Source organism: Methylobacterium sp. OAE515, from assembly GCF_041806315.1.
GTDB classification, from domain to species: domain Bacteria; phylum Pseudomonadota; class Alphaproteobacteria; order Rhizobiales; family Beijerinckiaceae; genus Methylobacterium; species Methylobacterium tardum.
In genome coordinates this window covers 3,922,771-3,977,034 of sequence record NZ_JBGMUV010000001.1, presented here as the reverse complement: position 1 = coordinate 3,977,034, position 54,264 = coordinate 3,922,771, and the positions used below count along the sequence as shown (strand labels likewise).

The following is a 54,264-nucleotide window of genomic DNA, read 5'->3' as shown; positions in this document are numbered from 1 at the left end:
GGCCCATCCTGGTGCCGGCGCACACCAAGAACGTTCAGGGTTGGGCGATCCAGGGCGGCCTGAAGATCAACATGCCGTTCATCGCCCCGGGCGACGCCCTCTACCTGCAGGGCGCCTACGGCGATGGCGCGCAGCTCTACACCGGCTACTCTTCGTACACCGGCTCGTACATCCAGAGCACGACCACCATCCAGGGCCAGAAGTTCGCACAGTACTTCTCGGACGCGACGATCAACCCGTTCACCGGCCAGCTGGAGACGTCGACTAGCTTCACTGCCACGGCTTCGTACCTGCACTACTGGTCGCCGGAGTGGCGCTCGGCCTTCTTCGGCTCCTACGGTGAGCAGAGCTTCTCCCAGGGCGCGCGTGCGGCTCAGGGCGCGATCTACGGCCTCGTGAGCGGTCTCACCGGCGCTCCCACCTTCGGCACGAACGCCGTCGGCGTTCCGGGTACCCGGTTCTACCAGCTCAGCCAGGCGCTGCGCGACACCTACCAGTTCGTGGCGGGTGCCAGCATCATCTGGTCGCCGGTGAAGGACCTCGATATCGGCGTGGAAGGCTTCTACACGCAGATCGGCCTGAAGAACGGCCGCGCGATCGACCTCGACAAGAACCCGGGCGCATACAACCAGGTTGCTGCGATCAACGCCGGCACCTTCGTGCCGCGCACCGCTTCGCAGGACTCGGTCTCGCAGATCCGCTTCCGCGTCCAGCGCGACTTCTAATCCCCAATCGGGACCGGTTGTTCTCCAAAGCTTCCTGGTCTTGATGTCCCCGTGCAAAGGGACCCTACTAGCCCGGCCTTACGGCCGGGCTTTTTGTTGCGGGCGGCGCGAGCGCGTTGGAGCCGACTTATGGCGCCTCGCGGCCAGCCGCGGGCTGGTCGAGGATGCGGATGCCTGAAGCACCAGCCAACCCCTTCGGCCTCACGCTCCCGCTGGGGATCGTGCAGCTCGAGGAAGCCGTGAAGGTGATGGATTCGGGTGACGTGGTCGCGGCCTACATCTACGTGGCAGCCGGGCGGGAGCGGCAGACCCAGACGAGGCGTCGTCTCACCGGCTGAGGGCGTCGAGGCGGCGAAGGTGATCGCCCGGGCTCTGACGGATGCGATACAGCACGGCTCCACGTCATGACCGACGAGCAGAAGGGCTACCTTGCAGGCGCTCTCTAATCTGCGCTCCTGGCACCGTTGGCAGATCGCGCAGGCGCTCAGCGACATACGCGCCATCCAGGTTCACGAGTCGGCCATCGCCTACCTCGACATGCTGATCGCCACGAAGAAGCAGCACGCGGCCGAGGATGAGGTGGAGCGGCGGCAAGATCGCGCCGGCTGATTGAACCTTAGATAGGTCCTTGGAGCGCCGAGATACCCGTGATCTTTACGGATGAGCATTTCCGCCGATCAACGCGCGGGCGAACGCTAGGAGCTTGCGGCGATCCGAAGATTTACTCAACTGAGCCCATAGCTGCAGCATCTCCAACGTCTGATCCAATTCTGCTTCAGTTGCTCTGCTTTCTCTGAAGATCGCAGGTGGAACACCTACAGCATCAGCGATCCTGCGGAGCATCTCTTCGGCACGAAGATCATACTTCGTATCGCCTTGCGACGTCATGTCGGTCAAACCAGCCTCCATGCTCAACTCGGAAGCGTCGACCGACGCGGGCAAATTCGCGCATGCCCTTGGACCTCGCGGAAACGAGCTTAGCGCGAGAAGGTTCACCGTAAGTAGGCATTCCCGTCGCGATTCCTTGCGACCGAAAACCGACGGCAGGAGGTTTGATGTCACCTCCGGGCGGCCCGCGCGCTGGTGCGTCTGGAGGCGGACGGCTTCACGTTCAGCCAGACCTGCCGGACTCCGACGCGCTGGCGCTCTGCGGCGGCCGCTCCCGCCGCTCAATGATCCGCGCCCGGTCTCGTAGAGTGACCTCGTGCGTCGGCCATTCCCTGCACGCGGCATCGAAGGCGGCCTTGGCCAGCGTCAGCGGATAGATCGTCGCGAGGTGCAGCTCGATGTTGCCGCCGGTCTCGCGCCATACCTCGATTGTGTAGGGCACGCCGGGCGGCACCGGCGGGATCTGCTTCGCCGGCTGCGGCAGCGTGATCGCGGCGAGGCAGAGGTGCTCGTACTTCCGCGCGGGCGGCGCGCCGGGCGGCCGCTGATAGCGGCACGAGGCCGTCAGGTGCCGCAGCACGTCGACCGTCGAGATGTCCGCCCCATAGCGATCAATCAGGCTGGCGACGGTGTAGCGCCCCGAGCGCTTACAGGAGGCGCAGTCCACGTAGACCCGGCCAGGCTGCGCATCGCCCAGACGCCCCATTCTGGTGCTCCTCCGCTCGCGAACGAACACGGAACAGACCCGAGGCGGCGGTGCGCTTCAACCTGCAGCGGCAGGGCCGGCCGAGATCGCGGTGGAGCGGTGTGGATGACGTTGGGAAACGCGAGATGCGTCAGGCGCTTCCGCTGCCCCGCGCCGCGAACTCCCAGACCGGCGCCCCCCACACCTGCCCCGGCTTCGTCCGGTAGCTGGAGAAGCGACCCGGTGCAGCGCTTACTCGTCGTCCCACATCATGGCGTCCAGTCTGATGGACGCGACCTCCATCCCGGTCCCATCCACGTCGATCACGAGTGCGATCTCGGCGTCGCGTTCGGCGATCTCTGCTTCTGCGAGCCGCTTGGCCGCATCCCGATCTTCAAAGCCCTCGGCCTCACCGATCACAGCACCGTCTCTGCGAAACTCAACACGATAGGTCATGGCTTCCCATGCCATGGGCGGCCCGCGGGCTCAAAGCGCTCGATCTGGTCGCGCCAGGAGGCGACGGTGGGCGGAAGGTCGGGCCGGCTTATAAGGACGCAATGCCAACGTTCGAGTCGACGCCTTAACGGTTGTTGCTGCTGCCAGCCCTGCCGCTCGGCACCGCCCGTTCAGGTTGGCCCGCGTTGCCGCCAGCAGCCGAATTCGTCGTTGTGGTCTTAGCGCCAGTGGCCCTGCGGGAGATGACCACATTTCGATCGGTGCCGGTCGTGTTGGGCTAAGGCTAAATCATAGCTCCGCCTGGTTGTGGAGAGCCGGGAGCAGCAGACTGGGCAAAGATCATCCCAGGATCTATCAGGGCAGGAGGAGCAATAAGAATTGTCGACTTGATGCCAACCGGGCATCCTTTCAGGTGAAAATGCTTGAACAACGCGGCACCCGTTCGAGATTTACATGGGATAAGCTGCGTATCTATTGATGACGATCAAATTTGCAGTAATCTAGATTGCACGAATCAGTCAGACTCTTAATCCGCCAGTATCGATTAATTTATATTTTAAGCCTGCCCCCGCTCGGAGGACGGAAGGGAGGGGGATTGGACGGCTCCGGCGGAACGTTGATCCATATCAACACTAAACAGCCAGAGTGGCGACCATGAACCAGACGGTCATAGCGATTGCATCAGCAATCCTTGCCGGTGCCATAGTGAGCATGCCGATTGAGGCCAAGGCGCAGGCGGGCGGGAGCTTTGCCAATCACGGTTTCGGCAACCACAACTTCGGGGCCGCGCCCGCCACGGGCGGCGGTGGCTTCAGCAATCACGGCTTCGGCAATCACAGCTTCGGGGCTGGCGCGGCGGGTGGCGGCTTCGCCAATCGAGGGTTCGGAAATCACAATCCCGGGCCGGCCGCCGCTGTCGGCGGCGGCTTCAACAATCACGGCTTCGGCAACCACAATTTCGGACGGCAGGCTGCTGGCGGTGGTCTTTTCAACCCCGGGTTCGGGCACGGGGTCGGCGTCCATCGCGGCTACGGTCATCATCGCCATCATGGCTTCAACCGCGGCTTCTATGGACGGCCCTACAGCTACGGCTATGCCCGGCGCGGATATGGGCTCGGCGGACTCGGCCTTGGCCTGGCCGTGGGAGGCCTCTACGGCGGCTACGGTTATCCGGCCTATAGCTACGGCTACGGGCGTGGTTATTACGATGACTACGTGCCGGTAACTTACGGCTACGCCGACGGCGAGTCGTACCGGTTCACAGACGACGACGGCTACTGCGCACGTCGTTTCCGATCTTATGATCCGCGCACAGGAACATACTTAGGTCGGGACGGTCGGCGTCATCCTTGCCGCTAGGCCGGAACCGTCCCGAAAGCCATGACGGCGGAGGATCTCAACCTATGCTGCTGGGCAGTCGAGACGAGAGGGCGGGCACCTCGAGAGCTGGCGTCCAATTATGCTTACTGCCCAGCAAATTGAAATCGGCGCGAGCGCCGATGCTTTGAATGACAGGCCAGCGACGGATAACGTGCCATGCAGGAGTTTATTGCCGCTCTCATCTCCTTCTTCCTCTTGGAGCCACTCCAAGCCGAAGTCGCTGAGAAGCTTAAGGCAGCTCGTGCACCGCAGGCAGTCGTCAATGACCTTGCCAATTGTGCCCAGGCGGCGAGACCAGCAATCGTGGACCGAGCCACGAGCGATCCTTGGTGGGCGGTATCGAGCGTCGCGCAAGTCTGGATCGGGAATGCAAAACCAGAGATACTCTTGGCTGACGCAGCGCCTGTTTGCCGGCCGGCCCTTGAAGCGGCACGCCCCTTCTGGTCAGGCAGAGGAGCCTAAGGAAGCGCTATTGTCCGGCGCCACGTCCGTACCAGGACGTCCCTTCCTGACGTGCGACATCAGCACCTGTCCGTTTGACACGGACCATTCCATCCTCCGCCCACAGACCAACAGCCCTAACACTGCGATCGTGTCCGGAACGCTTTCAGCGACTCGGAGCGCCGCCTCATCCTGCCAGAGCCCTGCGGCCAGTGGGGACGGATTGAGGACACCCCCAGACGCCAAGACCTTTAGGATGCGTAGGAGAACCGCTGCGGGCGACGGCACCGAGGAGCCGACAGCAGCATTATGGCCGCTCGGCCCCGCCCCGATCTGCTCACGGGGCCGGATTGACTCCGGCTTCGAAACTCTGTCCCGCAATGATCAAGGGGTAGTTGGAGCTTCGAAAGCAGATGAACAATCTGGCAGCAGGCGACACGATCAATTTCCGAGACGGACGCCTTGCTATAGAGCAGGGCGTCGACCGAGACGCGGTCGGCGTGGTTCTACGAGCCTACGATCTTCCGGCAACCGCCTATCGCGTCGACGTCCAATTCCCGGGCAGAGAACCGTCGCGAGGTTGGCATCAGGCCGTGTTTGTCTCGACGGATACTGCTGGCTGATCCGCGCACGAAAAAGCCCCGCGCGGCTATGCCGGCGGGGCTGAAGGTTGAGTTGAGGGGAACGGCAGGCCCTAAATCAATATGATGGCCGCGCGGCGTCGTTGAAGCCTCAGGTTGTCATCGCCGGCAGCGCCTCTATCCTGGCGAGATGCGCCAAGCTCTCGCCGCCCTCATCCTTCTCAGCGGCCCCGCCCTGGCTGCCGAGCCGATCGTGGGCCGCGCCTCCGTTACGGATGGCGACACCTTAGTGATCCGCGGAACCCGCATCCGCCTGCACGGCATCGACGCGCCCGAGAGCAGGCAGCTCTGCCAGGACGCCGCCGGCAAGTCCTACCGCTGTGGTCAGGTGGCGGCGCTCGTCCTGGCGGATCGGATTGGCGATGCGAATATTTCGTGCGAGCCGCGTGACACCGACCGGTATGGTCGCACCGTTGCGGTCTGCCGGAAGGGCGACGAGGACCTGAACGCCTGGATGGTGAGCGAGGGCCACGCGACGGCCTACCAGCGCTACTCCCGCGACTACGTCGGGGTCGAGATTACCGCGAGGGCGCTGAAGCGTGGTCTCTGGGCGGGCACGTTCGATCCGCCGTCGGACTGGAGACGTGCCAAGCGCGCTCGCGGCGTCGAGACCAGGCCGGAGATGGGGAAGCCCCCGGAGGCCACGACGGCGCCCGTACAGGCCGCCTGCGCGATCAAGGGCAATATCTCGCGCAAGGGTGACAAGATCTACCACCTGCCCGGGACACGGGAGTACGACCGAGCCGTGATCGACCCAAGCACCGGTGAGCGCATGTTCTGCAGTGAGGACGATGCGAAGGCCGCAGGCTGGCGGGCGGCGCGAGGCTGAGGACACTCGTCCGCTCGGCCCCTCCCCGATCTTCACACTAGGTGGGAAGCCTTGATGGTGCGGTATTCGACACTCGGCGCTATGTGGAGCTGAGCGCTCGGCGAAAAGGCTGCCGAGGATCAGAAACCGGCAGCCCTCGTTCAAATGCACAAACTCCCACCGACCAGCATCTACCGCCTCCAATCCCTGGCGGCGGCTGGCCCGCGCTTCTACCAGGCGAATGCCTTCACGCGACGCTTGGAGGTGCTCGGCCTGATCGACGCCACGGGGCAGATGAATCCGAGGGACAGGACTGCGGAGTACAGAATCACCGAAGCCGGGCGAGCGGAGCTTCTCGACCGGTACGGACCATCTCTGCCGGCGCATGACGACAGCTGAGGTTCAACCTCGTCTCTGTCTGCTTACGGGGCGGGGGAGCGTCCGAGAGTTAAGGTCCAGAGCGTGGCTCACCGCAGCTCAGGCGTCGGGCATCGGTACGTCCGGCCCGTCTTCGTTAGGCATACCGTCATAACCGTCGAGCCACGCTTGCCGATCAGGCATGTCAGGATGGTACGGGCAGCTAACCTTTGGACGGCCGATCGCGCGCGCATGAGCGCCCTCAGCGATCGCTTTCAAAATGGCGGGCTGTGGCGTGTTCATCCGGCCCTCCGACCAAGCGCCGCTCGTTACGCCAGCCACAACAGCCGCAGTGCGGGCTTCGAGCGCCTGACGAAGGCGCGATTCGGGCTGGTCCCGGCACTCGGCGCTGAAGTCGTCCGCAGCACGGTGTCTGGTTCGAACGAGCGCTGCTTCTCAGGGCGCAAAGCCCGATCGGTGACTGTGCTCTCGGTCTCGGATAAGTGGGCGTGAGCCATCGAGAGCCTCCTTGGCCTTTCCCCAGATCAACAACGCTGCCAAGTGAACCGGTCCGCCATAGGGAATGAACCGCGGTAGTGTCTTAATCTGAGTGATAGCTCCGACATGCGAAGGTGACCTTCGCCGTCAGAAGGAGTACGGCCGAAAAGCCCAGAAGGCGGAATGTTGTCAGACCGGTGAGGTTGGTCAGCGCATCGACAGAAAACGCTGCACTCAAGGCGCCATCGAGTTTGGACGCCGCGTATCCAGATGCAAACAAGGCGATCGCTTTCCAATAAGCCGCAAATCTTTTGTCCTCTTTGCTGTCGTAAGGACTAGCAGCAGTACCGATAATTGAGCCGACGGCAAAGCCGAAAAACAATACTGAAATCGAAACGATTTTGTCCTCGATATTTGATCCAACAAAGAATGCCGCGATAAGAAATGATGTCTCTATAAGTGCAGCCAGAACGAACGTTAGCACAAAGTTGGAATTAGAAACGATACGATCTAGGATGGAATGATGTTCAGGGACGTTCATTGCGTTGATGCTCCGCCACATTAGCCGCCCTCACCGCGTTTCTCGCCGATCGGATCGGCCTCAGGTGCTGCCCTGCCTTGACACTCGCCAAACGGGGAAGCGTCCGATCTCACCAGCGTGAAAGCTGAGCCGATACACAACGCGGCTCGGGTGCAAGATGGCCGGCGCCGCCTACTTGCAAGTGGCTGAGCGTTCACTCGTTCGTTCTCATCCTTCGAAAACTCATTTTTTGCTCGCCATAGCATAGCACGAATATGTGCTCGTCTCTTGAGCCTATCCAACAGCTCGTAATTAACTTGTCCCTTTTCTTCGGCAATGACCGTCATACGGCCCCCCTTCAGAAACTAAGGATGATCTGCAATCGGTATGATCACAACTTAGGGACGTTCGAAGCGCTATTTGCATTCCCGCGCCTATGCGGTTTGGCACAGATTGACGTATGTTTGCCCAAGGGGAGAGCGCTGGTCGGGGGCGAGAATGCTCAGACGGTTCTATTTTGACGTCGGCAACGGTCATAAGACAATCCGGGACGGCGAAGGCGTCGATGCCGAGGACCTGGAGCAAGCGCTGGCCGATGCGTATGAGGTTATCGGAGAGATGGCGGACGATCTCGGCGCCGCCAATCTCAATAACCCGTGGACGCTCATCGTGCGTGATGAGACGGGATTGACGGTCGCGCACGTGCCAATCGGACTGTTCTCCAACTCACACCGGATGCCGTGTCGAGGTTGAGCAGCCGCTTTCATCAAGTTGGACCGCCGCAACGAAGAGCCCGCGCCGGCAGGGCAGGCAGCCTACACGCGACCGCGACGTTGACTAAGATGCACGTCGCACAGTGACATGGGCGCCAGGAATGAACGGCGACGATCACGAGTATGAGCACTCCCCCTTGTCCGGCACCTTCAGCCGCGATGCTGAGTCCGTCGACGTCGAGATCTACCGCCTCGCCGGTACGCAAGATCCCTGGCGTCTAGGGGTGATCGACCTGTCGTCCGGCGGGAGCACTGTCTGGCAGGAGACCTACGCAACGGACCAAGAAGCCTATGACGCTTTCACCGCTATGGTCGAAGCCTCCGGCTTGGCGCCATTCCTTGGTCGACGACCGGAAGCTCTGAACTGACCTCGAGGACAGCGCACGAAAAAGCCCGCCGCGGCGGACCGAGCGGGCGTGGCGCTGGCCTAAGCGAAGGCCGGCTGACGAGTGATCTGCGGTGCAGCAGGCAGCGCATCATCGGCAGGCGCCGCACCGGAGCCCTCGATGCAGCCGATCAGGGCAGCTTCGGACATTGGCCTGCCATCTGGGTCCAGAACGGTGATGTTGGCGTCGCCTCGAGTCCCGCAGCTTCTTCAGCGCCCATTCAGCAGTCGGACAGTTGTAGGTAACGTTGCCGTGAGGCCGCATGCTTCGAACAACGTAGATGCGCGGCGAACTCATCAGACCTTTATCCCTGCGGCACCGAGTATGGCGCGCTGTTTTATGATACCGACACGATTGTTTCTAATCACACGATCGACATCAACCGCGCTGGGGTCATCTGCCTTGCGTAGCATGTCTGCAGCAACTGCAAGAGACGCGAGCAACTGCTCATCCAAAGCTATGCTGAGCGCCATCCTGCGATGGAGGCGATCGCGTTCAAGATCGGTAGGCTTCCTAGGCTCCGACATGGCTGCCTAACGGCGCAACTCGAAATTCGTTCGCTGCCAACGGTTGTCGTGGCGAGATCGGCCCTAGTTTGGCCCTCGGTTGCGGATGCTACGGGGAGCCGATGTCAATCCACATCACGAAAGGTGCTCAGGAGAACGCCATTGCGGCGGCGCTTCTGGTCAAGCACCTCGGGAAGTTGCTGATCAGCACGGGAGTGGTGACGAGCTCAGAAGCTGCGAGAGTGGTACGAGCGGCTGAGGCGGAAGCTGCCTCACTTGGAACGGCATCAGCTCCTGCGATTGCCGAGGTCATTCGCGAGATCGGCCTGGAATGGAAACAAACCGAATAGGCGCAGAACGAAAAGGCCCCGCGCGGCGGTGCCGGCGGGGCTGAAGGTGGTCTCGTTCTCAGGATGTTGACGTCGACCGAGCCGGATTAATCCGCAGGGTGCCTGAAACGACGAAAGGCACCCCAGCCGAAGCCAGGGCGCCCAGGGCGGTTTGAAGTAGGGTGTGAAGCAGCGCTACCGGCGCGCCGGCGTCCGGGTATCCCGCTCAAGCTCGTCGATCCGGCGCTGCATGCCCTGGATCGTATCGCGCGGGGTGTTGAGGTCGTAGAGACCCTGCCGATTCTGGTCGGCCTGACGCTGCAAATCCGCATCGCGGGCTCGCTGGGCGGCCCACATCTGCTCGTGCTCACCTCGCGGGACAACCTGTTTGGAGATGGCGTCGAGATCGCGCTCAATCCGCTCGACGCGACCGTCGGTCAGCCGCTGAAGATCGTCCCGGCGCTGGGCCACCACCGCGAACCGTGTATCCAGGTCCTGGCGCGGCACGTAGGCCTCGGTTCGCGCCTCGACCTTGGCGATCGCAGTCTCCAGGCGACCGTTGTTCGAGTTCACCCAGGTGAAAAACATGCCGCCGGCGACGGTGCAGACGCCCATCATGATGTTGACCGGCGCCCAGTTGATCGAGCTGCGGGTCTTCAGGTCGCTTCGGATGTCCTGCATGACAGAGCGGATGTCGGCGACGGCGGTCTCTAGGATGCCGAGCCTGGTGTCCGTATCGCGCGGCTGCATCTGCTGCTGTTGCTGCTGCTGTGCGGTCATGATCCTGGCCCCCCAGGGCAGTAGAGCCGCGCGCCGGTGTTCCGGTCGTGCGGGATGGGCCAGCCCCGCGCACGCGGGCCCCCGGATAGCGGGTGGGAAGCCCGTGAAACTTTCACGGGCTTCGGTGCGGGCGGATCAGCGCTTCGTGCCGCCGGGCATCGCCCCGGGGACGCCCTGGATGCGCTCGACGGTACGCATGCCACCGAGACCGAGCATGCCGAGAAGCACCGGCATGAAGTCGGACATCGTCAGCGTCGGCGGTGCTGGGAAGGCGAAGCCGAAGATGACGCCGATGAGGCTTCCGACGAAGGTGATGATCGGCGCGGCCAGGAACTGGTAGAGGAAAGCCGCCACGCACCCCCAGCCGAGCGCCGGGCGCCAGCGGGACGAGAAGCGGTCGTTGCCCTGCGCCTCGGCGAGGTTGATCGCGTTCTGCGCCTCGTTCTGGGCGGTGACCGCCTGGAGCAAGGCGCTGTCGCGTGCCGAGATGACCTGCTCCAGATCCCGCTGCGCCGCCTCGCGCGCGGCCGGGTCCGGCACGAGCCGGTCGACCAGGATCTTCGCGGTGGCCGTCACGTCGGGCAGCACCGCGCCGAACGCCGGGCCGATCCCGCCGGTGAGCACGCCGCCGATGACGCTGCCGATGATGCCGCCTGCCATGGGATCAGACCTTCTTCGGGGTGACGGGGTAGGCCGCGCGCAGGCGGCCGAGGATGGAGCCGAGCAGGCCGCTGCCGGCCGGCGCTAGCGCCGGCGACGCAGCTGCGACCAGTGCGGTCGCGACGGCCGGCTTGGCGGGGGAGCTCGCCGGCTGAGAGGGGAGCTTAGGAGGGGCGCTTGCCGGCCCGGCCGGGACCGCAACGGAAAGCGCCTCGGGCGCAACGAAAGGCGGCTTCGGGGCAACGGCCACAGCCGGCGACCAAGCGGTGTCCGGGATCCGGTTCCACTTGGCGAAGGCAGCCGCGAGCTTGTCGTCGTAGTGGTTAGCCGCGTAGCCGGCCCCGTTCCAACCGCGCGCGACCGCCGCCCAGTCGTGCGCCTTCAGCTTGGCGGACAGCCCCTTGGACTTGATCAGCGCCACAGTGCCGGCGAGCTGTGCGGCCTCGCCGCCGCAGAACGCCACGACCATGTCGGCCGCCGTGATGTAGCCGAGCTCGACGTGGTTCTCGCCCAGGATCTGAGTCAGGCCCCAGCTCGCCGACATCAGCGCGGCCTCGACATCAATGTCGAGCGCCTGGGCGAGCCGCGGGTAGCTGTCGGACGGATAGTTCCCGGGCCGCCACTTTTCGTAGGCGACGCCGAGAGAGGCCGCCCGGGTCCGCTTCGTGCCCGCACCGAGGTGGCGCCAGAACACGTGCGGCTCGAACAGCATCTTGGGCCGCCCGAGCTTGTCGAAGCCGGAGCCGGACGATTCCACGTCGATGATGGCGTGGATCTCGTCCTCGCCGACGCCGATCAGGGCACCGACGCGCGGCAGGTCGACGTCAGCGAGCCGGACGGCTGCGCCCTTGAACCCGGCGGCGCGCAGGCGAGCGAAGGCGCCCGCGTCGATGGACGTGGCCATGGAGATCTCCGGATTGTCAGGGGTGGCGAAAGGGTGGCTGCGGCGGGCTCAGACCGCTGGCGAATTTCGCCAAGGGTGCGGCCAGGCCAGGATCAGCGAAGGGCGGCGAGCCGCAGCCGTCCGGCGCCTGGCGCGGCGACGATGGTGAGCCGCGCGCGGATCACGCCGCGATTCAGGATGCCGAGATGCGCGGCCGCACCCCGGGCGAGATCGAGCGTCCGGTGCAGCCGCGGGTGCGGCCCGCGGTCGGTGACCGTCACCTCGACGCTGCGGCCGGTCGCGAGATCGGTGACCCGCACCCGGGTGCCGCACGGCAGCGTCCAGTGCGCCGCCGTCATGCCGGCGGGGTTGAAGCGCCCGGCGAGGTGGCCGACGGTCCGGCGAGAGCAGGCGACGGCGTTCTTCGCCTGGCCGTGCTCGGAGCCGTACCAGGAGACGCGGCCTTCCCAGGCGCGGGCATCGGCGGACACGAGCAGCAGCGCGCACGCGACTGCGGCCCGTAGCGCGAGGCGCTGCAGGAGCATGGTGGTCTCCGGAGGTGTGGCAGGATGGGGCTGCGACCCGCGCCGCTCACCCGTCCCCGCATGCGGGGCGGCTCCTACCCGAGTGGCAGGAGGGCGGCGGGTCGCGCGGAGGCGCCGTTGGTGGCGGTCAGGTGCTCGTGTGGAACGAGGTCGTCTGGAAGTTGACGGCGCCGAGCGAGAGCTGCGTCACGCCGGACGGTCCCTGGTAGATGACGGCCCCCGAGGGCAGCACGTCCACGGGTGCAGGAGCCGGGTTGCCGCCGACGATCCCGTAGGCGACGTAACGCTCACCCGTCGCGGGTCGGAAGCCGGCGGGCAGGGTGAAGATCGTGACCCCGCTGCCGCTGTTCGTGATGCCGGAGCCCACCAGCAGGCCGTCGAGGCTGACACGCCCGTATCGATCCTTGCGGAACGAAGCGGGAGCATAACCGGAGCCCAGATTGCTCCAACCGGTCCCCAGGGAGGCTGGTGTCTGCGTGACGCCGCGCGTGCCGGTGCCGGCATCGGCCACGAGGTTGGTGAACTTCGTCGCGTCGAGGCTCGACACCCACCCGACATGCGTGTTCGCCGCGTTGGCGGTGATCTGGATCGCCGAGGCGAGGATGGCGCCCGTCCCGTTCGACAGCTCGATCTCGTCGATGTCGACGTCCTGGGCGTTGTCGACCCGGATCAGGCGGGTCGCGGCCGTGTTGCCGAATATGGACGCGAGGCCGCCCTTGATGGACACGCCGTAGACCCGAGAGATGTCACCCGTGATGTCGATCAGCGCGCCGCTCGGGCTGCCGATCGATCCGGGCTCGTTGCCGAGCTCCGCGTTGATGTCGCGGAAGACGATGCGACGCCCGCCGCGGATCACGACGCCGCCGAGCCCGCCGATGTTGGGTCGGTCGAAGATCGCCACCGACGCGCCGTTGCCGCTGACGTCCAGCAGCGCGATGTCGATCATGCTCCGGTTGGTGGAGGAGGACCGGAACACGCAATCGACCCAGCGCAGCGAGTCGCCCATCGCCCGCCCGAGGAAGCCCTCATAGAACGAGCACTGGAGGAACGAGCTGTTGTTCGGGCAGCCCTGCGCCTGCGCGGCGGCGCTGTTGTTGATCACGACGCTGTAATCGTTGCCCGCCGCACAGTAGACCCGCGCCATCCGGAACGAGGACAGGTTGAGACCGCCGGTGATGCCGGTGGTGTCGATCTCGATGGCCCGCCCGCCGTATTTCGTGCCGGCCGGAACGCCCGGCGTACCCGCCAATGCACCCGGATAGATCATCAGGTCGGAGATCCCAACGTACTCCATCAGCACGGCAGCGGTCGGCTTGATCTTCAGGATCGAGTGCGCCGAGGTCGCGCCCGACATCGGGAAGATGACCGTGCGCTCGCCGGCCTCGCCGCGGATGTTGGGAACGGTCGAGGCGGTGAGGCACCGATCCGAGGCGCTGGGGTTCACCCCGTAATAGCCGGCCGCGAGCTCGAGGCGCTTGCCCGTCCCGCAGGCCTGCGCGATCGCATAGTTGAGCTTCGTCGTCTGATCGGACCCGTCGCCCAGCAGGCCGAACTTCTTGCCGGAGATGAACTCGGCGAACAGGTCGGGGAGGTAGGCCGGCGCGCCGTTCGGGAACAGCGCTGGGACGGTGGACGGCTGCGCCCCGATGTCGGCCAGGGTGAGGACCGCCTTCGAGGCGCCGCCGATCGACTGGATGAGGCCGTTGGCCCCGTCGCGACCGTTGGCGCCGTCGCGGCCATTGGCGCCGGGCGTACCCGGGGCACCGGCGGGGCCGCCGACCGGGATGACGGCGGAAGCGCCGAGCGAGCTTGCACGGATCGCCATGGTTCAGCTCCCCTGGCCGATCTGTGCGGCGACGGCGGTGTGGAAGATCAGGCCGTAGAAGGCCGGCACGGTCAGGCCGGTGACCGGGTCGCTCGCCAGGATCGCGTAGGGGTAGCCCTCCGCGGGAGAGACGGGGCAGGCCGCCAGGGTGGCGCGCGGCACCTGCATGGCGATGAGGCCCGAGGCGTTGCCGTTGGCGATGGTGGCCGGCGACGTCGCCGTGGAAGCCTGGATCGCGAAGCCGGACGAGCCCGCGGAAATCCGGCTGTCGAGGTCGAAGCGCAGGCCGGTGAGGTCGACGGCGACCGGCAGCACGCCGATCGCGAAGGTATCGCCGACCGCGAATGGCGTGGTGCCCTGCGAAAGGCTCAGCGTGATCCCGCCCGCGTAGAGCGGAGCACCAGCCACGCCTTGCGCGGTGACGATCCCGGCCGGGTCGGTGACGCTGAGGTAGGTCAGCCCGCCGCCGATCGCGGTCACGGCGACGATGTGCGCACCGTAGGCCGTGCCGTTCGCGACGCCCGCGACTGACACGGTGCCGTTGCCGACGTTGGCCGAGCCCGGGACCGTCCCGCCGAGTCCAGCCGTGCCGATCAGCGGCAGGCCGTCGAGCCAGTCGCAGGATTGCTGCGTGTCGAAGTCGACGCGCTGCGGCCGGATCAGGGCGAGGTTCGACACGGGCGCGCCTCACGCGGGCATGAAAAAGCCGCCCGGAGGCGGCGCGGGTCGGTCGGGACAGACGCGGATCAGGCCGGGGGCGCGGCCGGCGCGGCCATCGCGAAGGCGGCGTCGATCTCGGCGACGGTGGTGATCGTCGGCGGGCTCGCGTTGATGGCCGCGTCGACGTCGTCCTCAGCCTTGAAGCACGCCTGGACGTGCGCACCAACCGCGAGCGCCACGGCCTTCACCTGGTCGGCCGTGAGCGTCACGAACCCGGCGCCCGTCTTGTAGGAGACGGAGGCCGCCCCGGAGGCCTGCACGTAGGCGTAGGCGTTGCCGATCATCGCCTGGCTGACCCGGTCGGTGGCGATCGGCGCGCCGTTGACCGTGATGCCGCCGGTCTCGACCGCGTACCGCCGGTCGGCCGCGTGGGCGCTGAGTTCCGCGGCAGTCGGCGGCGGCGGGGGCGGCAGGGGTGCCGGGGCGGCGAAGGCCGCACCGTCGTAAGACCAGCCCTCGCTCACGGCCTCGTCGGGACACAGGACGTAGACGCCCGGGGCGTTGGAGCCGAAGACCTGCTCCGGCTCGACCCCTTCGGGCAGTTCGAAGGGCGGCTCGGCGACGACGCCGGTCTGGATGCGAGCGTAGCGCAGCATGTTCGCTTAATCCCACCAGATGTCCACGCGACCGGCGCCCCCGAGGCCGCCGGCGTTGCCGTTGACGCCGCCCTGCGCGCCGCCACCGGGCGAGTAGCCGCCCTGTCCGGGCGAGTTGATCGCCTGAGGCGAGGGGAAGCCGCCGAACTGCGCGCCGCCGCCGATGCCGCCAGCCGCGATACCGGGCCCCGAGAGGATGAAGCCGACGCCGCCCGCCCCGGACTGCTCGTTGAACTGGCCGCCCGCGCCGACGCCGCCCGCAGCCGAGTTCGTGTTGAGGCCCGCGCCGTTGTAGCCGCCGCCGCCCGCGCCGCCGGTCGCGGAGATCGGCGGGGTGACGGACACCGACGACGTGCCGCCGGTGCCGCCGTTGCCCGGGGTCGTCGGCCCGGCCAGGCCGCGCGCACCGACGACGATGGTCAGCACCTGGCCCGGCGTGACCGCGAACACGCCCCACGAGAAGCCGCCGGCGCCGCCGCCGGCGGCGACGCCGCCGGACGCGTTGGTGCCGCCACCGCCTCCACCGCCGCCCCAGACCCGGATGAACAGCCGGGTGACCCCGGACGGTACGGTGAAGGTGTAGGTGCCCGGCGTGGTCCAGGCCTGGCCGTTGCTGTTCGCCGCCAGGAAGACGGCCGCGCCACCGCCGAGATCGGAAGTGACCAATCCGGTGAGGCGGAAGCTGCCGCTGGTGTCGACCCGGATGTCGAACAGCTGCCCGACCGGGAGATCGCCGGCTTGGAGCGCGGTGCCGTCCTTGCGCAGGAGCGGGGCCGTCTGGGTGCCGGAGGGCGAGCCGATGCCGGTCAGCGCCAGGGTGACGCCGCCGGTGTTGGGCGCCGTGACGAAGCCGGTCAGCCGCGTGCCGGCCTGCAGGCTCAGCAGCACGATGTTGTTCGGCAGCGTGGCGGCGAGCGCGTTGGCGGTGCCGCCGAACTGTCCGAGGAAGATGCCCCGCGCCAGCGCCTGGGCGAGCTGGGTGAGATCGGAGCCGTTGCGGCTCTGGCCCGAGGCGTCGATCGCCGCGAGGATCTCGGCCTCGGTGTCCGTGACGATGGCGTGGCCCGGGTAGGACCCCTGGATGCCGGTCAGCGGCACGCCGTCGGTCCAGGGCAGCTGCCCCGCATCCTCGGCGCCGTTGGCGTTGAGCGGATAGTGCAGGCGCACGGGATCTCTCTCCGGATGCGGGGCCGGTGGGTGGGCCGCGGGGCGGCCGGTTCAGGGCGGTCGAGGGGCGGTGCGCGCCGTCAGGACGTGGTCAGGCGCAGGAGCGGGTCGTGACCGAAGGTCGAGGCGCCGAAGTCGAAGCGGCGCTCGGTGACCGCCGGCGCGGCGGTCCGGTAGTCGAAGAACAGCTGAGTGTGGGCGGGCTTCAGCCGCCCGAAGATGCACTCCAGGTCCTCGGCCCGGCGGATGTCGAGGAACGGGTCGCGCCCGAACGAGGACACACCGAACTGGAAGCGGGTGAACCGGCCGCCGCCGACGTGCACGGTCCAGCAGAACCGGAAGCCCGGCGGGTTGAAGCGCCCGTGGCTGCCGCCAAAGGACGACAACCCGAACTGGAACGGCCTGTACTCGGTGATCGTGATCGCGTAGCCGAGCGAGGCCGCGACCCCGATGAAGAAGGCGCGGCTCTGGCCGCCCTGCATGGCGATCTTCTGCGCGAGGCGCTGCCGCCGCTCCGTCAGGGTCTGCACCACCGGCACGCACGGGTCCGGCAGGCCGTAGGCCCGCTCCCACTCGGCGAGCAGCTCCCGGGTGAAGCGCGGGTCGGTCTCGATCTCGAGGAGGTCGGCCGCGCGCGGGTCGACCACCGCGCCCCAGATCTCGGCCTGTCCGCGCACGAGCTGCATCAGCGTCGAGGCGGGATCGCGCGACCACGCCTCGCCGGTCGGCAGCAGCCGGCTGAGCGCCTCGGCATAGTCCTCGCCGTCCCGTCGGATGAAGGCGTCGCTCATGTGAACGCCAGCCCGCCGCCGAAGGCCGGCCGCAGCGAGGCGATCGAGCCGGCGTTGGCCATCACGAAATCCCCGGTGGCGAGGTCGAAGGTGGCGTCGCCCACCGCGTCGGTGATCGCGTCCGAGATCCAGCAGGCGAAGATCGTCTGCCCGGGCGCGGCCTTCTCCAGGAGCATCGCTTGAAGCCCGGCCTCGATGGCGAGCCGCGTCGAGGGCGTGTCGTTCGAGAGGTTCAGGATCCGCGGCACGATCCCCTGCGGGATCGCCGGGAGCACGAACAGGTCGGCGACGGTCACGGGTCGGACGGTGTCGAGGTACGCCTTGGCGAGGGCGCAGTCGTCTCGCGTCGGCACGCCGTCGTTGGAGGCGCGGAGCTGATCGCAGGCGAAGCGCACCGTGACGGTGCCGATGCCCATCTCCATGGGCGCGACCCAGACGCGGGACACGCCGGGCAGGGACAGGGTCCACTGCTCGTAGTCGGTGGCGCAGCCGCCCATCGGCGGGTTGCGGATCCGCAGGAGGATCCGGACGCGCAGGTCGTCGTCGCTCTCGGTGTCGGCGCCGCCGTCGATCAGGACGACGGTGGCCTGCGCGTTGACGCTCGATGCTGCCACCGTGAGCGAGAGCAGCGCGCCCCGGTCCCGGTTGCCGATCGCGCCGGCGGTCAGACAGGTGACCGCCACGGGCGTGGCGGTGGCCGAGAGGTAGACGTCGGCCGCGGTCTGGTACTGGATGCCGTCCGAGGTCGCGAGCGGCGAGCCTGCGGGCAGGAGCGCGCCCGGCGAGCCGGTCACCGTGATCGTGCCGGAGGCGAAGGTCGCGGCCTTGCGTCCGCCGAACAGGATGTTCGCCCAGCGGTCGAGCCAGCCCTTCTCCGCCAGGTCGGGCAGAAAGTTCCGGGCGAGCCACTGGAGATATTTGAGGTTCAGGAACGCGCCGCCCGCGTTCATGTCGGAGAGCACGCGCAGCGCGCTGTTCGGCACCGAGGCGTCGGCGCCCTCCAGGAAGGCCGCGAGGTTGTCCCGGTTGGTCCGGCGGACCGTCGGCAGGTCCGGCAGGGCGAATGGCATGGGGCAGCCTCAGGCGCGCCGCGGCGGCGGCTTCCAGCGGGTCGGCTCGGGCGGTGGTGGCAGTCGGTCAGCCGGTCGGCGCGGAGACGACGATCCCGCGCCAGAGGTCGGCGAACTGCAGGGACAGCAGCAGCTCGTCGCCCCGGTACATCACGATGCGCGCCTCGATCCGCTCGACGCCGGCGCGGACCACGGTCACGTCGAGGCGTGTCGCGATCTTCCGGTCGACGAACGGCTGGAGCGCCTCACGGATGAAATCCTCGACCTGGACGGTGGTGGCGCCCTTGCGAGCGGCCGCCCCGGTGATCGTGGTCCGGGACAGGAGCCACAGCTTCGAGCCGATCGGCCAGCCGTCCCAGATCTCCTCGGCGTCGACGTCGCCCCACCAGCCGCGGCGGTCGGTGTCGCGCGAGTCTGGTAGTTCATCGTCCGGGCCGGCGAGCGCGTTGGTCATCAGCGCGACGACGACGGCCGTGGCGAGCTCGTCCGAGGTGTCGAGTTGACCGGCCGGGGTGAGCAGCAGGTCGAGGTCGACGGCCTGGAAGGGCTGGCCAGGCGCAGTACCCTTCGGCGCGATCCGGACGTCGGTCATGGCGGGTCTCTCAGCCCGGGCCGCCGAAGCGCATCGACTTCGTCAGGCCCTGCACGAGCCGCTTCTGCGGCTCCAGGAAGTTCAGCGCCGGACCCGCCTGGTCGGCGAGCTGCTGGAGCCGCCCCCGCAGGCTCGCGATCTGGCCGATGATCGGGTTGGCGCCCGTCAGTTGCTCGATCTGGCCGGTCAGCTCGGCCGCCTTCGCGGCGATCGCCGCCTCGGGGCCGCCGCTGGCGTTCAGGGCCGCCAGTTCGTCGACGAGATCGTCCACGAGACTGATGACCGGGTTATTGGCGATCAGGCCGGCGATCTGCGCCTCCAGGCCCGCGATCAGGCCCTCGACGTTGCCCGACAGCAGGCTCGCCATGCCCATGAGGCGGCCCGGGTCCAGGAAGGATTTTAGGCCGCGCTGGAGGGCGTTCTGGAGGTAGCCGGTGAGCTTGCCCTCCGCGAGCGCCTTCATAGCGTCCAGGCCGGCTGGTGCCCCGCTGAGAGCGTCCGTTACCTGGGTGGCGAGGTTGAGGGGCGCCAAGCCTTGCACGACCTGCTCGGCGTTCTGGCGAAACTTCGATACCACGTCGAACAGGGCGTGGTGCGAGTCCTCGACCTGCGACAGGCGGGCGGCCAAACCCTTGAGCTGCTCGTTGAGCTCGAAATTGTCGGTGGCGGGTTTCGATGCCCGGCCCGAGCCGTCGTCGCCACCCGTGATCGTAACCTTCTTACCGGTCTGGTTTACGCCGTCCCGGGTCAGGTGCGTGTGCTGGCCCTGGTCGTCGTGGTGCGAACTCTCGCCGGGCTTGAGGTTCTTCGGGCGGTGGCGCCGGTCGGCGGTGGCGATCACGACCGGGTGGTCGGGGTTTCCGCCCACCGCGGCGACCAGGACCTCGGCCTGACCCTGCTGCTGATCGGTCGGCTTCAGGGGGACGCTGGTGAAGCCGTAGGGGTGCCAGTGCTCCACGTTAGTGAACTGGTCACCGAACCAAGCCCGGACCGTGTGTTCCTGGAGCTTGGTCGAGTCGTCGACGGAGACGAGGGTCCCGCGGGCGATACCGAGGTAGGCGCGGCGAGCGCCGTCGTCGCCGCCGGCGCGCAAGGTGCTCATGCGCCCCCTCCAGTCATGTGCGCGCCTCGGGCTTCGCCTGCGTCACCGGTTGGTTGTAGAAGCCGTCGGAGGCCTGTCCGTCGGGGTTCTTCTGTTGGAACGCCTTGGCGTTCACGAGCTCGATGGCCGTCGTGGTCTGTCCCTCTGGCGTCTGGCCGTAGGTGTAGGCCCAGAGCTTCAGGTCCATGAGCGGATCGGCCAGCGGAAACAGCATGGGCGAACGGACGCTGACGAAGTCCGAGAGCGCCCAGAGTTCGCCGTTCGGATTGAGCCAGCCCTGATAGGCCAGCGTCACCCGCAGGAGGTCGGCCTCGATCGCCTGCGCCTCCATGTTGGTGCGCAGCTGCAGCTCCTTCTGGCCGAGCGGCATCTCGGCCAGGACCTTGCGGGCGAGGCCGGGTACGCCGTTGCCCATCTGCGCCTTGGCGGAGATCTCGGCGGCCTGCCGCCCGAAGAGGCTGTCGGAGCCGGCGACCTGTGATCGCGCGACGATCTCCTGGACCGACGGCATATCGATCGAGCAGTTCGCGGAGAGGATGTTGATCCCCTCCTCGAACATCGCGCCTTTGCCGCCCTGTCGCGCGCCAGCGACGAAGTCGCCGTTGGCGTCGGCCCGCAGCCACAGGCCGCGCTGGCGGCACCCACGGGAGATCGCGTCGAAGGGCGTCTCACCGTGCCGGATCGTGAAGTTCGGGAACGGGGTGTCCCACCCGTCCGGTCCGCCCTCCACCCGGAACTTGAGCCCGTGCGGCTTCAACAGCTTGTTGGCGATCGCGTCGAGCTTGTAGCCGCGGAACTGCCCCGTGCCGGCGTCGGCGGACGCCTTTCGGGTGAGCTCGGCCTTCGAGAAGCCGGACACCTGCACACCGTGCCGATTGGCATCGAAGGCGGTCTGCCGATTGCCGATGTAGCCCTCCTGGATGACCACCTCGCCCGCGAGCGCTATGTCGACGCGCATGCCCGGCAGGAGGCGCTGGGCGGCGATCTGGGCCGCCTCTCCCCACGAGGAGCCCGACGTCGTCTGCCGGCGGCTGTTGGGGTCCTCCGGCTCGGCACAGGTGAGACGGAAGGTGCGCTGCCAGGCAGCGTCGAAGGACTGGGTCACCTGGACCGTCAGCCAGTCCTGATAGACCCCGCCCTCGGTGCGCACCTCGCAGATCAGGTCGGGATTGGGCACCGGATGCTCTCAGCCGGAGAGGGCGCGGCCGGAGGCCGGCATGAATAGCGGGTGGACGACGTCGCGGTTCTCGGCGAGCAGCTGCTCGGCGCGGCCCGCGTCGCCGAACAGGCGATTGGCCAGCGCCAGGAGCGGCATGCGCGTCCCGAAGCTGTAGGACACGATCCGCGGCAGCGGACGCGCCCGGGCCGTCAGATCGCGCACGACATCGCCGTGCAGCGCGACGAGCGCGCGCCAGACCACGTTGTTGAATTGAGCGGCGGCGAAGTCCTCGGCCGGCGTGAAGGCCGCGTTGATCCGCGCGAGGGACGCGTCAACGTCCTGCCGGCTCGTGAACGTCGTGGCGGCGATGATCTTTGCCATCTCGACGAGAGCGAACCGGGCCGCGGTCTGGGCCACGCGCTGCACCGGCAGGTCCGGCGCCGTGACGCTCTGCGCCTCCTGCCGGACCCGATCCATGCCCATGAAGGTGGCGCCCGCCGCGGTGGCGGCCGCGAAGCACGCGCGCAGCGGCGTCCCGAAGGTGCCGGCCTGGACTTGATCTACGGCGTCGGCGGACAGCGCGCCGCAGAGCTGCCGGAGCGTCGCCCCGTCCTGGCTCGCGGCGTCGACGCCGGCGGCGAGCAGCGCGTCGAGCACGACCTTCAGCGCCGCGACGGCGACGCGGCGCTGAGCGAAGGTCATCCGGTCCTAGCTCCAGTCGTCGTCGGTGCCGGCCGACAGCTCAGAGGCGTCGGCGAGCCGCGCCGCGGAGGCGGCGGAGGCCGCTTGTGTGTTCTCCCGGCCCGACGGGGCGGCGACCCCGACCTGGGATCGCACGAAGGTCATCTCGAAGCGGGCCAGGCCGCCCTGGTCTTTCGTCTCGATGCGCTGGTAGGTCTCGCAGCGCATCGTCGCCTGTCCCATCGTGGACAGTACGAGGAGACCGGCGCCCTCCCGCTGCAGCGCCGCTTCCAAGTCGTCGGCCTGGTCGAGGTAGTCATCGCCGATGACGTAGCCGGAGATCGCCACGCGGGTGACGCGGCGCCCGAGATCCTCGTCCGAGCTGCGCTCGGACTTGGCGAACTCGTAGGTGAAGCCGCGTCGCCCGCCGAAGCGAGTGTTCGCCTCGATCTTGAACGGCACGCCGCGGAACGACGGAGGGCGGAGCTCGTCGCGCCAGGTCATGCAGAAGGCCTCGGATCGTGGCTTGGTCCGGCCGCTAGGCCCGGTCCATGTCCATCTGAGACCGACCCTTCGACACGGTCGTCTCCCGGAACAGACCGCCCGTATCGGCCCGGTGCGTCATCCCTGCGGGCGGGTTGTCGAACTTGATGTGCAGGGTGCCCTTGGGATCGGCCGGCGCGCCCGGCATCTGCATGCCCGGCCCGGCGCCCGGTGCGCCGCGCCCGTAGAAGCGATCCATCAACGCGTCTCCGACCGGGGCTTTCGCCTTCGCCGGGGGCGCGCTGACCTCTTTGGCCGCGTCAGCCTGCCTGCTCGCATTGGCCCGATCGACCGTGCCGTCGCTGTGAGCCCGCCGCACCCAATCGGGTGCGTTGGCGGAACGGCCGCCAGCTCCCCACGCCATCGACGGACCGCCGCCGATGTGGATGCCGTGCTCGCCCATGTAGCCGGGGCCCGCACCGACGCCGGTGGCGCCGTTGCGGACCGTCCCGCGGATGAAGCCCTCCATGACCTTGCGGTCGGCAGGGTCGTTCATCGACAGGTAGCGCCGCTGGCCGTTGGGTCCGATGGTGTAGAGCCTGACATCGGCCGAGCGGCCGCCATCGTGGCGGTGACTGCCCGTTCGGTGGCGACCGTGGTCATCCTGACCGCCGGAGTAGATCTCAGCGTTGACGGCGGCATCCTTGGCCGCCTTGGCCAGCTGGTCCCGCAGCTCGTCGGTGATGGCCTGCCGTCGGATACCGCCGCCCTGGCGCTGGTCGACGCCGCCGACACCGTCGACCGGCTCCACGTCCGCGCCGCTGCGCGAGAGCGGACCGGAGCCCGCTCCGCCGCCTCGGCCGAGCGCGGCCTCGGCGGCGCGCTGCAGCGTCTCGTCCCGGTAGAGCAGGTTCGACGGCCCGTGCTCCTGCCACAGGAGGCCGCGGAGGAACTTCTGCATCTGCGCCGCGTCGCGCAGGTCGAACTTATCGTTCGGCCCGATCCCCATCGTCTTGGCGATGTTGGCCGGCGCGGTCGGGTGCCCGGGTGTCCAACCGTTGGCCCCGGCTATGATTTTCTGGAGCGTGTCGGCGCCGCCGTCGAATTTCGAGAGGGCGAGGCGGGCCGCCGCGCGCATGCCGGCCTCGGGGCTGTTGAAGACGATCTGCGGCGAACCCTGGTCCGTGTTCTGCGATGGCCCGACCATGCCCGGGAAGTTGCGGCGCTGCCAGTCCGAGCCCGAGTACTTCAGGTTCCCGGGGTTGTTGTTGCGCATGCCGGCGGGGAGCCGGGAGACGTCCACGTCGTTCCCGAAGTACTCCTTCGGCTCCTGCGCTTGAGGAGCCTCGCCCAGCGGCCCGGTGCCGGGCGTGATCGGGCCGGTGCCGCGCTGGATCGCGCCTGCGTGCGGGACCGGCGCACGTGGCGAAGTCCCGCCCGAGTAACCACCGCCTCCCGCGCCTGCCCCGCCGCCGCTACCGAACCCGCCGCCGGCACCGCCGCCGATCCCGCCGCCGCCCCAGGCGGCTTTCTGGATCAGCGATCCGCCGCCGACCGTGGACCCGCCGTAGCTCGAGGGGCTGACGCTCGCCCCGCCGTTCTCCCGGACCTTCTGCAGCTCGTCGGCGACGCGCTTCAGCTCCTCGATCATGCGATCGTGCTTGCGCTGGTAGTCCGCCCCGCGCGGGCCGGCCTCCAGGAGCTTGAGCTGGCTCTCGACCTGCGTGCGGCGACCCTCCAGCTTCTCCCGCGGCGTGGCCTCGGTCCCGCCGAACGGGGAGATCTGATTGCGGAGCGCCTGCTCGCCCTCGTTGCCGCGCAGACCGTTCTTCTCGGCGTCCTCGATGAGGTCGGCCGTGCCCTTGAGCATCGGGCCCAGGACCTTCAGCTTCAGCCGCTCGGCCGCGGCTCCGATCCGGCCCATGCTCTGCTCGAAGCGGGCGGCCGCCTCCTCGGTCTGCTTGTCGAGGTGCCCGACTTCCTTCTGGACCTGCGCCAGCGCCTCGGAGAACTTGCCGGTCATCGACCCGGCGATGCGCGCGATGTCGTCGGTGCCGAACAGCATCCGGGACACCCGCCGACGCACCTCCGGCTCGGGGATCGCCTGGATGCCGTCGACGGCGCGCTTGAGCGCCTCATCCATGTTGGGCGCGTTGACGAGATCCTCGGCGAGCTTGCCGAGGTTCATCGCCTGCAGGCTGGAGTACGCCTCGCCCCAACGGCGGCGCAGGTCGAACATCGTGGTCGCGAAGGATCCGACCGAGCTCTTCATAGCGTCGGCCGACACGCCGAACCGCTCGCCGAGCGCCCCGAACGCCCGCAGCTTATCCACCGCCACGCCGGTCTCGCGGGACAGCATGGACAGCTGCTGGGTCGAACCGGAGAAGCCGCGCAACGCCGACACCATGCCGGTGATCGACATGGCCGCGCCGAAGCCCGTCACGCCGACGGCCGCGAAGATCGGGTCGAAGCCGCGCAGGACGCCCTGGAACTTGGTGGCCTCCTCGCGGACGCCGGCCCAATCCTTTTTCCAGGTTGCACCCTGCTTGGAGGTCTCGTCGCCGACGCCCTTCAGCCCCTTCTGGAGCTTGGTCAGCGGACCCGTGAACTGATCCTCGACGGTGGCGACGATCCTGAGCTTGTCGTCAGCCATCCTGGTCCTCGCGTGGAGCGTGCCGCGGCATCAGCGCCAGGGTGTGGGCCATCAGTTGAGCCACGGTCGCCGGCGGATAGGTGCCGATCGGCCGAGAGAACGGCCACGCGTGGAAGGCGAGGCCTAGACGGAGACTGTCGTCGACGGCGCCGGCGGCAAGGCCGCCCACACGAAAAAACGGCTGAGGACGGTCCCCAGCGAGAGGATGTCGCGGGCACCGATCTTCTTCAGCGTTGACGTCGGCACGCTCGCGAGCTTGCTCACCAGCGGGAAGAACTGGTCGGCCGACAGCCCTTCGAGGAGCCCGAACTCCAGGACCTCCTCCCCGGTCGGCTCGCGCAGCACGAGCACCTTGACCATTTCGTCGTGCGCGCGGACCGCTGCCGCGAGCTGGTGCTCGTACGGCCAGGTGATCTCGCGGGGGTCCCGCGCGGGAGCCTCGTTGGTCTCTGCCATGATCAGATCTCGTCGCAGGTGAGGCCCATCCAGTTCACCGACACCTTGCCGGCGCCGGTGTCGATCTCGTGGGCGGACTCGGTCCAGGCGCTCGACAGGACGTAGGTCTTGCCGTTCGCGAGCTCGGCGGTGACGGTGATGTCCGTCATCGCGTCGAGCTCGGCGATGGTCAGGCCGGCCGTGGTCGAGAGGTCTCCCTTGATGAAGGGCACGCGCGGGGTCTCGATGAAACCGTGCACGCCGTCCTGCCCGGCGACGCCCTCACGCTTGGATGGCGACGGCGACACGATGAACGAGCCGCGTAGGTCGTACTGCTTGTTGCCGGCCTTCACGAAGGCGGTGCCGGCGATCCTCTGGCCCATGGCCGGTGCTCCAAAGAAAAACCCGCCTCAGAGGGCGGGTTGGATTGCGGGAAAGCGTGGAGGACCGGTCAGGTGCCGGAAGCGCTGAGCGGGAACTGGAGCCTAAACTGCGCCAGGATGTTCAGCCGGCGGAGCTGATTGACGATATCCGGCGGGTCGAGGATCTCGACGGTGTTCGGCTCCGTATTGGAACGGGCCACCGAGAGGTTCGCGATGTAGAGCGCGGCGTTCTCGACGAGCCCGTCGTACTCCATGTCCCGGTATTCCGAGACCATCTCGGCCTTGATCATCAGCGGCGTGACGATCGGCTTGCCGGTGGCGAACTTCGTTCCGTCGTTGGCGAGAGCCATCCGCGGGAAGGCGTTGGTAAGCCGCTGCCGGACCCGGGTGTAGCGCTCGTCGAGGGTGGCGAGCGTCGTCACCAGCTCGAACGCGTTGTCGGCCTGGCCGTAGGCGTTCTTCTGGTAGGCGGTCTGCTCGCGCAGGATCACCGGCACGTTGGTGGTGCCGCCGTAGAGGTCCGTGCCCTGGATCGCGAGGCCGACCTGCGCGAGGGCGTTCAGCTGGGTCTTGTTCCAGCGGTAGGCCTTCTGCGCCGGCAGGATGCCCACGAGCGGCAGCGTCTGCAGCGGCTGGGCCGCGTAGGCGCTGATCGAAAGCGCGGCGGCCGCGGTGTAGGCAGCGGCCCACTCCCAGACCGGCGACGGGCTCTGCGGCTCGAAGGCCATCGGGGAGATGACCGGCGAGTTGTTCGACGGCCCCCAGGTCGCCTGATCGGCGTAGGCACCGCGACGGGCCGAGAAGATCTGGCCGTAGCTCTGGCGGTACGGGCCCCAGCGCCCGCTGTCGGTGAAGCCGTACTCGGCGTCCCACACGGTGTAGGAGCCGGAGTCGTTCACCGGCAGGGCGACGAACTTGTAGGGCGCGTCGCCCAGGCCTGCGATCGCCGAGGTGAAGTCCGGGGTGCCGGTGCCGCCCGAGAGCTGATTGCCGGTCGGGTAGGTGACGGCGAGGCCGGCCGGTAGCTGCTCGCCGCCGTAGCGACCGAGGTAGCAATCCTGGACGTTGATGTCGTTGCCGGTCAGGCCCTTCCACTTGCAGGTGAGGGTGACGACGGCGGCGGCGGCCGAAGCGGTGACCGGCAGATCCGGGGTCGCGGCGATCGCCGCGGCGATCTTGGCGGCCACGGTCGCGAGCGTATCGGCCGAGACGATGGCGATCGGCACGAGTTGGCCGGCGATGTAGAGCGGGTACGTGCCGGCCACGGTGGGCGCGGCCGTCACGGTGATCGTACCCGACGCGGCGACGCCAGCCGTCGGCTCCGGCACGGGCAGCATGTAGATCGGCACGCTGGTGACGCCCTTGAAGAACGTCTTGAACATGCGCGCGAGCATCGAGCCCGGGCCGAACAGGGCATCGGCGTCCGCGTTCGTGCCGCAAGCGACGACCTGGTTCGGCGTGGCCGAGCCGGCCGAGGTCGGATGGCCCGCGAGCAGCGCCCACTTCAGCGAGGTCGGGGTACCGGCCTGCGACGGGTCGATCTGGGTGTTCGGGCCCGGGATCTTGTAGCTGTCCGGGATGCGGGTGAGGCCCATCGCGGCTTACTCCTTGGAAGCGGCGGCGGGCGCGGCGGCGCTCGCGCTGGTGGCGGGCTTGGCGGAGGCCGGCGCAGCGGTGGGGCTGCCAGCGTCGTGCAAGTCCTCCAGGAGGCGGATGGCGCCCTCATCCCGCAGGCGGAACGTGAACTGGTCGGCCGGCCAGCGGGCGGTGCCGTCGGCCTCGAAACCGGTCTGCGACGGCATGTGCTTGAGCGCGCGATAACGCTCCTCGGTCGCCTCGACGGCGACCGTGGCTGATCCGGCCATGGCGATGTCCTCAGGGAAGGGAGCGGCGCGGGCCGGCTCAGGTCGTGGGGATGTCGATCGAGAGCCCGATCGGGGGCGTGCCCGGGCCGGCACCGGCCGGACGGGCGGTGATGACGACGTGCTCGAGCACGTCGTCGATGTCGGGGTCGTAGGATGTGCGGAACACGAAGGTCATCTCGATCCGCCCTTCGGCGAAGTACGAGGCGCCCTCCCGCGGGAACACGCGGCCGCGCCGGACCTTCGTGACCGCCTCGAACAGCGGCCAGCGGTCCGGATCGTCCAGCGCCTTCGACGGGTCGACGCCGCGCACGAAGGTCGGGTCCTGCAGGAGCCGCTTGCGGATGCCGTTGGTCGCCGCGTCGAGCGCCTGGTCGAGCTCGTCCGGAGGCAGGTAGCCGACGCAGTACGAGATCCCGATCGTGACCTCGTTCATGAAGCGCGGCTGGCCGATGTTGGCCTCGTCCTCGGGCGACTCCAGCTCGTCGACGATCACCACCAGAAGGGCGGGAAGATCGCTCTCCTGAAGCTGCGGCTTCACCTGACGCCGGAAGCCGTTCACCGGCAGCCAGTCCTGGCCCGTGAGGCGCTCGATGATCGCCTCGCGGATCTTGGTCGACTCCGACGACATCACGCCCCCTTGGACTTCCTCTTGAGGGTGAGCGTCGCCCCGCCCTGGCCGTCCTGATCGACGTCGTCGATCCAGAGCGTGCCCTCGTCCGGATAGGAGCCGGCGGCGGGAACGCGGATCGCCATGCCCTGCGCGGGTGCGACCGGCCATTCGGACAGCCGGATCCCGAGCGTGATCGTGACCGTGTTCAGGGACTGCTGGCCCGGGCCCATCTCCACGTTGACGTTGCGCGTCGTCCAGACGCCGGTCGCGTCGAACGCCGGACGTGGCGGCTTCGAGGCCGGCGGCGTCACGGTGACCGGGCGCCCGAACGTGGCGATGCCGGGCCCAAGGGCGAGCGCGGCGAAATCGATCACGCGGCGGCCTGCGGCTTGGCCTTCGCGACAGTCTTCGCCTCGACCGGCGCGGCATCGGCGTCCGCCTCGAAGCGGCGGATCACCTGCTCCTGGATGCGGCGCTCGGTGAAGACGTCGTGCGTCCAGACGCTGCCCTCGGCCGCGAGCGGGCCGTCGACGGGGTGGACGAGGCCGACGTGCGCCTCGGCCGTCGGCAGCACCTTGATCATGGTGGTCATGGCAAGCTCCGGATCAGAACGGGTCGGACGGGGAGCACCCGGCGGGGATCACCGGGCGCGCACGCGTCAGGACGCGGCCTGGCCGAGCAGCACGTTCCCGACGGACGACGGGTTGGCGGCAGCGTCCGATGCCCAGCCCACCGGCAGGAGCGCGCCGGAATTCAGGTTGGTGACGACGCTGTTGGCGGCGTCCCAGTACAGCGCGTCGCCCTGCGCCCAAGCCTGGGCGTTGGTCTTGGGCAGGCTGTAGACGCCCTTGCGCCAGAGGGCGAAGACGGTGCCGGCCGGCACCGTCTCGGAGACGACGCCGAAGATCTTGCCGACGACGAGGGGCTGGCTGGAGACCACGCCGCCGGCGGGCGCCGGCACGTAGATCGCGTCGCCGCGCTGGATGTAGTTCTGCATGGATCGGGTTCCGGAGGCTCGGGTGCGGGGCGGCCGGCGCTCGAAGGTCGAGGCCGGCCGCGCGAGATCGGCGAGCGCAGATCGGGGCTGCGACCGCGTGGTGTTCGCGGAGGCGGCTTACTGCGGCAGCGCGCCGGGGTTCTTGAAGGCGCCGCGGAAGTCGATCGCGCCGCAGGCGAAGTCGTGCTCCAGCGAGATCTGGACGCCCTGCGTGCCGAAGGGCTCGTAGGTCTTCACGCGCGGGCCGTTGGAGCCGTTCAGGAAGCCGTGGACGAAGCACGGGAGCTGGGCCGGATCCGCCATCAGGTACCAGCTGTTGTCGGTGATGTTGGCGTCCGAGACCGACTGCAGCTTGCCCGAGAACGGGTTCACCGAGGTCGACAGCTGCGGCGCGATGGTCGCGACGAGCTGGTCGGCGGAAGTCTCCTGCGTCGGTCCGGTCAGGATGATCCGGGGCGGCACGTTCAGGAGGTAGCCGGCGAGCGACTTCATCGCCCGGAGCGAGGCGCGGCCCGCGCCGACGTTGGCGACCGAGATCACGCCGCCGGCGCCCGCGAGGTTGGCGTGATTGGCGTGCCAAACCGCCTTGCCGTCCTGCGCCAGCACCGGGTTGGCGTTGAACATCGTGAAGAAGGTGGTGTTCTCGAACAGCCGCACCGCATCGCCGGACGAGCCGAGGATCTGGTCGATGGCGCCGAGCTCGTCGTTGACGATCATCTGCCGCGAGATCGGGAAGATGACGCCGTAGGGCTTCAGCGTGATGTTCTCGCCGCTGTCGGCGGTGTCGCCGGCCTTGAGCTCACCGGTCTGGGTCACCGGCTGCAGCATCGGGAACTCGCCCGCGCGCACCTGCGGGTGCGGGCGGAAGTCGTTGAACTGACGCTCGATCGAGATCCGCTTGTAGGTCGGCTCGGCGAGCTCGTAGCGGGCGAGCAGGCTCTTGTTGAGCACGTTCTGGAAGATCGCCGGGAAGTCCGAGGTGGACTGGAAGGCGCGCTCGACGATGTCGATGGCCTGGCGGGCGGTGCGGATGTTGCCGCGGTGACCGACGCACTCGGCGGCGATCTCCACGAAGCCCATCCCCATGTAGGTCTCGGCGCGGGCCGCGTGCGTCTCGACCCACTTCTTCTCGGCCTTGCGCTTGGGCGCGTAGTCGATGCCGTCGGAGCCGCGCGAGGCGAGCGTCCGGGTGATCAGCGCCAGCGTCATGGCGTCGGACCGGCCCTGGCGCTCGTCGCGCCCGACCTGGATGCGGTCGTGGCTCGAACCCGGCTGCGAACCCCTCACGGCGGTCTCCTTGCTCTTCTCGGCGAGCTTGTCGAAGGCGATCTTGCGGAAGGCGGCCGGGCTGAGGCCGCGGTCGATCGCGCTGGCGAGGTTGAGCTCGACGCCGTGAGCGCGGGCCTGATTGGCGATGCTCGCGAGCTCGGAGGCCTGCTTCTGGCTGAAGGCGGGCTTGGCGGCGCGAGTGCCGGCGGCAGCGGAAGCGGCACGGCCGGGCCTGGCGCGGGTGCCGGCGCGGCCGCGGGGCGCGGACCGGGTGTCGTCGTCGTCCATCTCGTCGTCGCGCGCCTTGACCGGCTCGTCGCTCGGCTCGCCGTCCGCGTCGACGAAGTTGCCCTCGGCGTCGACGTAGAAGCCGCCCTCGTTGACGTCCGGGGCGGTGCGCTCGGCCTTGACCGGCTGATCCACGACGTTGCCCTCGGCGTCGACGTAGTCGCCGTCCTCGTTCACGTAGTAGCCGTCCTCGTCGACGGCGGGCTCGGCGCGGCTCTCGGCCTTCACCGGCTCCTCGACGAGGTTGCCCTCGGCGTCGACGTACTTGCCGTCTTCGTTGACGTAGTAGCCGTCCTCGTCGACGGTCGGGGCAGCGCGCGTCTGACGCGGGGCGGGCTTCGACTTGGCCATACGCTTGTCCTCTCGCTTCTCGGGCCAAGCCCGCTCGTGCGGCCCGGCGGAGCCGTACCGGTAGGTGATCGAGGCATCGCCTCGGGTGATGGTGATCTCCTTCGCGCCGCGGCCCATCGGACTGACGCGCAGGTCGGGACCCGCGAGCGGATCGGCCGCGCCCTCGTGGGCGCGCACCATCGCGGCGGGATCGGCGGGGACGGAGACGAGCGAGGCTTCGAGCAGCTCCCAGCGGGTCGCCGTGAAGGTCAGGCCGTCGTCGACGTCGAGGATCTGTTTCTCGGGGTCGATCACGGTGCCGTCGGCGTCGGTGATCTCCCACGCGTCGACTCGGTAGCCGATCGAGATGCCCTTGATCTCGCCGCGGGCGACCATGCCCTCGGCGGTCTTCCCGGGCTCGGTGGCGGCGAACTTCGCCCGGCCGAGGATGCGCCCCTCGGCGAACCACACGTCGACGATCCGCCCCAGCACCGAGCCGATGCCGTAGCTGTTGTGGCTGTCGAGGAACGGGATGCCAGAGGAGGCGAGCCGGTCGACGCAGACCGCGGCCTCGTCGGTCGACAGGCGCTCCGTGCCGTACCAGCGCACGACATCCGAGCCCTCGGAGAGGATCAGCTCGATCGTGTGCTCGTTGGCGTCGTAGCTCGCGGGTGCGACCTCCAGGAAGCGGCGCCCGCGGGTGCCGAGGGCCTTGAGGTCGATCGGGCGCGCGGAGCCGCCCGGGGCAGCGGCGCGCCGCCCGGTCTTCGAGGTTGCCATAGGGGATCCCGTCAGTTGGCGGCGGGCGCCGTGATCGGCTCGCCGGTGTCGTCCTTGAGGGGCTGCGGCTTGCCGCCGGCTGGATCGCCGTCGACCGGCTGCTGCTTGCCGGACTGGTCAGTGCGCCGCGGGTCGATGTCGAACGCCAAGCCCATGGCATCGGCGCGCTTGTAGAAGGCCGCCGACATGTCCTGGACCTTGCGCCAGTTGTTGCCCCAGCTCGCGACGTATTCCTGCGGGCTCATCCGGCCGGTGCGCGCCGCCTTGATGTCCGCCTCGATGTCGTCGTTCGGGTTGATCGGCTCCCAGGCGGGCGTCATCCACTGAGCCCGGTACGGCTCAGGCCGGTCCGGGAGCAGGCCCGACAGCACCGCGCGGGACACGAAGCGGTCCCACGTCCGGTCGCAGATCGACGGGATGACCACGTGGTTCTGCAGCTGCTCGGTCAGGCGCCGGAACTCGACCTTGCCCGCCCGCAGACTGGAGAAGTTCGCCCCCCGGAGGTCGCCGGAGACCTGGTCGTAGGTGCAGCCGACGCCCGCCGCCATGGCCTGCAGGTTGAACAGCAGGATCGGCTCGACCTGCGTCGTGCTCGTCGGCGCGGCGAACGTGACGTCCTGGCCCGTTCGGAGCTCCTTGAGCATCCCAGGTTCGAGCGAGGTGAGCTGCGCGTCGGGGTTCGCCGCATCGCGGCCCGTGAGCCCCGGACGGGCCGGGTCGAAGATGTCGCCGGTAGACTCGTCGTTGTTGGTGATGAAGCCTGAGAAGCACGCTTCGACGCGCGCCTTGACGTTCACGGCGTCCAAGAAGTCGGCGAGCTCGCGCGACGTCATCAGGATCGGTGCGAACCACGAGACGCCGCGGACCTGCCCGGGCCGCAGCTCTTTGAACAGATGGATCAGCTCGTCCTCCGGCACGAAGGTCGACACGCCCGGCCGCATGGCCGAGGTGTTGATCTCGCCGGGGTGGTTCGGGTTGAGCCACAGGCCGACGCGCCGGTCGTATTCCCCGAGGCCGACGCCGAGCCGGGTGTGCTCCAAGCCCTCGGTCCCGGGGCAGCCGTCATTGCCGTAGATCCCGTCGCGCCACTGGTCGATGAAGTCGCTCTCCAGCAGCTGCAGCTGGAAGGGCACCCGCCGCGGATCCTCGAACGGCCGGTCGATGAACCGGATCACGCTCTCGCCGGACTCGACCATCGCCCGCACGGCGAGCGCCTGCATGGCGTAGAAGCCCATGCGGCCGGTGACGTCGGCCTTCCGCTCCCAATCATCCCAGAGGTTCTCCAGGCGGCGGTCGAGCATGTCCGACCCGCTGTCCGGGATCGGCGTGATGCCCGTCCCCACCACGTGCGAGGTGATGATGTCGAGCATGCGCGCCGCGTAGGGCGTGTTGCGCGCCAGATCCCGGGCGCGCGAGCGCAAAGGGCGCAGGGCGCCCTGGATCTCGGCGTTCGCCGAGGTGTTGAGCGCCTTGAACGAGGACGCGCGCCGACCCACGGCGGCGCCCTCGTAGATGCGCAGCGCGTGGCGGGCGCGGGCGCGGGACAGCGCCGCGCGCGGCGCCACCCAGCCGATCGCGCGATCGAGGGCGTTCATCGTGGCGATCCGCTACCAGCCGGAACGCAGGCAGCCGTCGGCCGAGATCCCGCCAGGGAAGCCGCGATCGTGCGCGACCAGGATCGTCGCCGATTTCTGCGGATCGAGGCCCAATGCCCGCCGGATGATCGAGCGGACCCGCAGCATCTCGTCGAGTGAGCGATAGGTCGCCGTCTTGCCCTCGTAGGACACGGACGTGACGCCGGCGGCGATGCCGGCCTCGATCGCGTCGAGCTGCGCCTGGGTGAAGGCCATCAATCTCTTCCGCGGCTCATCCAGCCACCCGGCCGGCTGTGGTTGATGAAGCCCGAGTGCTGCGGGCGGGCGTAGACGGGCGCTGGCGGCGGCGAGGGCGATGGCGGTGGCGCGGAGGCCGCTGCCGGCTCGGCCGCGGCCTCCGCGTCGGTCGTCTGCGCTTCGGCGTCCGAACCGGGCTCGCCGGGCTCCGACGGTTCGACCGCCGGCTCCGCCGCGGCTTCCTCGGCCTCGTCGCGTTCCGGCATGCGCCCCAGCGCGACGTAGCGCCCACTGGAGGCCTGCAGGCCGCACATCGCGACGTAGGCGTAGACGAAGCACACACCCGCCTCGTGGGCGGCCTTGGGCTTTTCCCACTCGGTGAAGCCCTGGCGCCTAACTACGAGCTTCTCGCGGGTCAGCTGCTCGAAGTACTCGGCGTCGATCGGGCGCGAGCCGTGTGACGGCACCACCGGAAAATGGACGAAGCGCGGTCCGGGATCGACCAGCGCCAGCGAACCGTAGGCAAAGTCGCGGGCGGCGTTGCCGCCGACCATGTACCAGGAGGAGCCGAGCTTCGTGGACGGAAGCCGCGGCCAGACCTTGGTGCGTGCGCCCCGCGCCTCGGACTTGCCCTTGATCGCCCAAACCTTGCGGCGACGGCGCTCGGTGCAGAACGCGTAGGTCTCCGAGGTATGGTGACCGCCGGAGTCGATGGCGGCCGCGCTGATCCGCATCTCGCTGCCATCGCTGCGCTTGAACCCGCGCAGCAGCAGCCGGTCGAGGTTGCGCCAGACATCCGGTTCGGCTGGGTCGCCCGGGATGACGAAGTGGCCGATCAGGGCGCATTCGAGCCCGGCGCCCCAGCCCCAGACCGCGCCCTCGATACGGGCGTTGGTGCCGGACTGGACGTCGCCGCCCAACGTCAGGGTTCGTACGAAGTCGGGCACCTCGGCGCCGTAGGCCTCGCGACGCTTGAGGAAGGAGGTCGGCTTGATCTCCTGACCGTAGGTCTGCCGATACGGGCGTCCGAGGCGCAGGTTGACGAACGGCTGGACGAGGTTCGCCGGATCGTCCTGGGCCTCCAGCCACTCCTGCACGATCACCGGCCACGCGGCGTTCGCGTTGAGCGACATGCCGGTCCAGAGATGGAAGCCGGCGTGTCCTGCCGTCTTCGGCGTCGCGGTGGGGCGCCAGTCGCCCCGTTCATCCATCCAGGCCTTGCTGCCCTCGTCGATGATGCAGCCGCAGGTGCCCTGGTACCAGACGGACTTGAGCGTGCCGTCTTCGTTCAGGTCCCACTTCAAGCCGTGCGGCGTGTCCTTGCCGCCCCAGTCCAGATACTGCCAGCCGGAGAGCTCCCCGGCGTGCTCCGAGCATTGCGGGCAGGGCACGAAATAGCGCCGCTGGTCCGAGGCCAGCCAGAGCTTCCAGACCCGGCTCGTCTCCTCAAGGAGCGGGGTCGAACCTCGAACCTGCTTGCGGTTGTAGAAGGTCTCGCCGCGGGTCCAGAACAGCTTGAGCTTGTCGCCCTGCGTCTTGGCGCCGGGCGTCCAGCCGTCGCCGTCGATCTCGTCGGCGAACAGGAACCGGGCGGAGTAGCGCCGGAATGCGTCGTCCGAGGCGGCGCCGACGACGCGCACGAGGGCGCCGTTCGACAGCTGGTAGAACGTCGCCGAGTCCTGTTTCTCGCCCTTGCGGACGGGCCGCAACATCTTCGCGAGCACCGGGGTCTCGCGCAGCATCGGCGCGATCTCGGTGGCGCCGAACTCCTCCGCGTCGTCCTCGACCGGCTGCGCGACCGCGCAGAGCGTCGGGTCCTGATGCAGGTGGTAGCCGATCGCCAGCGTGGCGAGCCGGGTGTAACCGACGCGGGCCGCCTTCAGCACGGTGACCAGCGGCAGCGTCGGATCGCACATCGCGTCCATGAGGCCGCGCTGGTACCCATAGAGGGTGACCGGGCCGCTCTCGGAGCCGGTGCTCTTCGGGATCCGGCCGTGCTCCTCCGCCCATTCTGAGCCCGACATGTGGGGCTTGAAGATGAGCGCCTCGTCGAACAGCCGGTCGAGCTCGGCACGCGTCGCGTCGCGGCCAGCCGGGTACTCACCCCGTCGGTGGGTTCCGATCCGCTCCGCCAGCGTCATCGTCGGTGTCGCGTCCTGCAAACCACCGCTGCGCGATCTCCTCGCGGGCGGCCGTGAAGGCTCGGTTCATCTCGGCCTTGGCCATCGCCTCGATCTCGGAGGCGTTGGTCATCGTGGCCGCGCGTCCGGCAACCTTCGAGGCCATGTTCGACAGGCCGGTCCGGAGGACCTGGCAGAAGGTCGCCATGTCGGCGACGGCGTCGTGCCGGGACACGACCGCCTTCAGCGCCTCGTCGGCATTGATCTCGGCGACGATCGCGTTGGCCACAGCGCGGCGGCAATCGGCGTCCTCCCGTCGGGATTTGCTGCTGTCCTCGCCGGCGTTCATCGCCACGTTCTCGACGGCGCGCTGGATCTTCCAGTCGACCACCGCGGCCGTGTCGAACTGCCACTCGACGCCGTTGCTGCCTCGCTCGACGTAGGGGCAGCCCTTCTCGATCCAGTTCGTGACCGTGTTGACGCTGACGCCGAAGATCCCGGCGAGGTCGGCACGGTTGACCAGCCGGCCGTCGATTGAGCCGGACATCAACAACAACCCCGGTTTTCAAAAATTCTCAGAGGGTGAACCGATGGGGTCCGAATTCCCCTCACCGGCACCCCCCTCCCGGAAGGACCCTGGATCTGGCTGGATGGGCCCCCTGCCCTCCCGTCCGCCCTCGGGCGCCTGGATGGCCCACCCGTGGCCTGTGCGGGTCGGTGGCGACCCGCGCTCAATCAGCCCTTCCGGCGCGCGTCGTTGACAACGAAGCGCTCCCAGGCCGCCCGGAAGTGCTTCCGGTAGGCGGCCGGCACGACCGTGGCAGCCTTCTCGTAGTAGGGGAAGCGCTTCTGGTAGCTCACGCCCTTCACGAACAGGAAGATGGGCACCGCCCACTTCTCCTTCTGAAGGTAGATCCCGTCCGGCGCCTTACCGTGGTTGCGGAAGACGATGTATTCGACGTTGCGCCCGACGTTGCGGCGCTTCGAGCGCGCCGTGGTGTTCTGGTAGCGGTCCGACTGGGCACCAAGCGCCGAGAGCATGCGGGTGATGAAGGCACCCGACACGTTGCCGTTGCCATCCCGCGGGCAGCGCGTGCTCGGCACCGCGAACTCGCCGGCGAGCATCAGGCCCTTGCGGATCAGCAGGACCTCGAACCGCTTGTGGCGGCGCGAGCCGCCGGCGACCTGAGGCCCGAGGAACTTCCAGGCCGGGATCGACCCGCTGCCTTCCTTGAAGCCGAGCTCCGCCTGGAGGCGTTGCTTCGTGGCCGGCCGGACCATCAGGCTGTTGAGCGTGAACCTTGACGGCTGGTCGAACACGGACCGCATGGTCTCGCGCTCGGCCTCCCGTGCGTCCTTCATCGCGTTGGTCAGTGCGACCGCGGCGACGAACGGGACCTGCCGGGCAGCTCGGCCAACGGCTTCGGCCTTGAGGCCGAACTCGCTGGCGTCGAGCTTCAGCATGGGATCAGCGCCCGACTGTGATGGTCTTCAGCTCGCCCGAGACCGGGTCGAGGATCGTCAGCGTCTGCGCGGCCATGGTCAGCAGACCTGCATCGGTTGCGGCACGTCCCGGTTCTGCTGGACGAGGCGCGTGGCCGGCCGCTCGACCGACAGCTCGGCGGCGTTGTCGAGGACCAGGACAGTGACGTCCCGGACGCCGGCGGCCGCGCACATGCGGATTAGGTCGTCCTGCCAGCGCGCGGCCGTGGCCGGCTGCAGCTTCTGCGACGTGCGCAGCACCAGGATGTCGCCGTGCCGGACTTCGAGGCGGTCCAGTTGGCGGTCGATTTCGTCGGCCATAGCTCGCTTCACGATGGCTTCATGGTCGCCATCGGCGAGCACGTGGGTTTCCTGCCCACGCCGCCGGCCAAGCCTTCAGCGATGGCGTTCTACGGCCTCAAGCCGCGTCGGTATCCGTGGCCTTGCGGACCAGCGATCTCTGCTCGACCCGCGCGAGGCGCTGCCGATGCAGTTGTCGGCGACTGGTTGGCTTGTTCCCGGGCTGTGTGCCGGACGCCCGCCCTTCCACCTCGTCCAGAGCGGCCCGCAGCTTTGCGGCCTCCGCCAGGAATTCCTTGGTCAGGATCGCGTCGTGGTGGCCTTCACAGAGCACGTGCGTATCGGTGCCGCCCCACGTGAAAAGGTACTCGATCGCGCCTTTGTATTTCGGGTTGTCGAGGATGTAGGCGATGTTGCTCGGAAACCATTTGCCCCCGCGCTTCGTCGGCACGCCATCCTGCGTCAGCCCGTCCGCAATCTGTTGCAGCTTCCGTCCCTGGATGCGCTCCAGGAAGATGCGTCGGACGATCGCCGCTTCCGCCTCGTTGATGACCAGGCCGCCATCTTTATCCCGGTCGTAGCCGAAGGGAGCGGGGCCGCCGGCGTATCCGCCCTTGGCCGCTTTCTCCTTCCGACCGCCGAAGGTGCGCTCGGTGATGACCTGGCGCTCCTGCGCGGCCATGCTGGCCAGCACGGTGAAGATCATCTCGCCCATGGGCGTGGCGGTGTCGATCGGCTCTGTGACAGAGCGGATCACGATGCCGAAGCTGTCGCGCAGCGCATGTACGCTGGTGACGGCGTGGAGCACGTTCCTCGCCAGTCGATCGAACTTGTAGAGGAGCAGGATGCTGAAGGCGGCCTGCTCGGCCAGCTCGACAACGCGGCTGAAGCCCTGGCGCTCGCCGGGGGGCGTCGCGCCCGAAACGCAGTCGGTCACCAGCTCGACGAGCTCGTAACCCTGGCTCAGGGCGAAAGCCCGGATCGCGCGCTCCTGGACGTCGAGGCCGAAGCCGTCGGAGAACTGACCCTCCGTCGAAACGCGCAGATACCCGACGACCTTCGGCCGGCTAGTTGTCGCGGGTTGCGCGGTGGTCCGCCGGCGGCCCGCCAGGGACTTGATGCGCTTCGAACCCTGCATCGGTTTCATCCCAACTCGGCCAAGACTTTGGAAGCCGAACGATATCAGATTTCCGAATATGCGCGTCTGCCCGAGAGTTTGTAAATCTTGCGCTTCCGCGCTGCGGAGAGCGACGTTTCGGCTCCCGCCGGCAACGTCGCTTCCGAATTCACGCCCTCAGTTCACTTGGGCGGAAGCACCTGAACCGCGGCATCTAAGAATGGCTGGATCAATTCCGAGCGGCACTGATACTGGCCGAAGCTTTTTAGCTCGGAAAATTGTTCCGGGAAGGCCACCGCGAGGTTCTCGGGATCCGCGGCAATCCGCCCGTCCTCGTGCACGCCCACGCGCAAACGATGCTCAGTGGGGCGACCATTCTGCAGGATGCTCAGAACAGCCGCCGCCAACTCGACGAAGGCCGGGTCGGCATCGCTGACCTGTAGCGCCAGACCGACTCGCTCTAGCGCCTGGTTGCAGGCAACGGCTTGTGTCTGAAGACCATCCCGGACAGGCTTCCAAGCAGCAAGGATGTCGGCCTTCGCTTTCTCAGCTGCCTGTTCGTCCCGTTCGTGATCGGAGGCAGCCTCAGCTGCGGCACTGATCCGTTTCTTGAAGACGGAGACCGCGTCGTTGAGCGCCTTATCGAGTTCGTCAGCCATCATCACGTCCTTGGTTGCCGGACATGCATCTAACGGCTTCTGATACGAGCTCAACCAGCTCGGACTGCCGCCACAACCCCCAGTGCGAAGCGGCGGTACCAGGCGCGGAACATCAGCGGTCCCGCAGGATCCGGCCCCACTCGTCGAGCAGGGCCATCGGCAGCTGGTAATTCGCCTCGATGACGATCGTGGCCGCGGCCGCGTAGATCGCGACGAGCGCCCAGAGGTCGAGGTAGTGACCCGGCTCAGAGCGCATCGTCACCCACCAGGTCTTCGACGATCGCCTCGCGATCCTCGTCGGAGTCGGCGAGGCGATGCGCGTGTATCTCTGTCGCGCCGTCGGCCGCGGCGAGTTTGGCGGCCTCGGCCATCGTACCGTTCCAGCCGGCACCGACGATGCGGGCGAGCCCGTCATCATTGCGGCGCACGCCGAGGATGACGGCGCCGGGGGCGTCGACATCTAGGCGGGCCTGCGCCAGCGTGTGGATGGTGACGACGTAGCGGCGTCCGGACTGGCCGCGCCACGCGGACAGGTCGAGCACTGAGCAGCGCTGGCCGCGCAGACGCTCCTCGCGGATCTCACGGCGTACCATGCGATCCCCTCGGGCCTTGCTGAAGGCCGCACCCCAGGCGACGCGGCGGTTGGAACTCACGCGCCCGGCATCCCCTCGACGGGCAGACAGCGCGCGGTGATCCGCGATCCGGCCGGAAGCAGCTTCGTGAGGTCGGCAAACTCGGCGATGCGCGCAGCGCGCGTCATGCAGGTATACTTGCTCTCGGCACGCTCGCGGCCAAGCATAACCCGGCAGGCCTTGGAGCAGGCCTGGACCTCGACGCGCCAGCCGATCGTCTCGGCGTGGCCCGTTGCCATGGCGCCGAGCAGGATCACGGTTGCCAGCGCCATCTCCAGGATGAGGAGCGCCAGCAGGCTGCGGATCGTCATCGCCGCGGATCCCGCGAGGGCCAGAAGGTCTCCTGCAGGGCGAGGCCCACGACCAGGATCAGCGCGATCGCCAGGATCTGGACGGTCAGCGGCGACAGGCAGACCGGTGGCACGAAGGGCGCGATGCGATCTGGCAGGCCGACGTCGAGGAACAGCTCGTCCATTTCAGGCCACCGCTCGCATCGCCGCTGGCGTGCCGCCGAGATCATCGGTGGGCAGCCCGCTCGTGGGAGCGACGCCGACGTCGAATTCGGTGTGGCCCAGCGCGTTCTGGGCGTAGGTGCGGGCGGCCTGCGCCGAGGAGAACTTCTCGGCGCGCGCCAGATCCTTCGTCCACACGAAGGGGCGCCAACCGTTCTCGCGCTCGCCGGCGGTCCCGGCCTGGGCGAGGTAGCGGCGCGCGGAGCCAGCGCCGAAGCGCACAACGTGGACGAGGCTCACAGCCGGAAACCCTGCAGGAAGGCGCGGCGCACCTGCACGCAGTCGGCCGCGTTGCGGCACTCCTCGCCGATCACGGCGGCGATCCGCTCGTGCATCGCGCTCGGCGCCTTGGACACATAGGCGTCGAAGGCATCGGCCGCGGAACGCAGGCTGGAGGCGGTCGAACCGACGACCGGGGCGAGCTGCTCGACGGCCTGGTCGACGAGATCGGAGGCGCTGAGGTTCATGCAGGTGTCTCGATCAGCCGAAAATGCCGTGGAGCCACCCGTCGACGACGAGGTGGTTTTCCAGGCTGCGTGCCCGGAAGCGAATGTCCGGCGGCGCGCAATCGCAGGCGAGGATCGACCGGCACATCCGGAGGAGCGCCGTGCGCTGGGAGGCGGTCATGGGCGCTCCAAAGAAAAACCCCGCCGGAGCGGGGTTGTGGATCAGTCGAATTGCGGGGTCCGCGGCTCAGAACATGCTGAACAAGCCTGGCATCCGCGCTAGGAAGGCGGCGCGGGAGGTTTTCGACGGTCCTCTCGTACGGTCAGCGGGTCGGGCGGTAATGCCCCTCAGCAGAGCCCGGCCCGCTGCTGTCGATCACGCCGTCTTCGCGGTGCCCCGCAAGCGCTCGCGGTGGCGCAGGACTGCGGCCGGGACCGGCGCCGACTGGCGGCGCGGCGGTCCGGAGGCCTCCTGGTCGGGCCAGTGTCCTGTGAGCTCGCGGTAGAAGCGGCGCAGGCCGTCGCGGATCTCGTCGCGGTCGACCATGAACGACTCGGCGCTGTGCCGATGGCTCGGCATCTTCAGCCGGTCGGCCTTGCTGCAGAGCTGCCGGAGGCGCTCGGCGATGTCACGCTCGGTCATCACCGGGCGCTGTGCGCGCGTCATGGTGGTGATCATAGCCGATCGCCTCCTACGCTGCATCGCTGAAACGGGGCCACCCCATAACGCCCGGGTGGGGGGGCGCGCCTTCCGGCGAGAGATGAGGGTGAGACGTCGGCTATCACACCCGCAGGACTGACCGCCGACTCGCCGCGAAGGCGACCCACGGGATGACTGCAGCGATATGATATCCTCGGTTCTGTCCTCTCGGCCGCCCGTGACGTGCGGCCCTATCCCGTCTTTGAGGGATCGCTGGGGTCGAAACTACGCGTGCGGCAAGCTTGTCCAGGGGCTCGAAGCGTTGCCCGACCCGGCTTTGTGGGGCCGCTATAGGTCAGACTGTCAGGGATCAGCGGGCGAAACCGTCCGCATCAGAGGTCGGTCGCCATAGCGAGATCAGCGCTTCATGGCTGGCCTCCCCGAAACGACAAAGGCCCCGCGCGGGGCCTCCGCCGGGGCCGTCTTAAACTTCTGCGCTGTCCATATGCGTCAAGCGACAAACCGCAGTCAAGTGGCTTGTCGGCTGGGAGGGGAGCCTTTGAAAAAAACGAAAGCGCATGCCGGAATTTTAGAACAAACCTGTTAACCCACGCTCCTCTGAACCGAACCGGTCGCCCCGGCACTCGAGCAGCCGTACGACTCCGCCGGCGCAGGTCTCCCGATATGGTACCCCTGAAGATAGTCGACCTCTTGCTCCACGCAGAGGCGACGTTGATCCTCCGTCTCAATACCTTCGACCACAATGGCGCACCCCGTACTACGTACGAGGCCGATGATGTTCTTAAACATCTCGGAACCCTTGACCGTATTCGTAGCATGCAGGAAGGATCGATCCAATTTTACAGCATCGAATTCTACTTCTCGAACACAGGATAACCCGGCAAATCCTGTGCCGAAGTCATCGAGCCACACCTGCACCCCGAGCAGCCGGAGCTCACGGATGTTTTTCAGAATGTCGGGTTGATCCTCGATTTGGAGGGTTTCGGTGATCTCGATCGCGAGCCTGCGCGGCGAAATCCCAGTGTCACCGAGAATTTTGGCCACCATCAGCGAAAAGCTCGCTTGCCTGAGCTGGACTGGTGAAACATTGACGCTCACCAGCGGAACGGCGTCGGTCGCCAGAAGCTGCCGACATGCCGTCCCGATCGCCCAAAGGCCGAGCGTCACGATGACACCCATCCGTTCGGCTAACGGGATGAAAACAGCCGGAGATATGGCTTTGCCATTCGGCGTTGTCAGGCGCATCAGCGCCTCGGCGCCCACGATCTCGCCCGAAGGTGCGCTCAAGATCGGCTGATAGACCAAGGATACAAGCTTTCGATCCTCTGCCGTGCGGAGCAGATCAGCCAAGTTTTCCTCTGCTTCAGCGTACGTTGAACTCTCGTAATCGAACAATCGTACGCAATTCCGACCGGTCTTTTTTGCATCATAGAGAGCTCGGTCAGACTCGGTGATTAACCTCTCCACACGCGTTCCCGGAACATCCCGACTGAACGCGGCGCCGACACTCACCGTAACGACCGCAGCACTGTCGGGCCTATGATCGTGCGGGATAGCCAAGCCCTCCACCGCACGCCGGATCGTTTCCGCGATGTGCTTGACATGCTCGCGGCTCGGGGACGGAGCGATCAGAATGAATTCTTCGCCGCCGAAGCGGCCAACCATGTAGCCGTTCTCCGCGCCGGCAGCCGCCATAGCGTCGGCGACAGCGGCTAAACACCGATCGCCCTCCTGATGCCCGTAACGGTCGTTGTAGATCTTAAAGTAATCGACATCGACCAGCACGACCGCGAAGCTGATGTGCTGGGCTTGCCAGTCCCGCCAATAGGCGCCGAGCTCTTCATCGACAGCGCGCCGGTTAGCCAGTCCCGTCAGGGCGTCAGTCGTGGATAATTTCAGGAGAGCCGCGCCGCGCTCCATGGCTTCCTTCTGCCGGATCTCCGCGCGCGCGGAGTTCAGGAAAACTAAGAAGCGCTCTGAATTCAGGCTCCAGTTCACGTACAGTGTCAGGATGTAGGTCGAAATATATAGCGCTGCGATGGCGACGACGTACGCAAATCCGATATTGCGATTTAGCGCGATATCCAGCTGCGATAAAATCAAGATTGCTGTAGAAGAGACTACTGCGATCTGAAATCTGAAATTAAAGAATACGTTTTGGCCTATCATGAATATTACGCCATAAGTCGCGTAATATGCCATATTGTTCTGATATACGCTCAAGCCTGAAATCGTCAACCATGTCACATAGGCGAGCACGGTCGCGGATGCACAGTGCAGCTCGATATACAAGGACCGTACACCGACCCTGAACAGCGCTTCTGTACCTATGATAAATATGGCCCCTATGGCCATTCGCGCCAGAAAATCGAGCACGAACACGTCGTTAACGAGGATGTAATCGGTAACTGCGAACAGGGCGTAGACCGCGCCGGCAATGTGGGCCGAGATCCGGGCGCTCTGCCGACGCCATTGCTCTCGCTCCGCAGCATAGAGTGCCTTCACCACACGCGAGCTTCGGACATACCACGGCCTGCCTAGCTCCTCGTCGAGCAAATCCGGAAGAGCCGGTATCATCGCCGCTTCGATCCAACCTTTGCCGCTGGTGACACTGATCCAGAGTGCCGGATGACCCAGAACCGGACGATCCGCAACGAGAGTAAATCGCGTTCAGAATGGCCGGCGGCCCTTCACAGATCCTTAGCGAGCGCCAGGTTCGGAAGCGATTTTATCGTCGACCTGTCGTCAAGTGTGTTCAAGCTTACCGAGGAATGACTTTCGGTCGGATCCCTGCATGTCCCGGCGGCGTGTACCGAGTTCCTCCTGGATCTACCGCTACTTCTTTTTGGCGATATTCGGGAGCGCGTGCGACACGTCGACGGATGGGCGCAGCCGAGGTGTCGGTGGCTGACGACGCCTCGGATCACCCGCCGTCGCGGTGAACGCACCGCACGACGGGCTGCAATGCCTCGGGTGCGGACTTACGCTCCGGCGCCACATGCCAGCGGGCAACCAACTTCGGGGCGCTTGCCACTCCGGAGCCGACGACGTGTTGGCCAGCTAGCGCTCTCCAACTTTCCGCTCCGGCAGACCGCCAGATAACCAGGATCGCACCGGCTCTTCTTCTCGCAATCCGCCATCGTCGCCTAACAAGCGAGCAGATCCAGATCGCATACCCGAGAGCGCTTTAACCATGCTCAAGAAATAGCTTGGTTCTGCCGCCGCCTTTTCGTTGTGGTTAACAGGATCTATATGATACCCAGTCTCCGGGGTTAACACATATTAACCTTTCGGAGAGCGACGTGGATCATTTGAATGCCATCCTGACAAAGGCTCATGAGAGACTTGCGGCAGAGCCAGAGCTCGGCGTTATAGACTGGCTCGCGACCGAGCTTGGCACATCGTTTGATGAGGCGATCATCGACGGTGATTTGCAGGGATTTCAAACCCTCTGCCGATCTCATCCACTCTCGCAGATCCTGTTGATGGACCCTTATGCGCGGCGCGCATTTGAAAAGCCGCGCGGTTACGCCGGTGATGCAGTCATGCTGGACTATATCTACAGACCAGCCCGTTCGTCCCTGGACGGCATAGCAAGCGTCATACACGAAGCGACGACAACCTTGCCAAATGCAAAAAGTATCTTGTGGCGCCAAGACTACTTGGCAAATTTGATAAACAAAACCATGACCTCCCGAGAGACCGCAGAAGTCTTATCGGTGGCTTCCGGGCACATGCGGGAGCTGGACCGTCTGCGAGACATCACCAGGGATACCAACGTCAAATTCACCGCGCTCGACCAGGATCCTGCGTCCATCTCCGAAGCTCAAACAACATACCGCGAGTACGACATACTCGGAGAGACGAAGAGCTTCGCATCATTGATAAGGGAGCGTGCCGTCGCAAAACGGTATGACTTGATATACTCCGCGGGGCTTTTCGACTACCTACAGGACAATATGGCAATTGCGCTTATTAAGGCGATGTTTGCGCGCCTGGATCCCGGCGGCGTTCTTTCGATAGCGAACTTCACACGGGACAGTCACGGTCGCGGGTTCATGGCCGGCTTCATGGATTGGTGCCTCATCTACCGGAACGAGGAAGATCTGAGGTCACTTGCTGACGCCGCCTGTCCGAAAGCCTCTCACAGAATATTCCGGGATCAGCCCCGTAACGTTGTCTACTTGGAGGTCTTTGCCGATCGCAATGAACAATGAACAGTGAAAATCGGGGCAGGCGCTCCCGAACTATCGTGAGCGTTTACTCAAGCACACGGGAAGCTTGACATTGAACACGGCTGACGGCTGCGGACGGGCAAGGATCCCGCCCCAAGGAGCGAGGAGCACGAGGCTGTCCACATTTGCTCATCTTCAGCCATGCGGGCTCGATCAGAACTCCGACAAACTGACCTTTCATAGGTCTGAGAGGGGTCGCGAGTAGACGTTCGCGACCAGTTCTGATCATCGGGTTGCGACCGTGAAGAACACTCACGCCGTAGCGGACTGCGCCGACGGAGTCACCTTCGGTTTGCGCGGGGTGCTCTTGCGACGGTGGGACAGAAGGTAGTTCACAACTTGGTCGACGCGCTGCTCACGAAGGCGCTTGCGGCTCGACGCGTTGTCGAGGATCCGCTTCGGCTTCGCCGCATCTGTCTCCCCTGCCCAGGGCCTCTGAGCCGCCGCAGGCGGCAGCACGGCGATCGACGCGAGCTTCCCGGAGAGATCGTGCGCCAAGACGTCGAGGCCGGCCCACCAGGCGGCGTATTCCGCACGCTCAATCAAGATCGACTTTGGATCGTCCCATTCGATCACGCAGTAGGCCCCACGCGGATATCGATCCTTGCCCTCGGCGCCGACACGCTCTTCGACGATGTGGGGGCGCAGACGACCCTCGGCATCGGCCTTCATGGTGGTGCGTTGGATCATCACCACCGGTCGACCGCGCTTCTCGTCGACCAAGGCCGCCGGCTCCGGCGAGGCCGCGAAGGTCGGGCGTGCTCCGAGCCGGGCTCGGATGCGCACGACCTCGACGAGTTGCTGCATGGCCCGCGCCATCGGCCCGTGCTCGTCCTGTCCCGCCGGCAAATTCGTAGCGAGGCCGAGGTCGCCGTCGAACCGGTGATAGGCGAAACGTGAGAGCGCGAGGACGGCAGCCTCGACGATCAGCGCGTCGGGATGCGGCTCACCCATGGCGGCCGGGAAGCCGGGTTCACGGGTAAAATTCTCGATGCGACCGCCGTGCTGGGCCATGGCGAACATCGGACAGACCGAGGGGAACTCGCGCATCCGGAACGAGCCGTCGTCCTCGCGCCGCTTCGGCAGCTCGTCGACGAACGCCCAGCGCAGCACATCCTCGATGTCCATGACGCGCTTGTTCAGCGTTTCCGGACGGCGAGTGCCGATCGGCGGGGCATGGACGCGGCTCTGTCGGATGCCGCCGGCGTGGCGGCCGGGTGCGGAGCGCCGACCGGGCGCGAAAGTCTGGGTGGTGCTCTGCGACTGCGACGGTGCCGGCACGGTGTATCCCCAATGCTGTGCCGGTTCGAAACAAAGCGGCAACGGCGTGTTGATCCGGTGCCAGTTTTCTCAGTGTCAAGCTGAATTCGTCTTGGGCATGCTGCGCAGGATCGCCGCGTTGATGCCGGCGGCGATCTGCTCGGCCGCCTCATCACGCAGACGGTAGATCGTTGCTGCCGATCCCCAGCCCCTACACCTGATGAATTCTTGGAAGCTCTCCTTGGCCGCACGACAGCGAGCCCAGGCCAAGAGGATGTCCCGTTTGCGGGCCCAGAGCGGATCCGTGATGTCGAGATAGTCGTTCGGCCATTCGATCGGCCGGATCTCGGCCGGCCCGCGAACGCGAGGGTCCGTGTGCATCGCCCGCTTCATCCAGAGCAGAACGTCGCCGCTCGTCCAACTGGGGGTGTGGCCGAGGGCGGGCTGAAGTGGGGGACCTTCCTGGCGGAGCGGCATCGAATGCTGAGGCGGCCGTGATTGCCACTCAACGTTCCTAGCATGTTCCTCAAGTTTGCGTCGGGGCCGTTGGACGGTATCCAGCGTCGGATCGAGTGGTCAAAATACGGCTTTGGATCCGCGGCAAGCGACTGCTTTCGACCCTTGTCGGCTAATCAGACAACGGTTGACGGCTCCCGAAAGCGGACGTCCGACTTTCTATCAGCTGAGACCCGCCAGACATCTCGGGTATCCTGGACGACGAACGTGCCGATCAGCTGCTTCAAAGCCTCCTGTTGAGGTGTGCTCTGGTAGCCGCAAAGCAATGTATGGAGTTCCACACGCACAGTGATGCCCCTGTTCGGCGGCGGCAGCTCATGGGCGACGTACAGGCAACCTGCCTCGGGACAGTAGCAAAGGAGCCAGCGATCTCCGTCAGGGCCAATGTGGAACAGCCGCTTTTCGGTAGCCATTGGGGGCGCCCCGGTTTGAACCGACGCCTGGTTTGACGGACGTGTGGGGTTGGTTAATCCGGGTATGAGGCTAATCCAGAAGCTCGCTGGGCCGCCTCGCGAGCCCTGCGATCAGCGTGTTCCTCGGCTTTTTCCGCTGCGGCCCACGCCCCGTCCAGCGCGCCCGCCTGTGAGCGCTCGACCCGTCGCGCACGCAGCTCGGCCAACTCCTCCTCTGTCAGGCTCTCAATGCCGATGAACCGGTTCTGCGCCGCGCTCGCCCGAATGAGTTCGTCCAGCTTGGCCTGAATGGCTGCTCCGTCCCGGTTCTGTGTGTTCTGGATCAGGAACACCATCAGGAACGTCACGATGGTGGTGCCGGTGTTGATGATCAGCTGCCACGTGTCCGAGTAGCGGAAGATCGGCCCGCTCACCGCCCAGGCCAGGATCACCACGATGCAGACAGCGAAGGCACTTGGCCGACCCGCCGCACGGGCGACAGCGGACGCGAATGCGGTAAATGCCTTGGTGCCGGTCATGGACATGTCCCTGCGTTACAGCCAGCCGCTCTTGCGGAAGCGCCAGTACAGGACGGCACAGGCAGCGAAGATGCCGCCAAGCACCATGAAGTAGCCGTAGCGCCATTTCAGTTCGGGCATGAACTCGAAGTTCATACCGTAGATGCCGGCGATGGCCGTCGGCACGGCCAAGATGGCCGCCCAGGCGGCGAGCCTACGCGTGATGTTGGTCTGCTGGGCCTGGCCGAGCATCAGGCTCGCCTCGAACGCGAACGCCAGGACCTCGCGCACGGCGTCGATCTCGTCCTGCGCGCTCCGCAGGTGGTCGGAGACGTCCCGGAACAGCGGCTGCATCTCCTCGTCGATGGCCACCATGTCGCCGTGCTCCAGCTTGCGGCAGACCTCGACGAGCGGCACGACGGCGGTGCGCAGGCGCAGGAGGTCGCGGCGCAGCAGGTACAGCCGCTCGATCTCGTCCGGGCGCAACTCGCGCTTGAGGACGCTGTCCTCGATGGCCTCGACCTCGGCCAGCACGGTCTCCATCACCGGCGCGTAGTTGTCGACGATGAAGTCGAGCACTGCGTACAGGATGTAGTCCTCGCCGTGCGCGAGGAGCCCGGGGCAGGCTTCGGTCTTCTCGCGCACGTGTGCGTAGGAGGCGGAGGCGCCGTGGCGCACCGTGACCACGAAGCCGCGCCCGACGAACAGGTGCGTCTCCCCAAGGGCGATACGCCCTGACACGAGCTGCGCGGTCCGGGCGACCACGAACAGGCAGTCACCGTAGCGTTCAAGCTTGGGCCGTTGGTGCGCGGTCTGGGCGTCCTCGATGGCGAGCGGATGCAGGCCGAATTGCGCCTGGACCTGTCGAAGAAGCTCCGCGGAAGGCTCGTAGAGGCCGATCCAGACCAGGTGGCCGGGGCGACGCGCCCACTCTCCGGCCTCCTCGATGTCCACGTCCGCCACGCGTCGGCCGTCCGCGTAAGCCGCGGACATGACGATGCCGGGCTTCTGCGTCGCAGTTGCAGCAGGAGATGAAGCGAGCATCCGTGTGCGGTCTTTCAGTCTGCCGGATGGATGCCGGAACCGGCAGCCCTCGCGCCCGAGAACACTTTTGGCGGTGACCGTAACACCTTCAGGTCGATGACAGATCCATGACGGTCCCAGCCTGTCCGTGTTGCTGGCAACCAACACGCCGGCCGTACCTTCGCGACGTGCGCTGCGTTCTGCGCGGGCATGCTTTACAGGCCTTCAACCGCGTGGCTGTTCCAGTTGGAGTGCATCTGCGGGAAATGTGTAGCGTATGAAGGTTCGAGCACTCCCGGTGCGCAGCCACATGCTAGCTAGCGTTGGCTGCCTCGCGGCCGTGCTGGCTCCGGCGATGGCTCGGGCAGCGGATCTCGCGAAGCGGGTTACCGCTGCCGCGGCGCCCACCTTCGTGGATTGGTCGGGCGGGTACCTCGGCGTGCAGGCGAGCGCGGGCGCCTCCTACGGTGCCTTCAACTTCGACCGTTCGTCTGTCGGCGGTCGTGCCGTCCAGGCGTTCCGAACCGGAGATGCCACGGGCAGCCGCGACCAGGGGCAGAATGCCACCACCGCGGTCGGCGGCTTGTTCGGCGGCTGGACCTGGCAGACGGGACGGTGGGCCTACGGCATCGAGGCCGACCTCTCCGCGGCCAACCTGAAGCGGCCATTGTCGCTGACCACGCCCGGGTTCGGTTTCGAGAGCCTCGACTCCGACGCCAGCCTGCTCCGCGCCAAGACCGACCTGTACGGCTCCCTGCGCGCCCGTCTCGGCTACAGCTTCGAGCGCTACCTCGTCTACGCCAGCTTCGGCCTGGCCGGCGCCAACTCGAGCTTCATCGCGACCTACCCGGACCTTGCCAATGGCGGCTTCTCGACCGCGCGCGCCGAGCAGGGTTACCTCGGCTTCACGCTCGGAGCCGGCGTGCAGTTCGCCTTCCACCCCAACTTCGCGCTCGGGATCGACTACCGCTACGTCGACCTCGGCGAGAGCCGCCGCTTTACCCTCGGCGCGGTGCCGGGTTTGAGTGGCGGACCGGTGTCGACGCGAGCCTCGGCCACCGGCAACCAGATGTTCGCCCGCCTGATGTGGTTCCCGGATGGCCTGCGCCTGCCGCCGGAGCCGGACGAGACCGCACCCCACGATCCCGACAACGGCGAAACCGGTCGCTTCTCACTGCACGGGCAGACCACCCTGATCGCTCAGGGCGTGCCGGGCTTCCGCTCGCCTTATCTCGGTCCCCAGAGCCTCGTGCCAGCCCAGACGCAGCAGACCACGACCGCCACCGCCTTCCTGGGTTTCAAGCTCCTGGAGGGCACCGAACTGTACTACAACCCGGAGTTCAGCCAGGGCTTCGGCCTCTCCGGCACGCTGGGCGTGGCCGGCTTCGTCAACGGCGAGGCGCAGAAGGCCGGGGCGGCGTTCCCGCGCCTGCGCTCGAACCGCTACTTCGTGCGCCAGACCTTCGGGCTCGGTGGCGAGACGGAGGACGTGCCGGACGGCCCCAATCAGGTTGCCACACGTCGCGATATCGAGCGGTTCACGGTTATCGCCGGCAAGTTCGCCTTGGGCGATTTCTTCGACGGCAACCGGTACGCGCATGATCCGCGGGTGGACTTCTTCAACTGGTCGCTGTGGTCCTCCTCCGCCTGGGACTTCCCGGCGAACCTGCCCGGGTTCACGCAGGGCGTGGTGGCCGAGTACAACCGGAAGGAGTTCGCAGTCCGCGCCGCCTATACGCAGGTGCCGAAGCAACCCTCCAGCGACGTACTCGACCCGCGTGTGTTCGAGCGCGCGGGGCTGAACGTCGAGTTCGAGGGCCGCTACCGGATGGCCGCGCTCGACCGGCCGGGCGTGCTGCGGCTCGGCTTCTTCTCGAACGTCGGCAACGTCGCTGACTTCCGCCAGGTTGCGGCGTTGACCCAGGCGGGCGCGTTCGACGACGCCGTCGCCGCCACCGCCCTGACGCGCCGCCCGCGCCGCAAGACCGGCTTCTACGCCAACCTGGAGCAGGAACTGACGGACGACCTCGGCATGTTCGCCCGGGCGAGCTTCAACGACGGGCGCAACGAGAGCCTGTCGTTCACCGATATCGACCGCTCCTTCTCCGGCGGGTTCTCGCTGAAGGGCGCGGCTTGGGGACGGCCCAACGACACTGTGGGGATCGGTGTCGCGGTCAACGGCATAACTCCAGCCCACCGGGCTTTCTTCGCGGTCGGTGGCCTGGGCCTGCTCATCGGCGACGGGCGGCTGACCCGTTACGCGCCCGAGAGTGCGTTCGAGGCCTTCTACGCGGTGAGCTTGACGAAGGCGATGACGGTGACGTTCGACTACCAGCACGTCGAGAACCCGGCCTACAACGGTGACCGGGGTCCGGCCGACTTCCTGGCCGCCCGCTTGCACGTAGACTTTTGAAAGCTGAAGTCCGGGGCCGCAGCCGACAGTTCCTCCAATTCCTGAGGCGGACGTGGGGGTGTCTGAAGGAAGTGGGAGGCTTGCCCGACCAAGATATCCTACTGCGAACGAACTGGGCCGTCTGACCGTTGACGGCCGATCCTGGCGGGAACCACCCGCGTTCGGAGGACGCGTTGGATGTTGGGTTACACAACGGAGCTCTCGGCCTCGCAGACGCCGCCGTCGGCCGATGCGGGCCATGGCTCCAAGACGAGCTTCTGGGCGCTCACCCTAGGCTCCGTCGGCGTGGTCTACGGCGACATCGGCACCAGTCCGCTCTACGCCTTGAAGGAGTCCCTGCACGCCGCCGCGGGCGGGGGACACGCCCCGACGCGTGACATGGTCTTCGGCGTCGTCTCGCTGATCCTGTGGGCGCTCATCCTGATCGTGACGCTGAAGTATGTGCTTCTGGTCATGCGCGCGGACAATGACGGCGAGGGCGGGACCCCTTCTCTCGTCGCGCTGGCCCAGCGCGTGCTAGGCCATTCCGGCGGCTTCGTCATCATTCTCGGAATGGTGGGCGTCGCCCTGTTCTACGGCGATGCCATCATCACGCCGGCCATCTCCGTCCTGTCCGCCGTCGAGGGTCTGAAGCTCGTCACTCCGGCCTTCGAGCCGTACGTGTTGCCGCTCAGCCTCGCCATCCTGATCGGCCTGTTTGCGGTCCAGAGCCACGGCACGGCGCGGGTGGCGACGTTCTTCGGGCCGATCACGGCGTTCTGGTTCTCCGTCATGGCGCTCGGCGGCCTCGGCCATCTCGCCGACGACCTGAGCATCCTGGCGGCCTTCAACCCGGCCTACGGCGTCAGCTTCCTGCTCAACCATGGCACGGCCGGCCTGCTGGCGCTCGGTGCCGTCTTCCTCGCCGTGACCGGTGCCGAGGCGCTTTACGCCGACATGGGCCATTTCGGTCGCTCGCCGATCCGGGCGGCCTGGTTCGGTCTCATCCTGCCGTCGCTCGCCCTGAACTATCTCGGCCAGGGCGCCATGCTGCTCGCCCACCCCGAGCGCATCGAGAACCCGTTCTTCCTGCTCTATCCCGCTTGGGCGCTGCTGCCGATGGTGCTCCTCGCCACCGTGGCGACCGTCATCGCGAGCCAAGCCGTCATCACCGGCACCTTCTCGATCACGCAGCAAGCCATGCAACTCGGCCTGCTACCGCGCATGCGTGTGCTGCGCACCTCCGAGACGGAGAAGGGGCAGATCTACATCCCGCGGGTGAATTGGTGGCTGCTCGTAGCCGTCGTGTTCCTGGTGGTGCTGTTCAAGTCGTCGAGCGCGCTGGCGGCTGCCTACGGCATCGCTGTGACCGGAGACATGGTCATCACGGCGACCCTGCTGTTCATCGTGGCCTGGAAGGCATGGCGCTGGTCGCCGATGCTGGCGGCCGCGGTCATCGCGCCGTTCCTGCTCATCGAACTGGTGTTCCTGTCGGCCAACGCGCTCAAGCTGCTCCACGGCGGCTGGGTGCCACTGACCATCGGGGCTGCCCTCGTCACGGCCATGTGGACCTGGCGGCGTGGCTCCGCCCTGATCGCCGAGGAGATCCACCGGCGGCGCGTGCCGCTCTCCGACTTCACGCGGATGGCAGAGACCGGCTCGGTCCTGCGGGCGCCGGGCACGGCCGTGTTTCTGACCGGCTCGCCAGGAGACACTCCGGGCGCCTTGATGCACAACGTGAAGCACAACCACGTGCTCCATGCTCGCAACTTCATCCTGCACGTCATCACGGACGACCTGCCGCGGGTGCCTGAGGCGGACCGCGTCACGGTCAAGCCGCTCTCGGACGCCTTCACCTGCGTGACGGTGCGCTTCGGCTTCATGGAGCTGCCCGACCTGCCCCGAGCCCTGGCCGCAGCCGGTTTCGACGCAAGCAACCTTTCCTACTTCTTGACCCGGCGGGTCCTGGTGCCTTCGCCCGAGACGGGCATGCCGGTCTGGCAGGACAGGCTCTATATCGCGATGGCCCGAGCGGCGACGGACGCCTCGCGTTACTTCCGCATCCCCGTCGACCGGGCTGTCGAGATCGGGGCACGGATCGACATCTGAT

At 67.1% G+C, this 54,264-nt stretch carries 64 protein-coding genes (1 of these 64 only partly in view); 13 read left to right on the top strand and 51 right to left on the bottom strand.

Annotated elements, in window-relative coordinates; genetic code table 11:
• The 3 genes from ABIE45_RS19450 to ABIE45_RS19440 form a co-directional block, all read left to right on the top strand.
• A protein-coding gene (locus ABIE45_RS19450; protein WP_192709523.1) for a porin crosses the window boundary here: on the top strand, positions 1-725 show its final stretch. It extends 925 nt beyond the left edge of the window; 725 of the gene's 1,650 nt are visible here — the last part of the coding sequence; its start codon lies off the left edge, out of view; the stop codon is at positions 723-725.
• A 170-nt stretch (positions 726-895) separates the two neighbouring features.
• A complete protein-coding gene (locus tag ABIE45_RS19445) occupies positions 896-1,063 on the top strand; it encodes a hypothetical protein (protein WP_192709522.1) in 168 nt (55 codons plus the stop codon).
• Positions 1,064-1,154: 91 nt separating this feature from the next.
• Positions 1,155-1,334 (top strand): hypothetical protein, encoded by a 180-nt coding sequence (locus tag ABIE45_RS19440; RefSeq protein WP_192709521.1) that lies wholly within the window; start codon positions 1,155-1,157, stop codon positions 1,332-1,334.
• A 45-nt stretch (positions 1,335-1,379) separates the two neighbouring features.
• Here ABIE45_RS19440 and ABIE45_RS19435 read toward each other — a convergent pair whose 3' ends face one another.
• From ABIE45_RS19435 to ABIE45_RS19425, 3 genes are all read right to left on the bottom strand, one after another.
• A complete protein-coding gene (locus tag ABIE45_RS19435) occupies positions 1,380-1,622 on the bottom strand; it encodes a hypothetical protein (protein ID WP_192709520.1) in 243 nt (80 codons plus the stop codon).
• A gap of 214 nt (positions 1,623-1,836) precedes the next feature.
• On the bottom strand, positions 1,837-2,319 hold the full coding sequence (locus tag ABIE45_RS19430) for a hypothetical protein (protein WP_192709519.1): 483 nt from the start codon (positions 2,317-2,319) through the stop codon (positions 1,837-1,839).
• Positions 2,320-2,550: 231 nt separating this feature from the next.
• On the bottom strand, positions 2,551-2,769 hold the full coding sequence (locus tag ABIE45_RS19425) for a hypothetical protein (protein ID WP_192709518.1): 219 nt from the start codon (positions 2,767-2,769) through the stop codon (positions 2,551-2,553).
• 639 nt (positions 2,770-3,408) lie between these two features.
• Here ABIE45_RS19425 and ABIE45_RS19420 point away from each other — a divergent pair.
• The 3 genes from ABIE45_RS19420 (at position 3,409) to ABIE45_RS19410 (ending at position 6,423) form a co-directional block, all read left to right on the top strand.
• Positions 3,409-4,113, top strand: coding sequence for a BA14K family protein (locus ABIE45_RS19420; protein WP_192709517.1), 705 nt, complete (start codon positions 3,409-3,411; stop codon positions 4,111-4,113).
• Between the two features lie 1,233 nt (positions 4,114-5,346).
• A complete protein-coding gene (locus ABIE45_RS19415; RefSeq protein ID WP_192709516.1) occupies positions 5,347-6,045 on the top strand; it encodes a thermonuclease family protein in 699 nt (232 codons plus the stop codon).
• A 144-nt stretch (positions 6,046-6,189) separates the two neighbouring features.
• Positions 6,190-6,423, top strand: a complete 234-nt coding sequence (locus tag ABIE45_RS19410) for a hypothetical protein (protein WP_373622482.1) — start codon at positions 6,190-6,192, stop codon at positions 6,421-6,423.
• A 78-nt stretch (positions 6,424-6,501) separates the two neighbouring features.
• Here the strand turns inward: ABIE45_RS19410 and ABIE45_RS19405 are convergent, their stop codons facing one another.
• On the bottom strand, positions 6,502-6,684 hold the full coding sequence (locus ABIE45_RS19405) for an Rmf/CrpP family protein (RefSeq protein WP_373622481.1): 183 nt from the start codon (positions 6,682-6,684) through the stop codon (positions 6,502-6,504).
• On the opposite strand from ABIE45_RS19405, the gene ABIE45_RS19400 reads away from it, so the two are divergent.
• Positions 6,634-6,894, top strand: a complete 261-nt coding sequence (locus tag ABIE45_RS19400) for a hypothetical protein (RefSeq protein ID WP_192709515.1) — start codon at positions 6,634-6,636, stop codon at positions 6,892-6,894. The genes ABIE45_RS19405 and ABIE45_RS19400 overlap by 51 nt on opposite strands.
• A gap of 88 nt (positions 6,895-6,982) precedes the next feature.
• On the opposite strand, the gene ABIE45_RS19395 is transcribed toward ABIE45_RS19400, so the two are convergent.
• Positions 6,983-7,420: a hypothetical protein gene (locus ABIE45_RS19395; protein ID WP_192709514.1), complete on the bottom strand. Its 438-nt coding sequence runs from the start codon at positions 7,418-7,420 to the stop codon at positions 6,983-6,985.
• 477 nt (positions 7,421-7,897) lie between these two features.
• Here ABIE45_RS19395 and ABIE45_RS19390 point away from each other — a divergent pair, with 477 nt between their 5' ends.
• The 3 genes from ABIE45_RS19390 to ABIE45_RS19380 all read left to right on the top strand — a co-directional run bounded on the left by ABIE45_RS19390 (position 7,898) and on the right by ABIE45_RS19380 (position 9,414).
• Positions 7,898-8,152 (top strand): hypothetical protein, encoded by a 255-nt coding sequence (locus ABIE45_RS19390; RefSeq protein WP_192709513.1) that lies wholly within the window; start codon positions 7,898-7,900, stop codon positions 8,150-8,152.
• 121 nt (positions 8,153-8,273) lie between these two features.
• A complete protein-coding gene (locus ABIE45_RS19385) occupies positions 8,274-8,540 on the top strand; it encodes a hypothetical protein (protein ID WP_192709512.1) in 267 nt (88 codons plus the stop codon).
• 646 nt (positions 8,541-9,186) lie between these two features.
• Positions 9,187-9,414 (top strand): hypothetical protein, encoded by a 228-nt coding sequence (locus ABIE45_RS19380; RefSeq protein ID WP_192709511.1) that lies wholly within the window; start codon positions 9,187-9,189, stop codon positions 9,412-9,414.
• Between the two features lie 174 nt (positions 9,415-9,588).
• On the opposite strand, the gene ABIE45_RS19375 is transcribed toward ABIE45_RS19380, so the two are convergent.
• The 42 genes from ABIE45_RS19375 to ABIE45_RS19170 all read right to left on the bottom strand — a co-directional run bounded on the left by ABIE45_RS19375 (position 9,589) and on the right by ABIE45_RS19170 (position 44,323).
• Entirely contained in the window at positions 9,589-10,173 is a 585-nt protein-coding gene (locus ABIE45_RS19375) for a hypothetical protein (RefSeq protein WP_192709510.1), read from the bottom strand.
• 135 nt (positions 10,174-10,308) lie between these two features.
• Positions 10,309-10,833, bottom strand: a complete 525-nt coding sequence (locus ABIE45_RS19370) for a 3TM-type holin (RefSeq protein WP_192709509.1) — start codon at positions 10,831-10,833, stop codon at positions 10,309-10,311.
• A 4-nt stretch (positions 10,834-10,837) separates the two neighbouring features.
• Entirely contained in the window at positions 10,838-11,737 is a 900-nt protein-coding gene (locus ABIE45_RS19365; RefSeq protein ID WP_192709508.1) for an N-acetylmuramidase family protein, read from the bottom strand.
• Positions 11,738-11,829: 92 nt separating this feature from the next.
• Complete coding sequence (locus tag ABIE45_RS19360; RefSeq protein WP_192709507.1) at positions 11,830-12,261, bottom strand: RlpA-like double-psi beta-barrel domain-containing protein; 432 nt, start codon at positions 12,259-12,261, stop codon at positions 11,830-11,832.
• A gap of 127 nt (positions 12,262-12,388) precedes the next feature.
• Positions 12,389-14,086: a hypothetical protein gene (locus ABIE45_RS19355; RefSeq protein ID WP_192709506.1), complete on the bottom strand. Its 1,698-nt coding sequence runs from the start codon at positions 14,084-14,086 to the stop codon at positions 12,389-12,391.
• A gap of 3 nt (positions 14,087-14,089) precedes the next feature.
• Positions 14,090-14,764: a hypothetical protein gene (locus ABIE45_RS19350; RefSeq protein ID WP_192709505.1), complete on the bottom strand. Its 675-nt coding sequence runs from the start codon at positions 14,762-14,764 to the stop codon at positions 14,090-14,092.
• A gap of 68 nt (positions 14,765-14,832) precedes the next feature.
• The gene (locus ABIE45_RS19345) at positions 14,833-15,402 is read right to left on the bottom strand and encodes a DUF4376 domain-containing protein (RefSeq protein ID WP_192709504.1); all 570 of its coding nucleotides are present in this window, start codon (positions 15,400-15,402) and stop codon (positions 14,833-14,835) included.
• A gap of 6 nt (positions 15,403-15,408) precedes the next feature.
• Entirely contained in the window at positions 15,409-16,569 is a 1,161-nt protein-coding gene (locus ABIE45_RS19340; RefSeq protein ID WP_192709503.1) for a hypothetical protein, read from the bottom strand.
• A gap of 80 nt (positions 16,570-16,649) precedes the next feature.
• Positions 16,650-17,360, bottom strand: coding sequence for a putative phage tail protein (locus ABIE45_RS19335; RefSeq protein ID WP_192709502.1), 711 nt, complete (start codon positions 17,358-17,360; stop codon positions 16,650-16,652).
• The gene (locus ABIE45_RS19330) at positions 17,357-18,430 is read right to left on the bottom strand and encodes a baseplate J/gp47 family protein (protein ID WP_192709501.1); all 1,074 of its coding nucleotides are present in this window, start codon (positions 18,428-18,430) and stop codon (positions 17,357-17,359) included. Before ABIE45_RS19330 ends, ABIE45_RS19335 begins: the two co-directional genes overlap by 4 nt.
• Before the next feature lie 67 nt (positions 18,431-18,497).
• Positions 18,498-19,022 (bottom strand): phage GP46 family protein, encoded by a 525-nt coding sequence (locus ABIE45_RS19325; protein ID WP_192709500.1) that lies wholly within the window; start codon positions 19,020-19,022, stop codon positions 18,498-18,500.
• A 10-nt stretch (positions 19,023-19,032) separates the two neighbouring features.
• On the bottom strand, positions 19,033-20,124 hold the full coding sequence (locus tag ABIE45_RS19320) for a phage baseplate assembly protein (protein ID WP_192709499.1): 1,092 nt from the start codon (positions 20,122-20,124) through the stop codon (positions 19,033-19,035).
• A gap of 13 nt (positions 20,125-20,137) precedes the next feature.
• Positions 20,138-21,301 (bottom strand): phage baseplate assembly protein, encoded by a 1,164-nt coding sequence (locus ABIE45_RS19315; RefSeq protein ID WP_192709498.1) that lies wholly within the window; start codon positions 21,299-21,301, stop codon positions 20,138-20,140.
• Positions 21,302-21,310: 9 nt separating this feature from the next.
• Positions 21,311-21,985, bottom strand: coding sequence for a hypothetical protein (locus ABIE45_RS19310; RefSeq protein ID WP_192709497.1), 675 nt, complete (start codon positions 21,983-21,985; stop codon positions 21,311-21,313).
• Between the two features lie 6 nt (positions 21,986-21,991).
• Positions 21,992-22,468 carry a DNA circularization N-terminal domain-containing protein gene (locus tag ABIE45_RS19305; RefSeq protein WP_192709496.1) on the bottom strand — a complete coding sequence of 159 codons (477 nt, stop codon included), beginning with the start codon at positions 22,466-22,468 and terminating at the stop codon, positions 21,992-21,994.
• Between the two features lie 34 nt (positions 22,469-22,502).
• On the bottom strand, positions 22,503-25,100 hold the full coding sequence (locus ABIE45_RS19300; RefSeq protein WP_192709495.1) for a hypothetical protein: 2,598 nt from the start codon (positions 25,098-25,100) through the stop codon (positions 22,503-22,505).
• Between the two features lie 123 nt (positions 25,101-25,223).
• A complete protein-coding gene (locus ABIE45_RS19295; protein WP_192709494.1) occupies positions 25,224-25,556 on the bottom strand; it encodes a phage tail assembly protein in 333 nt (110 codons plus the stop codon).
• A 2-nt stretch (positions 25,557-25,558) separates the two neighbouring features.
• Complete coding sequence (locus tag ABIE45_RS19290; RefSeq protein ID WP_192709493.1) at positions 25,559-25,918, bottom strand: phage tail tube protein; 360 nt, start codon at positions 25,916-25,918, stop codon at positions 25,559-25,561.
• Between the two features lie 68 nt (positions 25,919-25,986).
• Positions 25,987-27,513 carry a phage tail sheath C-terminal domain-containing protein gene (locus ABIE45_RS19285; RefSeq protein WP_192709492.1) on the bottom strand — a complete coding sequence of 509 codons (1,527 nt, stop codon included), beginning with the start codon at positions 27,511-27,513 and terminating at the stop codon, positions 25,987-25,989.
• 6 nt (positions 27,514-27,519) lie between these two features.
• Positions 27,520-27,783 (bottom strand): hypothetical protein, encoded by a 264-nt coding sequence (locus ABIE45_RS19280; protein WP_192709491.1) that lies wholly within the window; start codon positions 27,781-27,783, stop codon positions 27,520-27,522.
• Between the two features lie 37 nt (positions 27,784-27,820).
• Entirely contained in the window at positions 27,821-28,414 is a 594-nt protein-coding gene (locus tag ABIE45_RS19275) for a hypothetical protein (RefSeq protein ID WP_192709490.1), read from the bottom strand.
• Positions 28,411-28,767, bottom strand: coding sequence for a hypothetical protein (locus ABIE45_RS19270; RefSeq protein ID WP_192709489.1), 357 nt, complete (start codon positions 28,765-28,767; stop codon positions 28,411-28,413). Before ABIE45_RS19270 ends, ABIE45_RS19275 begins: the two co-directional genes overlap by 4 nt.
• Positions 28,764-28,985 (bottom strand): hypothetical protein, encoded by a 222-nt coding sequence (locus ABIE45_RS19265; RefSeq protein WP_192709488.1) that lies wholly within the window; start codon positions 28,983-28,985, stop codon positions 28,764-28,766. Before ABIE45_RS19265 ends, ABIE45_RS19270 begins: the two co-directional genes overlap by 4 nt.
• 66 nt (positions 28,986-29,051) lie before the next feature.
• A complete protein-coding gene (locus ABIE45_RS19260) occupies positions 29,052-29,390 on the bottom strand; it encodes a DUF2190 family protein (protein ID WP_192709487.1) in 339 nt (112 codons plus the stop codon).
• Between the two features lie 117 nt (positions 29,391-29,507).
• The gene (locus ABIE45_RS19255) at positions 29,508-32,057 is read right to left on the bottom strand and encodes an HK97 family phage prohead protease (protein ID WP_192709486.1); all 2,550 of its coding nucleotides are present in this window, start codon (positions 32,055-32,057) and stop codon (positions 29,508-29,510) included.
• Positions 32,058-32,068: 11 nt separating this feature from the next.
• Positions 32,069-33,652 (bottom strand): phage portal protein, encoded by a 1,584-nt coding sequence (locus ABIE45_RS19250; protein ID WP_192709485.1) that lies wholly within the window; start codon positions 33,650-33,652, stop codon positions 32,069-32,071.
• Positions 33,653-33,664: 12 nt separating this feature from the next.
• Positions 33,665-33,907: a phage head-tail joining protein gene (locus ABIE45_RS19245; protein WP_192709484.1), complete on the bottom strand. Its 243-nt coding sequence runs from the start codon at positions 33,905-33,907 to the stop codon at positions 33,665-33,667.
• Entirely contained in the window at positions 33,907-36,030 is a 2,124-nt protein-coding gene (locus tag ABIE45_RS19240) for a terminase gpA endonuclease subunit (RefSeq protein ID WP_209578385.1), read from the bottom strand. Before ABIE45_RS19240 ends, ABIE45_RS19245 begins: the two co-directional genes overlap by 1 nt.
• The gene (locus ABIE45_RS19235; RefSeq protein ID WP_192709483.1) at positions 35,990-36,556 is read right to left on the bottom strand and encodes a terminase small subunit; all 567 of its coding nucleotides are present in this window, start codon (positions 36,554-36,556) and stop codon (positions 35,990-35,992) included. The genes ABIE45_RS19240 and ABIE45_RS19235 overlap by 41 nt, the downstream gene beginning before the upstream one ends.
• A 188-nt stretch (positions 36,557-36,744) precedes the next feature.
• Positions 36,745-37,473 (bottom strand): hypothetical protein, encoded by a 729-nt coding sequence (locus ABIE45_RS19230; protein ID WP_192709482.1) that lies wholly within the window; start codon positions 37,471-37,473, stop codon positions 36,745-36,747.
• 78 nt (positions 37,474-37,551) lie between these two features.
• On the bottom strand, positions 37,552-37,854 hold the full coding sequence (locus tag ABIE45_RS19225; RefSeq protein ID WP_192709481.1) for a hypothetical protein: 303 nt from the start codon (positions 37,852-37,854) through the stop codon (positions 37,552-37,554).
• Positions 37,855-37,909: 55 nt separating this feature from the next.
• A complete protein-coding gene (locus ABIE45_RS19220; protein ID WP_373622479.1) occupies positions 37,910-38,938 on the bottom strand; it encodes a recombinase family protein in 1,029 nt (342 codons plus the stop codon).
• Between the two features lie 152 nt (positions 38,939-39,090).
• Entirely contained in the window at positions 39,091-39,567 is a 477-nt protein-coding gene (locus tag ABIE45_RS19215; RefSeq protein WP_192709479.1) for a hypothetical protein, read from the bottom strand.
• Between the two features lie 112 nt (positions 39,568-39,679).
• On the bottom strand, positions 39,680-39,829 hold the full coding sequence (locus tag ABIE45_RS19210) for a hypothetical protein (RefSeq protein ID WP_192709561.1): 150 nt from the start codon (positions 39,827-39,829) through the stop codon (positions 39,680-39,682).
• Positions 39,813-40,220: a hypothetical protein gene (locus tag ABIE45_RS19205; protein ID WP_373622478.1), complete on the bottom strand. Its 408-nt coding sequence runs from the start codon at positions 40,218-40,220 to the stop codon at positions 39,813-39,815. The genes ABIE45_RS19210 and ABIE45_RS19205 overlap by 17 nt, the downstream gene beginning before the upstream one ends.
• The gene (locus tag ABIE45_RS19200) at positions 40,217-40,510 is read right to left on the bottom strand and encodes a hypothetical protein (RefSeq protein WP_192709478.1); all 294 of its coding nucleotides are present in this window, start codon (positions 40,508-40,510) and stop codon (positions 40,217-40,219) included. Before ABIE45_RS19200 ends, ABIE45_RS19205 begins: the two co-directional genes overlap by 4 nt.
• Positions 40,507-40,674 carry a hypothetical protein gene (locus tag ABIE45_RS19195; RefSeq protein WP_192709477.1) on the bottom strand — a complete coding sequence of 56 codons (168 nt, stop codon included), beginning with the start codon at positions 40,672-40,674 and terminating at the stop codon, positions 40,507-40,509. The genes ABIE45_RS19200 and ABIE45_RS19195 overlap by 4 nt, the downstream gene beginning before the upstream one ends.
• Position 40,675: 1 nt before the next feature.
• A complete protein-coding gene (locus ABIE45_RS19190; protein WP_192709476.1) occupies positions 40,676-40,951 on the bottom strand; it encodes a hypothetical protein in 276 nt (91 codons plus the stop codon).
• Positions 40,948-41,178 carry a hypothetical protein gene (locus ABIE45_RS19185; RefSeq protein ID WP_192709475.1) on the bottom strand — a complete coding sequence of 77 codons (231 nt, stop codon included), beginning with the start codon at positions 41,176-41,178 and terminating at the stop codon, positions 40,948-40,950. The genes ABIE45_RS19190 and ABIE45_RS19185 overlap by 4 nt, the downstream gene beginning before the upstream one ends.
• Before the next feature lie 13 nt (positions 41,179-41,191).
• Positions 41,192-41,338, bottom strand: a complete 147-nt coding sequence (locus ABIE45_RS19180; RefSeq protein ID WP_192709474.1) for a hypothetical protein — start codon at positions 41,336-41,338, stop codon at positions 41,192-41,194.
• A gap of 195 nt (positions 41,339-41,533) precedes the next feature.
• Positions 41,534-41,836, bottom strand: a complete 303-nt coding sequence (locus ABIE45_RS19175; RefSeq protein WP_192709473.1) for a hypothetical protein — start codon at positions 41,834-41,836, stop codon at positions 41,534-41,536.
• A 564-nt stretch (positions 41,837-42,400) separates the two neighbouring features.
• Positions 42,401-44,323 (bottom strand): EAL domain-containing protein, encoded by a 1,923-nt coding sequence (locus ABIE45_RS19170; RefSeq protein WP_192709472.1) that lies wholly within the window; start codon positions 44,321-44,323, stop codon positions 42,401-42,403.
• A gap of 797 nt (positions 44,324-45,120) precedes the next feature.
• Between ABIE45_RS19170 and ABIE45_RS19165 the strand changes: the two genes are divergently transcribed.
• Positions 45,121-46,035 carry a class I SAM-dependent methyltransferase gene (locus ABIE45_RS19165; RefSeq protein WP_192709471.1) on the top strand — a complete coding sequence of 305 codons (915 nt, stop codon included), beginning with the start codon at positions 45,121-45,123 and terminating at the stop codon, positions 46,033-46,035.
• Between the two features lie 270 nt (positions 46,036-46,305).
• Here ABIE45_RS19165 and ABIE45_RS19160 read toward each other — a convergent pair whose 3' ends face one another.
• The 4 genes from ABIE45_RS19160 to ABIE45_RS19145 form a co-directional block, all read right to left on the bottom strand.
• Complete coding sequence (locus ABIE45_RS19160) at positions 46,306-47,334, bottom strand: hypothetical protein (RefSeq protein WP_192709470.1); 1,029 nt, start codon at positions 47,332-47,334, stop codon at positions 46,306-46,308.
• A 75-nt stretch (positions 47,335-47,409) separates the two neighbouring features.
• Complete coding sequence (locus ABIE45_RS19155; RefSeq protein ID WP_192709469.1) at positions 47,410-47,706, bottom strand: hypothetical protein; 297 nt, start codon at positions 47,704-47,706, stop codon at positions 47,410-47,412.
• Between the two features lie 589 nt (positions 47,707-48,295).
• On the bottom strand, positions 48,296-48,760 hold the full coding sequence (locus ABIE45_RS19150; RefSeq protein ID WP_192709468.1) for a low affinity iron permease family protein: 465 nt from the start codon (positions 48,758-48,760) through the stop codon (positions 48,296-48,298).
• 15 nt (positions 48,761-48,775) lie between these two features.
• Positions 48,776-49,783 carry a magnesium and cobalt transport protein CorA gene (locus ABIE45_RS19145; RefSeq protein WP_192709467.1) on the bottom strand — a complete coding sequence of 336 codons (1,008 nt, stop codon included), beginning with the start codon at positions 49,781-49,783 and terminating at the stop codon, positions 48,776-48,778.
• Positions 49,784-50,072: 289 nt separating this feature from the next.
• Here ABIE45_RS19145 and ABIE45_RS19140 point away from each other — a divergent pair, with 289 nt between their 5' ends.
• On the top strand, positions 50,073-52,175 hold the full coding sequence (locus ABIE45_RS19140; RefSeq protein ID WP_373622474.1) for a carbohydrate porin: 2,103 nt from the start codon (positions 50,073-50,075) through the stop codon (positions 52,173-52,175).
• 177 nt (positions 52,176-52,352) lie between these two features.
• On the top strand, positions 52,353-54,263 hold the full coding sequence (locus ABIE45_RS19135; protein ID WP_192709465.1) for a potassium transporter Kup: 1,911 nt from the start codon (positions 52,353-52,355) through the stop codon (positions 54,261-54,263).
• Position 54,264 lies beyond the last annotated feature (1 nt).

Coding starts and splice junctions, on each gene's coding strand:
- ABIE45_RS19445 (WP_192709522.1), top strand. CDS start 896: ATGCCTGAAGCACCAGCCAACCCCTTCGGCCTCACGCTCCCGCTGGGG.
- ABIE45_RS19430 (WP_192709519.1), bottom strand. CDS start 2,319: ATGGGGCGTCTGGGCGATGCGCAGCCTGGCCGGGTCTACGTGGACTGC.
- ABIE45_RS19425 (WP_192709518.1), bottom strand. CDS start 2,769: ATGGCATGGGAAGCCATGACCTATCGTGTTGAGTTTCGCAGAGACGGT.
- ABIE45_RS19420 (WP_192709517.1), top strand. CDS start 3,409: ATGAACCAGACGGTCATAGCGATTGCATCAGCAATCCTTGCCGGTGCC.
- ABIE45_RS19415 (WP_192709516.1), top strand. CDS start 5,347: ATGCGCCAAGCTCTCGCCGCCCTCATCCTTCTCAGCGGCCCCGCCCTG.
- ABIE45_RS19410 (WP_373622482.1), top strand. CDS start 6,190: ATGCACAAACTCCCACCGACCAGCATCTACCGCCTCCAATCCCTGGCG.
- ABIE45_RS19400 (WP_192709515.1), top strand. CDS start 6,634: ATGAGCGCCCTCAGCGATCGCTTTCAAAATGGCGGGCTGTGGCGTGTT.
- ABIE45_RS19405 (WP_373622481.1), bottom strand. CDS start 6,684: ATGAACACGCCACAGCCCGCCATTTTGAAAGCGATCGCTGAGGGCGCT.
- ABIE45_RS19395 (WP_192709514.1), bottom strand. CDS start 7,420: ATGAACGTCCCTGAACATCATTCCATCCTAGATCGTATCGTTTCTAAT.
- ABIE45_RS19390 (WP_192709513.1), top strand. CDS start 7,898: ATGCTCAGACGGTTCTATTTTGACGTCGGCAACGGTCATAAGACAATC.
- ABIE45_RS19385 (WP_192709512.1), top strand. CDS start 8,274: ATGAACGGCGACGATCACGAGTATGAGCACTCCCCCTTGTCCGGCACC.
- ABIE45_RS19380 (WP_192709511.1), top strand. CDS start 9,187: ATGTCAATCCACATCACGAAAGGTGCTCAGGAGAACGCCATTGCGGCG.
- ABIE45_RS19375 (WP_192709510.1), bottom strand. CDS start 10,173: ATGACCGCACAGCAGCAGCAACAGCAGCAGATGCAGCCGCGCGATACG.
- ABIE45_RS19370 (WP_192709509.1), bottom strand. CDS start 10,833: ATGGCAGGCGGCATCATCGGCAGCGTCATCGGCGGCGTGCTCACCGGC.
- ABIE45_RS19365 (WP_192709508.1), bottom strand. CDS start 11,737: ATGGCCACGTCCATCGACGCGGGCGCCTTCGCTCGCCTGCGCGCCGCC.
- ABIE45_RS19360 (WP_192709507.1), bottom strand. CDS start 12,261: ATGCTCCTGCAGCGCCTCGCGCTACGGGCCGCAGTCGCGTGCGCGCTG.
- ABIE45_RS19355 (WP_192709506.1), bottom strand. CDS start 14,086: ATGGCGATCCGTGCAAGCTCGCTCGGCGCTTCCGCCGTCATCCCGGTC.
- ABIE45_RS19345 (WP_192709504.1), bottom strand. CDS start 15,402: ATGCTGCGCTACGCTCGCATCCAGACCGGCGTCGTCGCCGAGCCGCCC.
- ABIE45_RS19335 (WP_192709502.1), bottom strand. CDS start 17,360: ATGAGCGACGCCTTCATCCGACGGGACGGCGAGGACTATGCCGAGGCG.
- ABIE45_RS19330 (WP_192709501.1), bottom strand. CDS start 18,430: ATGCCATTCGCCCTGCCGGACCTGCCGACGGTCCGCCGGACCAACCGG.
- ABIE45_RS19325 (WP_192709500.1), bottom strand. CDS start 19,022: ATGACCGACGTCCGGATCGCGCCGAAGGGTACTGCGCCTGGCCAGCCC.
- ABIE45_RS19320 (WP_192709499.1), bottom strand. CDS start 20,124: ATGAGCACCTTGCGCGCCGGCGGCGACGACGGCGCTCGCCGCGCCTAC.
- ABIE45_RS19310 (WP_192709497.1), bottom strand. CDS start 21,985: ATGACCTTCGCTCAGCGCCGCGTCGCCGTCGCGGCGCTGAAGGTCGTG.
- ABIE45_RS19305 (WP_192709496.1), bottom strand. CDS start 22,468: ATGACCTGGCGCGACGAGCTCCGCCCTCCGTCGTTCCGCGGCGTGCCG.
- ABIE45_RS19300 (WP_192709495.1), bottom strand. CDS start 25,100: ATGGCTGACGACAAGCTCAGGATCGTCGCCACCGTCGAGGATCAGTTC.
- ABIE45_RS19295 (WP_192709494.1), bottom strand. CDS start 25,556: ATGGCAGAGACCAACGAGGCTCCCGCGCGGGACCCCCGCGAGATCACC.
- ABIE45_RS19290 (WP_192709493.1), bottom strand. CDS start 25,918: ATGGGCCAGAGGATCGCCGGCACCGCCTTCGTGAAGGCCGGCAACAAG.
- ABIE45_RS19285 (WP_192709492.1), bottom strand. CDS start 27,513: ATGGGCCTCACCCGCATCCCGGACAGCTACAAGATCCCGGGCCCGAAC.
- ABIE45_RS19280 (WP_192709491.1), bottom strand. CDS start 27,783: ATGGCCGGATCAGCCACGGTCGCCGTCGAGGCGACCGAGGAGCGTTAT.
- ABIE45_RS19265 (WP_192709488.1), bottom strand. CDS start 28,985: ATGACCACCATGATCAAGGTGCTGCCGACGGCCGAGGCGCACGTCGGC.
- ABIE45_RS19260 (WP_192709487.1), bottom strand. CDS start 29,390: ATGCAGAACTACATCCAGCGCGGCGACGCGATCTACGTGCCGGCGCCC.
- ABIE45_RS19255 (WP_192709486.1), bottom strand. CDS start 32,057: ATGGCAACCTCGAAGACCGGGCGGCGCGCCGCTGCCCCGGGCGGCTCC.
- ABIE45_RS19250 (WP_192709485.1), bottom strand. CDS start 33,652: ATGAACGCCCTCGATCGCGCGATCGGCTGGGTGGCGCCGCGCGCGGCG.
- ABIE45_RS19245 (WP_192709484.1), bottom strand. CDS start 33,907: ATGGCCTTCACCCAGGCGCAGCTCGACGCGATCGAGGCCGGCATCGCC.
- ABIE45_RS19240 (WP_209578385.1), bottom strand. CDS start 36,030: ATGACGCTGGCGGAGCGGATCGGAACCCACCGACGGGGTGAGTACCCG.
- ABIE45_RS19235 (WP_192709483.1), bottom strand. CDS start 36,556: ATGTCCGGCTCAATCGACGGCCGGCTGGTCAACCGTGCCGACCTCGCC.
- ABIE45_RS19230 (WP_192709482.1), bottom strand. CDS start 37,473: ATGCTGAAGCTCGACGCCAGCGAGTTCGGCCTCAAGGCCGAAGCCGTT.
- ABIE45_RS19220 (WP_373622479.1), bottom strand. CDS start 38,938: ATGAAACCGATGCAGGGTTCGAAGCGCATCAAGTCCCTGGCGGGCCGC.
- ABIE45_RS19215 (WP_192709479.1), bottom strand. CDS start 39,567: ATGGCTGACGAACTCGATAAGGCGCTCAACGACGCGGTCTCCGTCTTC.
- ABIE45_RS19200 (WP_192709478.1), bottom strand. CDS start 40,510: ATGACGATCCGCAGCCTGCTGGCGCTCCTCATCCTGGAGATGGCGCTG.
- ABIE45_RS19195 (WP_192709477.1), bottom strand. CDS start 40,674: ATGGACGAGCTGTTCCTCGACGTCGGCCTGCCAGATCGCATCGCGCCC.
- ABIE45_RS19185 (WP_192709475.1), bottom strand. CDS start 41,178: ATGAACCTCAGCGCCTCCGATCTCGTCGACCAGGCCGTCGAGCAGCTC.
- ABIE45_RS19180 (WP_192709474.1), bottom strand. CDS start 41,338: ATGACCGCCTCCCAGCGCACGGCGCTCCTCCGGATGTGCCGGTCGATC.
- ABIE45_RS19175 (WP_192709473.1), bottom strand. CDS start 41,836: ATGATCACCACCATGACGCGCGCACAGCGCCCGGTGATGACCGAGCGT.
- ABIE45_RS19155 (WP_192709469.1), bottom strand. CDS start 47,706: ATGAAGCGGGCGATGCACACGGACCCTCGCGTTCGCGGGCCGGCCGAG.
- ABIE45_RS19150 (WP_192709468.1), bottom strand. CDS start 48,760: ATGACCGGCACCAAGGCATTTACCGCATTCGCGTCCGCTGTCGCCCGT.
- ABIE45_RS19145 (WP_192709467.1), bottom strand. CDS start 49,783: ATGCTCGCTTCATCTCCTGCTGCAACTGCGACGCAGAAGCCCGGCATC.
- ABIE45_RS19140 (WP_373622474.1), top strand. CDS start 50,073: ATGCTAGCTAGCGTTGGCTGCCTCGCGGCCGTGCTGGCTCCGGCGATG.
- ABIE45_RS19135 (WP_192709465.1), top strand. CDS start 52,353: ATGTTGGGTTACACAACGGAGCTCTCGGCCTCGCAGACGCCGCCGTCG.